This is a genomic window from Maridesulfovibrio spiralis (SeqCode), from assembly GCF_048571135.1.
Taxonomy (GTDB): domain Bacteria; phylum Desulfobacterota; class Desulfovibrionia; order Desulfovibrionales; family Desulfovibrionaceae; genus Maridesulfovibrio; species Maridesulfovibrio spiralis.
The window spans coordinates 115,343-173,013 of the sequence record NZ_CP182344.1 but is presented as its reverse complement, the minus strand read 5'-3'; the positions used below and the strand labels follow the sequence as shown (position 1 = coordinate 173,013).

Below are 57,671 nucleotides of genomic sequence, written 5' to 3'. Positions count from 1 at the left end.
AGAAATCATATTCCAATTGTTCTTCGTGAAATACTTATTGAGGCGGATGAGGTGGATGATCCAGAATTGATTAACAGAGTGATAAATGTTCAGGATCGACTAATGCAAAATGGTTTTGATGGAATTTCAAAACTCTATGATGATTACTAATAGCGGTTAAGCTTTTTGTTTTTTGTTTAAGAAGGAATTCTCGCAAATTTTACCCCTCCTGCGATTTTGGAATTGGAGTTCAGGGAACATGGGGTTTTGTGAAAAAATTCCAGGAAGGGGGTGTTCCTTGCGAAATTTGAGGATTGGAAAGTGTGGGACAATTTGTTGAAAGTTGTTCCACACTTTTTTATGGATATGGTATCAAATCGTCTATGAAATTTATGTTTCGTAGTTTGTGGGTGTGATGGCTCGCATTTTTATTCAAAAGTTAAGTGTGTTAATGGACTATAAGGAGCTCTGGTGTCAGGATTTGTCATTGTAATATCAATTTTTCGTTAAGATTGCAAAAGATTTGGTCGTAATATTATATAATTATGAAGTATGCTTTAAATTACAGGTCTGGTCCTGATGGTCTCCATCTATATGATCGCAAGTCTGGTACAAATATACTCTTGGATGAGCTTGAAATTTCACCAGAAGATTGGTCTCCAGCTCCTCGCCAAGTCTCAATTGCATTAACGAATGCTTGCAATTTACAATGTCCATTTTGTTATGCCCCGAAACAAGCCGCCGAATTACCTTATGGGCAGTTGCAGGCATGGTTAGATGAATTGAATATTAACGGATGCCTTGGGATAGGTTTTGGTGGAGGCGAACCTACTCTGTATAAGAATCTTCCACTTCTTTGCGATTACATAAACGATCATACGAAGCTTGCTGTCACCTTTACGACCAACGCGCATAATCTTAGCGTATCTTTGGCAGATCAACTAAAGGGGCGTGTCGCGTATGTGCGTGTAAGTATGGACGGGGTAGGTGATACTTATGAGATTCTACGCGGTAAATCTTTTGCTTCACTATGTAGTCGTTTTGAAAGAATTCGTTCAATTGCAGCGTTTGGTATAAATTATGTTGTTAACAGCCAAACTTTTTCCGATTTAGATGAAGCTGTTATGGTTGCGGCTGATCATGGTGCGACTGAGCTGTTACTTCTTCCAGAATTGCCGACCTCAGGTAGAGAAGGGATAGATCCGGTCTCGGTTAACAATTTAAAAGAGTGGGTCTACTCCTATTCTGGTCCCCTACGTTTAAGCGTTAGTGAAGCTGGGGCAGATAAACTTCCTACGTGTGATCCTTTAGTTAAGGAAAAGGGACTACGTTCCTACGCGCATATAGATGCATCTGGTCTGTTAAAGCGTTCTTCATTTGACTCAGTCGGGGTGAAAATTGGCGATGGTGGCATCATTAAAACACTTTCGAAATTAAGGCCTATTCCAGTGGAGGTGGGGTATGAAAATTTGGCATGAATCGGTTTCTGAACATTCAATGAGACTTGTGATGATTGGTAGTTTTAAAGAAGTGCGGGATGCTGATAAGGCTAAGGATATTATTGATAAATTTACTGGTTACGCCCTCGAAAATGACGATAAACTAGATGCTAATACGGATCGCTATGATGATGCGTTATTAGACCTGATGCGCAATACCAATACCCATTTAATAGGCCCTTCTGAAATTGAACAATTTATGTACGGCGTAGATGTAGGCACTGAAGGGAAGAAAATTATTATACAAACGGATGAATCTGAGGTGTCTGCTTTTATGAAGATACTTATCAATGAGGGGGCACGAGTTGAAGTTTATTCCGGTCATGATTACCCAGAAGTAATAGAAGAAGAGACTACAGAATAAAGCCGCAAAGTGAGACAGGTATGCCAGCAGTAAATTGGAGTATTTTTGAAGGTCTTCCTGGAGATGCTACACATAATTTTGAATACCTATGTCGAAGTTTAATTAGCAGACATTATAATCGTTTTGGAAGTTTTCGAGGGCTTGCTAATCAGCCTGGAATTGAATTTCATCTAAATATTCAAAGTGACTGTTCTCTGGGGGAAACTGGGCGGTGGTATGGATGGCAATGTAAGTGGTATGACTTGCCTAGTGGTAGGGCTATTGGTTCCACAAGGCGGCAGAAAATTGAAGACGCGATTATAAAAACAGAAGAAATACTTCCTGATATAACTGATTGGGTACTTTGGACACGCCATACACTTACTGCTGGTGACCAAAGGTGGTTTTACGGCATAAGTTCAAAGATGCGTCTACATCTTTGGACAAAAGACGAAGTCGAGGAACATTTAAGCGGGCCGGCTGAAATTTTACGTGGAACCTATTTCGGGGAATTAGTGCTTACTCCTGATGAGCTTGAAAAAATGCACAGGACTGCAATTGCACCAATACGATCGCGTTGGGTTCCTGAAGTCCATCAGGTAATGCATGCTGAGGAACAGGTTAGGCTCTCTTTAGGAGAAGTCACAGCATGGGACGATCTAAAAACAATTCCACTACAGCTAGATAAAGCGGGTAAGGATCTAATATCTTTTAATGAGCCCGCTTCAGGAAGTATTTCAGAAGGATTAGAATCTGTACTGGGCGGGGTTAAAGATTGTTCTTCGCTGCTCACAAAAATTTGCTCGGCTCTTAGTAATGGTGATTATAGTACTACATCCCAACTCGTAGATAGAGGGTTTGCCTTTAACCGAGAATGGAAAGTTTTACTTAGAAAGTTAAGAAACGCCAATGATCGGAAGGCATTGTACTTAACTAATATCTTAGCCCTTTTTTCTGATGCCCGTATTGTTATGCGGGAAATAGCTGTTTTTATACAAATGAGTATGGTGGCAGTCCTTGCTAGTGCTGGATGTGGCAAGACTCAGCTGGCAGCCGAGATTACTTCTCCTACCAAAGATAGAGTTGCTGGTGTCTTTATACATGGAAGAGATTTAAATGCTCGGCAACGATTGGATGATCTAGCAAAAACCGTTGTGATTCAGGGACGCCCAGTTGAGACTTTTGAAGCTCTTGTTGCAGCTGTTGATGCAGCCGGACAAAGAGCAAGGCGGAGACTACCCGTTGTTATTGATGGGTTGAATGAAGCGGAAGATCCTCGAGCGTGGAAAGCTAATCTTGAATCTATAAAGGTTACACTCGAAAATTATTCGTATGTCCTTTTGGTTTGTACGCTAAGAACCGAATTTGCTGAAGAGGCTCTTCCTGGTGATGTTCAGAGTTGTAATATAACAAGATTTCAGCACACACATGAAGCCGTTAGAGCATATTTTAAGCATTATTTAATTGAATTGAATGATGCTGCACTCCCAGTTGATTTGCTAGAGCATCCTCTTACTATGCGGCTGTTCTGCGAGGTTACAAATCCAGATCGGAAAAAAGAGGTCGGTGTAGAAGCCATTCCAGGGTCATTGACGATTTTATTTGAGAAACATCTCGAGCAGGTCTCTACTCGAATAACTGAACTGTCGTTACCATCTTGCCGATACTCTGTTTCGGATATTCGGTCTGCTCTTAATAGGGTTGGACAGACGCTTTGGGAAGAGAATGTAAGGACTGTAGATTTTGTCCAATTACGCAGACTGATAGACGATAGTCCTAGGTGGGACCAAAGTCTTGTGAAGGCTTTGGAAGAGGAAGGGGTTTTTTATAGGATTCCTGACAATAATTCTACAATGACAAGAGTCAGTGTTAGCTACGATGCTTTTGCTGGTCATATTATTGCAGATTACATTCTGTCAAAATATGGCGGGCCAGGGTTTAAAGCATGGCTCAATGAAGACGCTCAATTAAAAGTGTTGTTTGGGGATATAGGCGAACGGCACACCTTAGCTGGTGATATTCTTAAAGCACTTATAGGGCTTCTTCCTATGCGGATGTATAGAGAGCAGCTTTGGAGGCTTCTTGAGGGGCAACCAAGACAAGTTACTCTATATGGGGCTGTTTGGCTGTCAAGTGACTTTTTGGATCGAGAGACTGTTGATTCTTTATCCAACCTGACAAAACAAGGACCTGGAAGATATAGTCAACATCTTTTTTCGAGGTTGAAGATAACTAGAGCGGCGTCTTCCCATCCTCTTGATGCTGTTTTTTTTGATACTGTTTTGAGAGAAATGGAAATGGTTGATCGAGATATCCACTGGTCTGAATGGGTTCGGCGATCTTCAGATAGCCTAAAATCGGATATCCTCTATATTGAAAAAGGTTGGAGATCGAATCAGACTAGGGATAAAGATGATAAACTTCGTGCACTTTGGATCAAATGGATTCTTACCACCACAGATCATGGCTTGAGGGATCATGCTACACGTGCATTGTATTGGTTTGGGATATCAGCTCCTGACGAGCTCTTCCAAATGACGTTGGATTCTTTTTCAGTGAATGATCCATATGTTCCAGAGAGAATGCTAGCGGCTTCATATGGAGTGGCAATGTCTATATGGGCTGATAAAAGTGTTGCCGATTTTAAGGATATACTATCGAATTTTGTCAACTCGCTGATCGAGTCTCTGTTCATGCCTGGGGCTCCATTTGCGACTCGACATATTTTTATTAAAGAATTTGCTCTTGGTCTTATTGAATTAGCACAAAAAAGATTTCCTACATCAATTCCCGTTGAAAATCTGGAATTTATCCAACCACCTTTTGATCATTTGCCTGATGGTTTTCCTGATGTTGCTACGATTGACGATTCTGTTTCAAAAGCAGCTGAAGGTGCAATGTCCATAGAGTTTATGGAAGATACTTTAGATAATATTGTCCCAGATAGATTTAAATATGACTATGATAATCCGACTTTTAAGGAAATTAGAAAGCAAATTGAATGTCGTATTATTGAACTAGGATATTCAGCAGATAGATTTGAACAAATTGATAAAAGAATAAGTGATGATGGTTGGCTTCACCGTCAACGTGAGAATTATAAAGTAGATCGTTATGGGGCAAAATATTCACAAATTGCATATTATGAAATGTATGGATTACGCTTTGATAGAAATGAGTATACAAACTGGAGAGAAGGAGAAAGAACACCAGAGATAGACTTAGATCCAACTTTTCCCGATCATCCGAGTATATGGCTTCCTGAATTACCAGAGCTTTTTGCAAAGCCCTTCTCAGATGTTCGCGAGTGGGTTGAGCACGGCCCGGTTCCAGATTATACTCATTTGCTACATCCCAAAGCCGTCGATGGTATAGATGGTCCATGGGTTTTGCTCGAAGGGTATATTGAGCAGTATTCTGGAGAAGATGCCCGAAGAATTTTTACATTTCTTAGAGGTGTCATGCCTAATAGTAATCAGGCGAATGGGCTATTAACAAAGTTTAATGAAATTAATTATCCAGGAAATATGGCTATTCCTGAGCCTCTTAAAGATCCGTACTGCTTTGCAGGTGAAATTCCGTGGTCTACACAGTACATTGCTGATCTTCGAAATCAAGAAGGAATCGCAACGGCTGATGTAAGACCAGCATTTTCTTTTCCATGGCTAGGAGTGGAAGTAGAGGTGCCAGTCTGTGTGTATTGCTGGGAGTCATACCACAGCATGTTGAACCAGGCAGGAAATGTCACTGTACTCGCTCCTAGTCTTTGTGATTCGCTGAGTATTAAGAGTTTAGGGGGGCGGTGGGATTTTTATGATGAAGAGGACAATCTAGCAACATTATGCCGTACATTTAAGAACAATGAAGCAGTTCATAGATCACAATTGTTTTATCTTCGTGAGGATTTGCTCGATCGCTATCTCGATTCAACTGATCGATGCTTGGTATGGATGCTTTGGGGGGAACGCGGTTTTCATTATAAATACTCACGAGATATTATGAAAAATCATTATCATTTGCTCAGTTCGCATAAGCATATTCATAGACTTGGGTTGAAGTATGGTGATGAGTAGATTTTAGCTGCATGAATAGTTGGAGTAGTTTTGTATTCTGTCACAATGGAATTTTTAGTAAAATGTCAAGAAGGAAGTGTTTTGTGTGAAAATAAGGGGTAATTTATAAATATTGCCCTTAAAATTCAATAGTTAGTGTCTAAGTTGGCAATAGAAAATTATGAAATGGCGTTCTCTAGATATTATACTGAATTAAGGTGCTTATCCTAATTTGAATGCATACTTAAGAACTATAAAAAGTACAACTATTAGACAGGAGAACCACAGTCTGTACCGTCTTTGTATTATCCAGTTATAGAATAATACAGGTATCTTTTTATTCCAAGGATAATTTTGGGCATTAGTTACATCGTTGTCAATGTCTTGGTGTGGGCCACGATAGTTTGTTAGAATATTTTTGTATGCATCGGTTATTTTTTCGAAATCATTTTCTGAAACTGTCGATGAAATTGCTATTATTTTAGCTTTACCGATAAGTTTTGTTAGTTCTAGCGCAGATCTACGCAGGAGTTCTATTTGTACGAGTCTATTTCGTGAATCCTGCAACGTCGTTAAAACGACAATAAGAATTGAAAAGACAACATTTGTAAAACCAAAAATAGCCTTCATATTATCTGTTGCCAACCCTTTAAAAAAAAGTGGCAGTAAAGAACAGGCAACAACTCCGACAGAGCAGATAGCAATTATAAACGTTACATCGTCATGTTCGATGGACAATCGCCTTGCTGCCTGGAATCTATTTGATCTTGTTCTCAGCATAATAGCTATCTGTCTACACAAAAGTCCGTGTATTGTGTGTGGCTTATTCCCGTGTTCCGTGCTGGTCTCAATATTATTTTCTTTCGTTACATTCTTCTTTTTCATTTTTTGTGCTTTGTGATTATTTTTGCTTGGCTTTTTCAAGCAGTTTACGGAGATTTTCAAGTTCTTCTGGGCTTAAATGACATGCTGCTTTGTCCATATCAACTATAGGAGAGTCCTCAAGTGGAGCATCTTCAGGAATTTCTTTTGGAAAAAAGTCCTCAAAGATATCCATCAAGAAGGAAGAAGATTCTGGGTCTTTGAATCTTATGCCAAAGGATTTATCGATCGCCCCTAGCGCTGACAAACAGTTAAGGCTTGTAACTGTAATTCTGTCGTCGTTTATTATCAGGCGGGAATGTATATTGGGGCTGTGAACAACATGTCCCACATCTTTTTTTCCTATTTCTGCTAGTTTTTCTTGCTTGCTTGCAAGATAACTTTCGATGCGTTGTGGGCTTGCTTTGCCGTCTTGACCTATTTCCTTTTGCGTAAGGTACATATCAGAAAATAGAACAAGACACTTCTCTGCATATGGATATTCGCGATTTTCAAAATGCCGTAGCGGGTCCACTTTTTCGCTCATTGTGTGTGACAAAACAAGACTACGATGTTTGGCGTTAAGCAGTGATAGTCCACTTTCGCATGCGACTGCACGCCCACCAAGGAAAGCACTCTCAATTTCATTCGTATCTATGTCTTTAGTATCATTGCTTCCTCCAGAATTAGTCGAAGCTAGTTGATTTTCAGCCAGTTGTTTTAAGTTGTCCAAAGCGGCAAGGAGCTTATTTTTGTCTGCCGTTTCTGTAAATGAACGAACTTGACCATATATAGTTTCAATTACTTCAATTATGGTTAGTGCGTGTTCGTTGGAATGAAGAACTACGGATATTTCATATCCCTTTTTATTGCGCTCAGGTCCTAATGCAATATCCGTCTTATAGTCCTTTAGCCAGTTGAAACTGCCTATAGATAAATGTACAACTCCTTTTAAGTCATCATATAAAACGACTTTCATGTCAGAGTCACTTCTTTCATCTGCTATATGTCTTAATGTTTTTTTTCGCGGTTTATATTTTAAATTGCTTTCATTATACCCTAAAACCAAAAAAGAATTTTTGGTAGTCTCTTTGAAGTCTGCTTCAAGATTATTAAGTGCAGTTTGCTTTTCGTGTGCACTAAAAATAATCATATGGGAGTTAGAGTCGTCCATAGCCTTTTGCAGCCATTCACAATGCTCAGATGAACTTAATAACCAATCTTCTTCTTTGATACTTATTTTTGGAATGCGCTCTTTATAGCTTGTATCTGGAGTTTCACTGATAACTTCATAACCATATTTGTAACAATTGTAAGGTGGTGTGGTTTTGCTTATATTGCTAAGTTCAAAATTTCTTTTTTTTAAGGCAGATCGTAATGAAGAACGAAGCTTGACATCTACAATATTCTTAGCATCATAAAATTTTTTGTTGAGAGAGTCTGTGTAATCTTTCCAGGCTGCTGCTTGAAAGTGTCTATCTCCGAAAGAAACAAGGGTCTCCTTCGAATTTTCCAATTCATAAAGATCAATAAACTCTTTAGGTATATTGTGAGGAGTCCAGTCATCATCTAAGTTAAGAAATACTTGAGTCATATAGCTGTTCCAATCAAAAAAGATATCCGCCTCTCCATTTTGGATTTCTCCTCTTTCATAATCAGTAAGATTCTCGCTCCATTCATCTCCTCTGCTAGATAGCACTAAAGACTCAGTTGTCATGATAATCATTTGTTCTTTCAATAGGTCAAATGCCGATTCGACTACCATACGTTTTGGTAACCCAATGATTTCTGGGATTTTAGACAAATCATTTCCAATTTGAAGAAGTTGTAAAATAGTTTGATCAATTAACGTAAATTGCCGCTTAGCCGTATATTGAAATTCAACTTTAAATTTGGCTTGAGGATGGTAAGTTTTAATCATAATATTCCAATCTTTTTTGTGCTAATAACTTCAGCGGCAGTTATAATTTTCAAGAATTCAGCGGAATGATGTTCACTGGCCATTTGTTCAAAATTACTGATATACTCCTTAAAGAATCTAATTTCATCATTGTCCTGATCTTTACAGCATGATTTATAGTACTTCAAGTTGCCAACAATAATAAGCACTCTTTGAGCTCTCGAAACCATAACATTTACTCTATTATTGTCAGCGACAAATCTTATTGGTTCATAGTTTAGCTTCTGGGCTGCGGGCTGGTTACGAACTAGGCTTAAAATAACAATCTCCGCTTGACATCCTTGAAACGAATCAATTGTACTGACCCAGTCACTTCCGTTTTGATTATTCATAACCACTGGCGTAAAATGTTCTTTTAATTTGTTGTCATGCTCGGCTAAACTTTTTCTTATTTCTTTAACCTGCCGTCTGTATGGGGTTAATATAGCCAGAGAGGGACGAGGTGATATTTCATGATTAACCTCCATTAGCGATATTATATCAGCAATTAAACTTGCTTCACCTGAATTCCAATGTTGTTTATTTTGCTCTTTTTCAATAAAATCATCGTGATAGTCAGTGTTGACCCATATGCCATTGCATGTTTCCATACTTGGGGGCCATGCCAATGGATTACTTTTTTGTAGGGATGGGGCTAAAGAATTGTCCTCATTGCAAGCCATTGGTGCAGGGTGAAGGTCAATGTCAGCATAATAAGTATCGACTAGTTTTGTTAGAACAGGAGGCATGCGATAAACAATGTTAAGAACGGCTGCTGTATCAGACGTTGCTGTTGTTCTGTCAGTTTTAACATCTTCAGCGATGGTAGTAAAAATTTTCTTAAAGGGTTCAATCCATTCTCGATCAAAAAAACGACTATGCTCTTGTCCTTCCCGTGCAAGAACCCTTTCTATGTTTTTTAACGAAACGTAATCCTTGCGCCCTCTATCTAAATTTTTTACCTCTTTTAGCATGTCGACAATTTGCCTGTAATTATCCATAAGGTTCGCAAATTCTGCTGCCTGAAAAGGTTTTAGCTGCTTAGGGTCACCTAGCAGTACCCACCGTTGAGAGACTAGCATGGGTAATATTAGGTCGTAAAAAGGAGTTTTTCCCGCTTCTTCAACAAATGCCCAGTCATACATGTAGCCGCTTGCCACCATGTCGGCGAGCCCTTTGTCACTCGCTGTTGTGAAAATAAGATTTGCACTTTGCTCTATAAGAAATCTAATGTCTTCATTTTCAGATAAGTTAGGATTTACAACATTGAGGTAGGCGTGCCATTTCTGCAAAACTTCCATAGTCTTTTTATTATAGGGTACGTGCTTATTTGCTTTGCATCGTTGTTTTGCATCATTTAGTATTCTATGAACCTGTCCATCCATTGAAATATTAAACTGAGGTTTCTCTTTCGTTAGGCTGTCCTCGCTTGCCATACTGTCCTGAATTTTAGCTGAAAGTTTAAAAATAGGTGTGTCTATCCAATCTTGCGATTCAACATAAAGCTTACGCAGTAATTCTTTTACAGTGACATTCTCTCGCGATGTCAGCAGTATTTGGACCATAGGGTCTTCAGAAAATATAAGTTTAGTCAAGGCACAAACAGTTTCACTTTTTCCTGTCCCAGGAGGGCCTTGCAATGCAAAAAGGGGAGCCATTCGGTATGCATCCTCAATGATTGCCATTTTATTTTCATCCAATTCTTTTTTGGGTTCTGGTGCCCCATTATAGAGCTTCTCCTTGGCCATCGTCTGGAAATCATCACAGTCAATATATGCTGCAGACTTTCGAGTTGGATCCACTAGTTGCTGCATTAACATCTCATATTTTTTCAAATGTTCAAATGCATCTGTTCGCCGTTTGATGACTTCCATCTGACCATAGTGTCCTCTTGTCCGGACAGAAACCATGTTTGTCTCTTTTAAATAATCCTTCTCCTTACGAGTTAATTTCTTTTTTCGATTTATTTGAATTAGGGTTTTATTTTTATCTGTAAGAGAGTCTAGTTGTACGTCCCATGTAATGTCATCAAGGGTCGAATTAATAGAAGTGTGTTGTCTTGGATTTATTGATAGCGATCCTGCAGTATGGAGGGGGGTAAGTAAAATACCTGTCTGTTTTGATTTTCCATGTAACCCATGTTTAGAATATTCGATTTGATCAATCAGGTAACGTTTAAGGTGTTCAGAATAGTCCCCTTTTTGATCCATATAGTCGCGTGTTCCGCATTGTATTTCTGAAATTTTTGAAATTAATGCTTTGTCTTTTTCCCCATATGAATCAAGCATATCTGCCCTGTATGGGGCGAGGTAAATGGTAACCTCATCGTCAGTTGTCGATATGTTGTCAATTCGACATAAGTACATGGTCAAAAAGGCCATCAATGATTCAAGTTGGTTTGCTAGTTCTAAAGATGATAGAACTTTAAGCTGTGCCTCTTGCATTATTTTTTGGCTTTTCAATCCTGTCCTAGTGTTCAATTCTAATGCCCAGTCTCTGGGGCCAGTTATGTATCTTTCTTCTTCCTTAAACTTATATAAATTCCTGCATGTTATATTGGTTCCACTTAGGCTAACTCGAACAAAATGTGGTGACGGATTGATATAATTTGCAAAAGAAATGTGTAGCAAACGACTGTCGTATTCGTAGCCATCTTTGCCGCATTTACGAAAGTACGTATTTCCTCTGAAATAAAGCCCATTGCCACAATCAAAGTATAATGAAAATTTCTTATTAACCGTGATTGTTTCAGGGTCGAAAAACACCTCTGCAGACTCAAGTCTTTTAGAGATATTATTGTTTATGTTTTGTTCTGGAGGTTCATAACCATCGTCGGTATGAGTTCCAAAATTTTGAAATGTTGCGTCAGGGGTATATACCACGCGTAAGTTGATACGCTTGTCTACGTGAATGCGATCTTTAGACGGCATATAGCAGTAATTTTTGATCTGCTCGCACACATTGCCCATACAGAAGCTATCTCGGGCACTTAACATTTTTTCTAATAAATTAACCTCGCCAATCTGTATAAAACCATCGTGCATACCTTTTTTTAGCATCTCTTTACGATATGAAAGAGGGTTCTTTTTGTCTTTTGGCTTATGAGGAGGTCCAAACAGTACATCAACTACGACTTCAGCAAGAGAGCGCCAGCCAATGATGTCTTTAGTAGGGGGATTTGCTTTGGTTTGGTACGGTGAAAAAAAATTTCCCCCAAATTGTCCAAATGGTATTGTTTTTTCTAAACCGCTGAGACGTAAATTTTCAAAATCAACTTGTCCAACTTCATGCTGTTGAAAATCGAAATCTGTAGTTGACCAGAAAACAAAAGATTTTAGGGTAAGAGGAGGGCAGAACATTTTTCCTTGTTGCAATCGTAAAAGAACCATTGCAATACGGTGAATAGATTGCCAGAACTCACTCCTCTTTTGAGGATTACGTAGTTGTTTCCTAATATCGGCACCAGTATCACTGAATTGCCCATCTGGCGTAAAAAAATCATGTAAGGAATATTTATACCATCCCTTAGTGATGATAAAATATGAAGGAGAATTGTTCTTTGGGTCATTGCGTTTAAAGGCTCTTTCTAAGCATATTGCTCCAAGGGCAGACCCTGGCAGGTTGCTAACTTTAAATAAAGTTCGTCTTACCTCTTCATGATAACGACCTAGCAGAGCACCGTGTGTCTCAGTTGATGCATTTAGTTCATGCACCATCACTGCTTGTTTGTCTTTTTTGTGAGTTTCATGGCGTTGCCACGCACGATGAATAACCCATTCTTTTTCTTCTTGTTCTAAGATTATATCTTCAAGATGTTCGTAATTATATCGCATCAAATCTCCAATTATAAAGCAACCTTTTTAATTCTTGCTAAATGTTCTTATATGATTAATTGCCAAATGGAAATAGGGAGGCTGCTATATGTCTGTATCTGCTCTCGCTAAAGGAGAACTAGTGCAATTTGAAAAGTAGTGTCGGTGTTAAGGTAGGCATAATCTGAACTTGTTAATCGTTTGATGGAAATTTTGATAAAATTTGCCATTATGGAGAACCACCCATAGCCGCAAATCCCGGAAAATCCCCAAAACCTGTTCCCAAGGGGTGAAAATAATCCAATTATTTCAATAGTTGGATGGCGGGCTCCCCGCATGGCATTCAAGAGGCCAGGAGTTCAATTCTCCTCAGCTCCACCAGATATTTCAAGGACTTACAATGAAAATTGTAAGTCCTTTTTTTGTTTGGGGAACCAGCTGGTCAACCATTTTGTTGACTAAGTATTTGAGATAACTGTTTAATGATGTGTGTGAGCTGTGTTTGAGGGTGTATGAGGTGGGATGGGATTTAGCCAGTGTTTTTGGTGGTTTTGTGGGGGTGTGATAATTTTGCTCCTCCTGTCCGTTTTGAGGGTTGGGGGAGTGGTGGGCAGGAATTTGGTAAATACGCAGAATTTGAGTATTTTTGTGCGAATTATGGGGCTGGATGGGCAGTCCTACATCGAAGAAAACGCACTATGAGTGTGTTATTTATTTAATTTGCCATAACCTTGTTTGATTTGCTTCTGTTGCAACGCCAACACAGCGTCTGCAAATTATCCTCTGTTGACAGTCCTCCCTTGGAAATGGGCATGATATGGTCAACTTCAAGCAACAAATGAGGTTCATCCATTACTGATACAGAGCAATGTTTGCATGTATAGCCATCCCGCTTTTTTATGAATTCTCGGAATTTTGCGGTCATTAGTGCTCGTTGCCCTGCTACGCTTTTACGGAAGCGAATTTTCTCTGACAGAGTTTCTATGAGTGCATCAATCGTCGAAAGATCAAGCCTCACAGTCGTCTTTTGGGCGCTATTGCCCCCCGCACTTACATATTCGAAGGCATATTCGGGATAGGGTACCAGGACGGGCGACAACTCAACTCCTACATGCTGCATGAATTCATCATGAAAATACTTCAAAATAAAATCGGGGGGTGCAAACGTTGTTGCGATACTAGACTCCCGCTCCTTGAGGTTGTGAATGGCACTTGCAAGTCGGGAAATATTTTCACCCAGAGCTTCTACCTCCACAAGAGTTTCCTCATTTGGTTTAATATCAAAATATTTCATTAGATACTTGATTGGGTTCATAGCAGCGTTACGTGCAACTTGGAGGGAACAATTATGTACGTTGGTGACTCCAAAATTCGATACATTTCTATCCCTCTTGTATTTATGCTTACTGGTATTTTCAAACGAAGCTAGGTGCGAGTGTTCACCAGTTGAAGAAACTCCTATCTCGAAGGAGCCGTTTTCACGAATGTTTTGGACATACTCAGCAATATCATTGTGTTCAGAAACTAACTCCGCGACCTGCTTTTTACGAGCTAAAAAATCCTCACTTTTAAAATAGTGATTTTTACGGATGCGACGAATTATTGTGGGACCATATACAGCAGCAAGGATGATAAGCCCGATAGCCAAAAGAAAATACCAGTATGTTACCGCTAGCATCAACAAAAATTCTAAAGCACTAACAATAGCAGCAATGGCAGCAATAACAATAACAACAAAGACAACGGCAGCATTGTTCTTTTTCCCCATTATTTTTTCCTTTAGCGTATAAAAATGCCTATCCAGTCACGAATGAACAAGGTAGCACATTCTTGGATTGTCTACTAAGTGCGTATCGTTTGTTCGATATGCTGCCGAAGAGTTTGGGGGCAGTCAAGTTCCCATCTTGGCGGCACACCAATTTTGGTCAACCAATTTGGTCAACCGGAGCCTTTAACACACCTCCAACATCACTGGTTTTCTGTTGACCGGGAAAAAATAAATTCAATAATTCTGGAGCTTGAAGACGAATCTTCTGGCATGGCATTCAAGAGGCCAGGAGTTCAATTCTCCTCAGATCCACCAGATATTTCAAGGACTTACAATGAAAATTGTAAGTCCTTTTTTTGTTTGGGGAACCGGGCGGGGAACATTTGCTGGAGTGATCTGGTACGTTGGCATGAATGGCGTAAGGGGCTACTGAAGTAATAATGAAGCAATTTGATAATATAATTGACGAAATTATATATGCTAACACGATGCTGCAAAAGCAATGGGGCAATCTTCATGGTTGGGCTCCAGAAACTGTAGTGTATTTAATCTCTGGTTCACAATTAGATAGGCAGTTTTCATTCTCTAAGACCTTTAAAATATGGATTGAAAAGAGTTGCTTACTGAAGGGAATCGATTTTAGCTTGGGAAAATTAAGGTGCATTTGTTGAGGGGACTTTAAAATTTTTTTTGTTTTTTGTGCTTGCCTATGTCTCATGATATGGGAAATTGCGTTCGGGGCTGCCTTCTGTGCATATAAGTCAAGGCGATATAAATAAGTGTGTTGCCGTTGATGATTATATATTTTTGTAACTAAAACTGTTCTAAATCCCTCCCTTGTTTTACAATTGGAAGTGCGGCATTTTAATATGATGTCAATTAATCATCTAAAGGAAAGATAAATTAGTTATGCCGATAACCCCCGATATCATCCTTGTTCTTGCTGTTTTGTTTTTGGTCGTTCTGTTTTTTATTTTCGAATGGGTACGCGTGGATATGGTGGGCATTATGGTTATGGTCTGCCTTCCTTTGCTTGGCTTAGTCACTCCTGAACAGGCGATCAGTGGCTTAAGCAGTAACGCCGTTGTTTCGATCATCGCGGTAATCATTATTGGCGCAGGTCTGGATAAGACCGGTGTCATGAATAAGCTGGCCCGGATGATTCTAAAATTCGCCGGAAAGGATGAATCCAAGATTACTTCAATGGTAGCGGCGACGGTCGCTGTTATATCGGGCTTTATGCAGAATATAGGTGCGGCTGCACTCTTCATGCCTGCCGCACGCCGCATCTCCACCCAGACCGGAGTCCCGGCATCACATATACTTTTGCCCATGGCTTTCTGCGCAATTATCGGCGGGACCCTTACTCTGGTCGGCTCAAGTCCGCTTATCCTGCTCAACGATCTGCTGGTTGTCAGAGGGGTCAGTTATGAGCACTTCGGAATGTTCAGCATGACCCCGATAGGGATTTTGCTTATCGTTTCTGCATTGGCGTATTTCAGGCTGTTCGGCAGATGGATTCTGCCTCACAGTAAACCCGGAAAAGTATGCGGGCCTCTTTCTCCTTTGCTCGACAAAACCTATCATAATGTTGGAAAGATCTATGAAATGGAAATCCCTAAGAATGGATTCCAAGAACAATGCCTCTCGGAGTTGCAGATTCGCTCCAATTACGCTTGTTCGGTTCTAGCATCTCATAACGCAACTACCCATAAGCGAAATGTAGCCCCTCGTCCTGAAGACACTCTTTGTCCCGGCGATACTATTGCTGTAATCGGTGAGGCTATGTTTATCGAGAAACTGGCCGCTGATTACGGGTGGAACATTCTGCCGGAGGTGAAAGTCTTCGCAGATGATCTGGCAGCTACAAATTCAGGTATTATGGAAGGTATTGTTTCACCCAGGTCGCAGCTAGTTGGAATGACTGTCGGCGAGATTCAACTGCGAAAGAAATATGGAGTTGTTCCTCTGGCCGTTTTTGCTGGGCATGAGATGATCATTAGTGACCTCTCCAATCTGGTTGTTAGTGAGGGGACTGCTTTGCTCCTCCACGGTAAGTGGAGTGCTTTTCATCAGCTTAAAGACCAGAATGATCTAGTCTTTACCGAGCCGATTCAAGGTGAACTCATGCGGGAGAATAAGGCTCCATGGGCTTTGGGTTGTCTTGCTGTGACTATGTTCATGATACTGGTCCTGAACATTCAGCTCTCCATTGCTCTTTTGTTCGGTGCTGCGGCGATGGTTCTGGGGCGCGTGTTGACAATTGACGAAGCCTACCGTTCTGTTGACTGGATGACCGTGTTTCTTCTTGCGGGCTTAATCCCGCTTGGTCTCGCTTTTGAAAATACTGGCGCGGCAAAAATGATAGCTGACATGCTCATGAATGCCGTCGGCGTTCCATCTCCGGTGGTCCTGCTGACCTGCATAGGATTGCTGACTTCGTTTTTTACGCTGTTCACCTCGAATGTAGGAGCTACGGTTCTGCTGGTTCCGCTGGCAATGAACCTTGCACTTTCCTGTGGGGCAGATCCAAGAACTGCGGCTATGACTGTTGCTTTAGCTGCCTCCAATACATTTATATTACCTACTCATCAGGTCAATGCGCTGATAATGAGGCCGGCGGGGCTGAAGGCTATTGATTATCTACGTGCAGGGACAGGAATGACTATACTTTTTATGATTGTTCTCGTTCTGGGTATGCAGTTTTTTTTTAGTTAGTTGCAGAGGAATGCAGGTATGTTTACTTTAAACCAGCATGTTAAAAATAGAAATCATGTACTATTCAGATAATATTTTGTAAGGTTACTGCTGTCGGGGATGGTTATAATTGTATTAAGTTGTTCCAGAAAGTTGTTCCAGGTCCTTTTTCATGACAAATAAAATTACTGAATGTCTCGTTCATCCTACAAAAGTGTTGATAGTAGAAGACAGCCTTACCTTTTCCGGTATTCTTAAAAGAAGTGTCAGCGAGAAGCTGGATCTGGAGTCTGAGGTCTTCAGGTGCTATGCAGACGCGAAAGCTTATCTTGAAAATTCACACTGCGAGTTTTTTTCTGCCTTATTGGATTTGAATCTTCCAGATGCACCAAATGGAGAGATTGTTGATCTGGTTGTAGCGCAGCAGATACCATCTATTGTTTTCACGGGTGAAGTCAGTGATGATTTGCGTGACCGGATGTGGGCTAAACGCATTGTTGATTATGTTCCAAAAGAAAATCTGGGAAATATTGATCATGTAATGGGCCTTGTGAATCGTTTACGTAAGAATATTTCTACCAAGGTGCTGGTCGTTGATGATTCCAGTACCAGCAGAAATCTTTGCCGCAACCTGCTTGAAGTCTGGAACTTTGAAGTTCTTGAAGCGAAAGACGGATTTGAGGCTTTGGAAATAATTAATAGCGGTAAATATGATATCAGTCTGGTCATTGCGGATCACTATATGCCCGGCATGGATGGGCTTACTCTGGTCAAGGAGCTGCGTCGGAATTTTTCCAAGTCCCGTTTGCCGATTATCGGACTCTCCGGAGTTGGTGGAGCTACAACGTCTGCATATTTTCTAAAGGCCGGAGCCAACGACTATATCCATAAGCCTTTTCTTACTGAAGAATTTTATTGCAGGGTTACCCATAATATTGAAAATGCTGAATACATCGCAATGGTCAAGACTCTCTCGGATCGTGATTACCTGACCGGGATATATAACCGCCGTTCACTGTTTCAGTATGGCGAGAAGTTCTTCGCTCAGCAGCGGCGTGCCGGGGCAGACATGGTTGTAGCGATGATTGATATTGACCATTTTAAGAATTGTAACGATACCTACGGGCATGATGTCGGTGACGAAGTTATTAAAAAGGTCGCTCGTTCATTGGCTCAGCGGTTCAGGAAAAGTGATATCGTCTGTCGTTACGGCGGAGAAGAATTCTGTATCCTCTGTTCTGATACCAAACTGGATGAAGTCGTAACTGTTTTCGATAAGATCCGTACGGAAATTGAGAGCAGTGCGATTTACGTAGGTAAAAAGGAAATTTATATTACAGTGAGTATCGGCATGTGTGGCAAACAGCTGGGTTGCCTCACCGAAATGATTTCAGTTGCCGATGAACAGCTTTATGCTGCGAAGAAGGGCGGACGTAATCAGGTGTGTTATTCCGGTAGTTAATTATTTCTATATCAAAAATTAAGCCGCAGCATTTTTGGATGCTGCGGCTTTTTACGTTTTGAAATGGCAGGTCTTAATACATGGCCTGCGGCAGGTATAAAATGATCTGCGGGAAGATGGCAAACAGTGCAATACCCGCCAGAATCGCCAGCAGGAAAGGCATGGTTCCTTTGAAGATATCTTCCAGAGTGATGTCCGGTGCGAACTTCTGGGCCATGCCGTAGACCACGTAGACGTTGATGCCTACCGGGGGTGTAATGACGCCTATCTGGGTAACCAGAACGATGATTACTCCGAACCAGATCGGGTCGAATCCCAGTGTGGTTATGACCGGATAAAATACCGGGATTGTCAGCATAATCAGGGCCAGCGCGTCCATGATACAGCCGCCGATGAAGTATACTATCAGAATCATGGAGACAATGATCAGCGGGTGAAGGTCGAATGAAGCAGTCCAGGCAGCAACATTAAAAGGAATGCGGGTAACGGCGAGGAATTTGCCGAAGATAATGGCCCCGGCAACCAGGAAAAGCACCATTACCGAAGTACGCAGGGTCTCATAAAGGGAGTTCACAAAGGCCTGCCATGTGAGCTGGCGTTTGATAATGCCGAGTATAAGGATGCCGAGTACGCCGACAGCGGCAGATTCGTTGGGGGTGAAGAAGCCGAAGAACATCCCGCCGATTACAAGGCCGAAAACCGCGATGGTATCGATCAGCCCCATCAGGGATTTCAGTTTTGCGCTTAAGGGAAATTTTTCACCTTTAGGGCCGAGACTGGGATCACGACGGCAGATGATCGCAATTGCGATGATGAATAAAATGGTCAGCACTACCGAAGGCAGGATTCCGGCCATGAAAAGCTCACCGATGGATTGCTCGGTGAGTATTCCGTAAACAATCAACACGATGCTCGGGGGCATGATCATGCCCAGACCGCCGCCGGAAGCAACCGAACCTGCTGCAAGGGAGTTTGAGTAGCCGTAGCGTTTCATTTCCGGGATACCGACAGTTGCCATAGTGGCAGCGGTTGCCGGACTGGAGCCGCACACAGAGCCGAAAGCGGTGCAGGCAGCTACGGTCGCCATGGCCAACCCGCCTTGAATATGGCCTAGAAAATGGTAAGCCGTGCTGTAGAGCCTGCGGCTGATTCCGCTGTTAAAGGCCAGCTGTCCCATCAAAATGAACAGCGGGATGGTGGAAAGGCTGTAGGATGAAAAAGTGTCGTAGAAACTGCGCGAAAGCAGGTTCATACCGCCTTTCATGGAAACCAGCATGGAGAATCCGCCGAAGCCGACAAGAGTCATAACGTAGGCCACAGGCATGCGGGTCATTAGCAGGGCCAGCATCACAAAGATGCCGATAATGCCGAGAGTTGTCGGTTCCATTTATTTTTCCCCCGTGAGAAGCAGAATGAGTTCTTTCAGCAGGGTGAGGGTAAAACAACCGAAGCCGAAAGCGAGTGCGAAAATTACCATATCAGTGGGCAGTTCAAGGGTCATGGAGACTTCTTCAGCCTCACGCATGGAGCAGCCGTAGAGGTAGAGTCTCCAGGTAACCATACTGAACAGGGCGATGCTCATAGACGTTGTCACTGCCTTTACCCTGTGGCGGGTGCGGGCACTGAATTTGCTGTACAGGAATTCCACGCCGATGTTAGCCTTCTGGTTTTCGGCGTAACCGAGAGCAAGACCGGTAGTCAGTACGGCCAGTACTGCAATAATATCTTCCACCCCGAAGATCGGTGTATCCAGCACGCCGCGTGAAATAATGTCCGCCCCGGTCAAAAGTGCCATGCCGATCAGACAGATCGCGGCGATGTTTTTTAAAAGTGCCTCAAATTTATCCACGAGGCTCGAAATCTGATTACCCAATTTAATGCTCCAAATGTGAAATTTGCCTCTGGCGGCTGGGGAAGGGGAGATCCCATCCCCTCTCTTTCAAAGACGTTTTGAGTATGCTTTGCAGAAAGCGTTCAATGACTGTCTTCAAATAAAGAAACGGCGAAGCCTTAATGAAAAGTTTTGGAATCCTTGCCCCCTTTTTCCAAAGGGTTCAAGGCCCCCGGCAGGGTCGCCTGAGGCAAACACCGCCGGAGGCAATATTATTTATTGTACGCTGTTCAGAGTATCAACAGTGAAGTCGAGAATTTCTTTACCGTTCAGTTTTTTCTTGTCTGCTTTTTTGATGAAGGCCTCCATCATTGGGGCTGCTTTTTCTTTCCAGCGTTTGCCTTCCGCTTCGCTCAGTTCGATGAACTGTCCGCCTTTCTTGGACAGGAACTCGCGGCCTTCCTTGTCGCTTTCGTCCCATGCTTCACCGTGCTTGGTGGCAAATTCTTTACTGATTTCCATGATGATTTTCTGGTCCTGTTCGGAAATGGCATCCCACTTATCCTTGTTCATTACTGCGAAGAAGGTGGTGGTGTAGCCTACGGGGTAGTCGAGGGTACAGAAGTCTACTACTTCGCCCATTTTCCAACCTTTGTTGGTTTCCATGGGGTAAACGCCGCCGTTAACGACACCTTTGCGGATTGCCTGATAAGTGTCGGGCATGGACATGGCAACGGGAGCCGCGCCGAGAGCTTTGAGCAGCTGTGCTGAGTTACCGGTCCCGCGCAGCTTCATGCCTTTGAGGTCTTCGAGGGTTTTTACCGGCTTCTTGGCGGTGAAGAGCAGGCCGGGACCGTGTGCGTGGAAAAAGAGAACTTTTACATCACGCAGTTCTTTAGGCTGAAACTTATCGTAAACCGCATTGGCAACCTTGGTTGCTGCAACACCGGATTTGTAGCCCAGCGGGAGGTCTACTGCTGCCATAGTGGGGAAACGGCCACGGGAGTAGGCCAATGCGGACATACCCACATCGGAGAGACCTTCAACAACGCCGTCGTAGCACTGCTTTGCTTTGGTCAGCGTTCCACCGGGGAAGTAGGCGATGGATACGCGGCCTTCGGTGCGCTTGGTTACTTCATCGCTCCACTGCTGGGCCAGTTTGGACTGGATATGGGTCGGCGGAAAAAAGTTGGAGTAAGTCAGGTTTATGGATTTAGCGCCTGCTGTCAGGGGCAGGGCGCACATGCACATGGCTGCAGCTACTACTGTAATTAAAAGTTTTTTCATGTTCCCTCCGGTTTGGTTATGTAAATAGACTGGTTAGTCAGCTTTCTTAAGTCCGTTGCTCAGGGCAAGGGTTACTGCCGCTTCACGGACATCCTTAAATCCGATCAAACCTGCTCCGCCGTTACCTTGAATCATGAATCCGGTCTCAATTGAATTTCGGACCATGTATCCTTCAAACAAAACTGTATTGAATGCTCCGATCTTCTCAGGCGGATAATCTGTTTCCACGAAATCTCGGACCAGATCGGCAAAGACCTCTTCGGAAAGCCTGTACTGGCTCAGGCTCATGTCTTCCCGCAGTTCCGGCATGCGTGAGGCATAAATGGTGAACTCAAGGAAAACCTTGGCCCAGTTCTGGTCGCTGACAATATTTTCCAGAAAATCCCAGATAATATTCATCACTTCTTCCAGAGACTCGGCTTTATCCAGCCTGTCGTCGCGTGAATTGCGGTACTCAGTCAGCTTTTCTTCCACTATTTCGAGAAAAAGTTTGTCCTTGCTGACCCAGTGGCGGTAGAAGCTTCCTTTTGCGTACCCGGCGTGTTTCGTAATCTGAGACACAGTTGTTTCCACGAACCCCTGCTTGCCGAACAGTTCGTTGGCTGCTTCCATAAGCTCTTTTTTGGTCTGGAGCGATTTTTCCTGTTGTTTTCTGGCCATTTGGTGCTTGGATTTGTTGGTTTTGCGACCTTTGGTCATAAAGTGACCGATGGTCATTTTTTACGACATATAGCCGCGCCGGTGCTTGCTGTCAATATCTATCTATGCGAACCTGTATGCAGCTAATGAGGTTAATCAGAAGGAAAATCAGGTGCGTAATCTTATCTTATTATATTTTGTGTTGATTTGTTCGCTGCCGGGAGCACTGGCGCAGGCTCATCCGCTGGGAGAGGTGGTGCAGGAAACCACGGTTATGAACGAGAGCGGAAGACTGCTCATAGTTTATGATACAGCTATAGGTCCATCCATCACCGCAAGCCTGATTCCCGACGCCGACCGTGACGGTACAGTCTCCGCTGCGGAAGAGCGGAAACTTTCACGGGATATCAGTGCTCTCCTGCTTCCGAATCTGGAAGTATATCTGGACGATAAGCCGGTTATACCGGAACTGTATTATGATTCAGTAGCCCCGGCTCCGGGCGGCTATAATGCCGGATTGCGTTCGAATCTGGTTTACGCGGTTTCACTGTCAGGTGATGATGGAGCGAAGCATTACCTCAAATTTTCCGACAATAATTTTCAGACCGGGGAACTGAAATGGCTGAAATGGAAAGTTCAGGCCGATCCCCAATTCAGCGTGGTCAGGACTTCTCCTGATTCACGGGAGCTGAATTATCAGTTCTTTGCCAAGAAAGATGAGGGTGGAGAAGTAAGCTTTTCCGCCCCTGCACCTTCTGTGGAAGACAGCGGTATAAAGCCTGTTCCGCAGGAGGATTCCAGTCAGGCCGCGCTTAAGGATTATCTGGCGCGGGAAAATCTGGGACCGGGAACCATCCTTTTCGCGCTGGGGCTGGCCTTTTTTCTGGGCATGGGCCATGCCCTCAGTCCCGGACACGGAAAGGCCATGGTCGCGGCTTATCTCATCGGACGCAGCGGACGCATCCGCGATGCCTTTACTCTGGGAACCATCGTGACCATCACCCATGTAGCCAGTGTTATCGTGCTCGGTATCGTGGCTTTAATGCTTTCGCGCTATTTCCTGCCCGGTGAGCTTTACCCGTGGCTTGGTGCTTTTTCCGGGGCACTGGTTTTCGGGGTCGGCTACATGATGCTGGCCCGCAGGGCATTGCACAGCCACGAGCATCATGACCATTCCCATTCGCACTCTCATTCCCATAGCCACAGTCATGATCATGAAAGTGATTCCGAACCTGTCTCATGGTGGTCCATGCTCAGCCTCGGTATTGCCGGGGGCATGGTCCCTTGTCCTACTGCATTGGTCGTGCTGCTGGCTTCGGTTGCTTTTGGGCGTATCGTGTTCGGGCTGCTGCTGATTCTGGCCTTCAGCCTCGGACTTGCCGCAGTACTGATCATTATCGGTATCCTGACCGTGCGGGCATCGAAACTTACTGAAAGATTTTCCGGTTCACGCAGGTGGATAGAAAACCTGCCAGTTATAAGTGCCGGACTGGTTATGCTGGCCGGGATAGCCATTGCTTTCAATGCCCTTAATGCCGGCGGAATTCTGCGTTTTACTCTCTGAATTTCCAGAAATCAGTGATTCGATCCAGCTCTGTGTCCGCTGTTGATCCGTAGGGGATCAGCCTGAAATCCAGACCTTCAACCTCCTTCAGGTATTCAGCGTACCGGGATGGTTCGATGTATTCCACTGCAAGGATGGTTTTTCCATCCTTGGCCAGCTCCTTTGCAAGCTTAAGGCGGTAATTGCGGTCTTCGGTGCTGTGGATGTTGTAGAGGAGGCTTTCAAGTCCGACCATGTTTATGGTTTCAAGGTAAACTTCTTTGTATTCCGGGGAGCAATCGTTGAACACCCCCATGCCGTTCTGGGGGCAGATGATGAAATTGTTCCCGGCTCTTTTGCGGGTATAGTCGGCAATTCTTTTGATCAGCTTGACCATTTCGTCCGCTGTGGCCTGTACTTCCATGCCCTGTTCATGCCAGAACCAGTAACCGTCTACGATATCCAGATACACTCCGTCGAAACCGGCTTCAAGGATGCGGTCCAGATAGGGGCGCAGGCTTGATTCCCACCAGTCTTCACGCCAGTATTTTACCTTGTAATTCCCGGCCCAGTTGGGGTTTTCCGGCCCTAAAAACCGTGGCGGGTTGTCTTTCCATTCCTTCTGCCAGTAGAAGCGGTATTCCTCGGCCTCTCCGATGGAAAAATAGCAGAGTACTGTCTTTTTGAATTTATGAAGTACCTTGATGTCTTTGGCGGAAAACCTTTTGGGGTCTGATCCGTCTTTGGAGTAATCAATGACCAATAAGTCGTATGGAGACTCGGCAAGATTAGCTAGCTGCGGTTTCTGTAGCTGGTAGGCCCAGCTGTTGATTTCGTTATGCTGCGGGGTCATTCTTATCTCGCGGGTCTTATTCTCATTGTTATTTACGGAAGATTTAGTAGTTGAGGCGCAGCTCATTATGGAAAAAAGAATAATTAGAATAAATAGATAGTGTGTTTTCATAGTTTTTAACCATTTAAGAAATTATCCCGTAACATTTACGGGGACGTAAAGAGTTATACAATTTTACTTTGATGCAGGATACAAAAAAGAACATTATTTTTAAAGTTTACAAAGAAATAATACTTTTCATAAGCATGGATTGGGATTATGGTATTCTGAAAGAATTGGGTGTTTTTTATTCATTTTTTTTGAGTAGATTCTTTTGTTGCTGGGGATAGTTCTGATTTAAATTGCCAATCTATAGTGTGATGATATTTATTTTGAAAATACGGAGGGTTCTGTGAAAAAAAGTCTCTTTCTCACAATGTTTTTTGTGCTCTTTCTTGCCGGATGTTCCGGTACGTACATGAAAGATTACGTCCAACCCAACGGAATTGCCGGTGAAGCACGTCACGCGGCGGTTCTGCCTTTGGTTAATCTGACCAATACTCCCAATGCGGGGCGTATGGTCGGGGACCTGCTGACTACTGAACTATATTCTTCCACAAAGTTCGACATTATGGAATCCACTGAAATGCTTAACCGCATCAAAGGGAACGAGGAGGATCTCGAATATGTCATGGAAGATGTGGTTGCCCAGAAGCTGGGAAGCAAGCTCGGAGTTGATACCGTGATCTACGGTTCTGTGACCGAATACCAGTACAAGCGCGGGGTAAACCAGAGTCCTTCCGTGGGAATTAACCTGCGCATGATTGACGTTTCTTCCGGTAATGTTCTTTGGGCTTCATCTTCTTCCAAAAGCGGGGGGTGCTTCTTCGGATGTACGGAATCTTTGAACAGCGTCGCGCAGGAAACACTTGCGGAAATGGTTGCGGCCATGTCTTCCGTCTCAGCAAACTAGTCGTTCTGCTTGTGATCTCTTTTACCTTGTTCGGCAGGACTTTTGCCTTTGGCGGAAGCAGTGCTGTTTCTTCATGGGCCTGTTATTACGGAAGTCAGGACCGGACAGAAATGCTGTCCGGTTTTGATTTGCTGGTTTCCGCTCCCGGCGGTCAGGACCCGGCCCCGTTGCGTTCCGAAGGGACTAAAGTTCTGGTCTATATCAGCCTCGGTGAGGTCGCTGCAAACGGTCCTTACTATGCTGAGGCAAAAGAAATGGGGTTGCTTGTCCGCCATAACAGCAACTGGGATTCATGGGTGGTGGATGTGCGCCGCCCGGAATGGAGCGAGCTGCTCTTTTCCCGTATCATCCCCGATGCCCTCGCAGCCGGATATGACGGGCTTTTCTTTGATACGCTGGATTCTCCCATTGATATGCAGCGTCGTGATCCGGACACTTACAAGGGTACTGAGCGTGCCTGCGTCGCTCTGGTCCGCGCTATCCGCGAGAAATACCCCAAGATGCTCCTTTGCCAGAACAGGGGGTTCGAGATCATCAAGCGCACGGCCCCGTACTTGAATTATCTGCTCATTGAAGGCTTGAGCAGTTCCATGGAACCGGCGGCTTCCATTCGTACTGATGTTTCAAAAAAAGACCGTGATTTTCTTGTTTCCAAGGCAGAAGCTGCGCGGCAGGTCAACCCCAGGCTGGTGGTCCTGACTCTCGACTATGTTCCTGCCGATGATAAGCAGGAGATTGAAAAAGCTTATGAATTATCCCGCAATCTGGGCTACGTGCCTTATGTAAGTATCCCTGCGCTAAACGAGGTTTTTATTCATGCGTCTGAATAGGCTGATTATCGCTCTGCTTATAGTTTTTCTCGGGCTGACCTGTGCGCACGCCGGACAGTTTAAGCGCAAGGTTCTTGTGCTGTACAACAGTGCTGAAGAACGTTCAGCAGTGGATAATAGCTTTATCGAGGGGTTTGCCGCTCCTTTGACCTATCTGGGATTCAAGTATGAGATACGTGATGTCGTCCAGAGGCCTCTGCCTTCCGATGAAGAAATGGCCGGTTTTCGTGCTGTTTTTACCACGTTCTCAGATGAATTGATGAAGGACCCTGATGAATATCTCAATTGGCTGATCCGGGAGCAGAAAGATGGAAAACAGGTGATTATCGCCGGAAATCTCGGGGCTTTTAGTGATTTTGATAGAACTGCCGCAGATCCGTCGCTGGTCAAGAAGGTATTCAAGAATATCGGTTTTTCATACCAAGGCAATGCCACCAATGATGATTTCCGCCTCAAATATGAATACGTTGATCCGGAAAACATGAATTTTGAGCGTAAGCTCCCCTTGTTCCCTGAAAAATACATACAAATTGTGCCCAACTCCGGGGATGTAAGATCATGGGTTGATGTTGCCTTGAAGTCAAAGCCGGACAGCGCGGCGGCTGCGGTAGCTGCCGGACCTCGGGGCGGCTTTGCTCTGGACGGTTTCATGCGCTGGCAGGACCCTGTTAATTTCCAGAAACAGTGGTACTTGAATCCATTTGAATTTTTACGGATTTGCCTTGATTTAAAAGGTGTTCCGGCTCTTACTCCCAATACCTTGAATGGTAAAAGGCTGGCCTTTGCCCATATCGACGGTGACGGCTTTGTCGGCTACACCGAGATCGATAAATACAAGGTCTGCGGGGAAATCATCATGGAGCGTATCTTTGCGCGTTATGATTTTCCCAACTCCGCTTCGGTCATTGCCGGGGAGATCAACCCGGCAGTAAAGGGCAGTATTGATAACGTTGAGATGGCCAGAACTTTGTTTGAGATGAAGAATGTGGAAACATCATCCCATTCCTATACCCACCCCTTCGCATGGAATGCCAAGGTCCGCGAGTCCAAGGATTATGCTGATAACTTTGTAATCGGTCAGTATGAAGTCGACGGTTACAAATTCGATGCCCGTTACGAGATTGTCGGTTCCTGCGATTATATTTCCGAGGACCTTGCTCCGGCGGGTAAGCCCTGTAAGGTCCTGTTCTGGTCCGGCATGTGTGATCCTACTGAGGAGCAGGTTGCCATTGCCGACGAAGCCGGAATCCTGAACATGAACGGCGGGGACAGCGTTTTTGATGCCCGGCGCAATTCATATTTCGGAGTTTCACCTACCTATCGTGCTCTGGGGCGGTACAATCAGATTTATACCGGACAGGCAAATGAAAATATCCTGACCAACCTTTGGTCCGGTCCATACTTCGGTTTCCGCAATACTGTGGAGACCATGAAGCGGACCGGTTCCCCGCGCCGGATGATGCCCATCGACATTTACTATCACTTTTACAGCGGTGAGAAGTTTGCTTCCCTCAAAGCGTTGGAAGACGTTTATGAGTGGGCTTTGAGTCAGGACAGCGCACGTGTTTATGCTTCGGCTTACATCAAAATGGTCAATGGAAGCCTTGCGGCAAAGCTTGAGAAAATTTCCCCGGATCATTTTGTGTTCAGCGATTATGCCGACTGCCTGTCCGTGCGTCTGGACGGCATGGATAAAGTTCCTGATCTTAAAAAATGCAGAAATGTGCTTGGTTACGATATCCAACCTGAAGGTGTTTTTGTGCATCTGCGGCCCGGAACAGCGCGGGCGGAACTGGTGCTGACCCCGGATAAGCGGGCCAATGACGGTTTGGCTTATTTGAAAAACGGCTCCGGCTGGGTGCGTAATTTTGAGCGCAGTGATGATGGTGTGCGTTTTGATTTTGAATGTTTCAGTAAAGGACGTTTCGAACTGGGCGGACTTGCTCCGGACCGCAAATACAGGGTTATCCGCAAGGATGGCCCGCCCCTTGAACTGCGCAGCAGTGCCGGGGGAGTTCTGAGTGTAGAGGATGTTCTTACCGGGTCTATGGAGATTAAGCTGAATTGAATATAAAGCTCTGGCGGGTACTCCTTTTCGTACTCATCATAATTGGTACGACCATACTGATATATCCCTTTCCGAGGGATATGGTCCGCCTGTACCTGAGGAGCGGTGAGATCGCCAAGGCTTCAGATATTTTGACTGAACTGCTTGCAGAAGATCCTTACGATCTGCGGCTTTTAAACATAGGTGTTGATGTTTTTCTGAAGCGCGGAATGCCGGATAAGGCCATTTCCAGCCTTGAGGAAATTCTTAAGCAGAAGCCGGACCGCATTGCCGAGCGCAGGAAGCTGGCGCAGGTTTATGAATGGAATGTCATGCCCCGTGAGGCCCTGCATACATGGGAGAAGCTGGCTGCTCTTGAGCCGGACAAAATGAAGCCGCTGGAACAGCTGGTCATGTATTACCGCTACTACAACATGTTTCCGCAGGAAGTAGATGCCATCGTCAGGCTCAATGAATTGCAGGGTAAAAGACCGTTTAGCGGTGATTTTATGTATGTCCTCAATGATGGAATCGAGCTTCTCGGTACGGAACATGCCAAAGACGCGGATGATCCGTATCTCAATTTCCTTATTCAGCGCATATTTATTGTCGGTGAACAGTTCAAGGCCGAGACAGAATTCAGGGCCGAGACTGGGGAAAAGGTCGATGTTAAACAGTATGTAATTTATGTGCTTGAATATTTCGTAGCCACGGACCGTATAAATGAAGGCTACGCATATGCAACCCGCATGGATGAAAAGACCGGACTGGATGTTGAAAACCGGGTGCAGCTGGTCAAGGTACTGGGCTGGGCGGGGAGTTATGACCGTGCTTTGGAGCTTGCTGAAAGGCTGCTCAAGATCAGCCCGGAAAATGTGGATCTTCTTACTGAAACTGCTTGGATGGCGCGTAGTGCAGGCAGGCACGATATAGCACAAACGGTTTTGGAAAAGCTCGTGGAGCTTGAGCCGGACAACCGCGATCATCAGCAGGCTCTCGGTGCTGTCTATATGGCAACCGGAAACCACCGCAAAGCTGTTTCACTTTTCCGCAGTCTCGCACAGCGGGTCGGAAACTGGCTCATCTACGCGCATGATATGCTGCGGGCCGCCTTGTTCAGCGGTGACATTAAGCTGATGTCCGAAGTTGTCGAACAGACTGGTGAAGTGGATCTTAATGAGCCGGATTATCTGCGTACCCGCGGAGCACTTCTGCTGACTCTTGAGCGTCCCCGGGAAGCATACGATGTTCTGCGGAAGGTTGTGGACAGTCCCGGAGCAACTCTCGACGATTACCGGAATCTGATCGATGCCGCCGCTACCACTGCGGATAATCAGCTCCTCGCTGATACCGTGGAATTGGCCTTGAAAGTTTACCCCGGTGATCTTGATCTCATGCGCACTGCCGGATCGGCATGGCGCAATGTCGGTCAGCCTTTGAAGGCTTACCGGATTTACCGTGAGTTGCTGACAAAAGTGCAGGAACAGCAGGATATAATTGATATGTTGCTGGCTGCCTCGGAAACTCAGGATTTAAATCTGGGCAAACAGGCCGCAGCATATGCTGTTAAGATCGCTCCGGACGATGTGACTGTTATCGCGCAGGCCGGTGAGATTATGCTTTGGCTCAACTCTCCCAAGGACAGCTATCCCTACTACAAAAAGGCCGCGATCATGACCGGGGGTAACCGCGAATACGTGATGAACCTGATTCAGGTTGCATCGTATACTGCGGATAAGAGTATTTTCCGTGACGCAGCCGAGACTGCCATTGAGTTGCGTCCCGATGATGAACAGGTCGGACTGCTGGCTGCCGCCGTCTGGACTGCTGCCGGGGATACCCGGAAAGCCGAGCTGCTTCTGGCCCGTTTTGCCGGGCAGGGAACCAAAAACCTGGAGACCTTGCGTAAGTGGGCTGACTTTGCAGATCAGGCCGGACTGATTGAAGAAGCTTACAGGATTTACGATGAGCTTTATGCTCGTGGCTACAAGCGCAAGGAGATACGGGAACCCTTGGCCAGACTGGCTGAATGGACCGCGCGTCCGGCTGTGGCTGCTAAAATTTACGGGGAGATTTCTGATGAATCGCCGCGTGATTTTGAGCTTGCCAAAAAGGCCGCTGAAGCATGGTCCGATGCCGGGGAGTACGTAAAATCAGCCGTTTACTATGAACGGGCTGCTGCTTTAAAGCCTGATGATTATGACCTGAAGCTGGAACTGGCGAAAGTTTACGGTTTTGGAGGAAATGTTGAAGGTCAGATCAGGCTTTTCAAAGAGTTGCAGGCTGCCGGTAAATTGCCGGAAACGGAACAGGTGGAGCTGGCAAGGGCCTATCTTGATGCCCGCCAGCCGGAATCTGCATTACAGATTCTGGAACCTTATGCCCGCTTGAAGAAGTTGCCCCGTTTCGAAGGATTTCTGCTGGCGTCTGCTTTGCAAATGGCCGGGCGCGGAAGCGAAGCTTCTGATGTTTATAAAAGGTTGAAAAAAGAGTACTATAAGGACGAAATCTTCCTGGCGCGTCTGGGGGCGGAAGCCTTGTTCAACAATTTCCAGACCGATGCTTATGATCTTTTCGAGGCGGCTCTCAAGATCAACCCGGAGAACCACACCTCGCTCAAAGGGCTGGGTATTATTCTTGGAGAGCGGGAAGAGTATAAGCGTGCAGCTTCCAAGTTGCGGAAATACCTTAGACTTGTTCCCGGTGATGCGGAAGGGCGTTATCAGCTTGGTGAGATCTACAGACTCATGGGGCGTGAAAATGATGCCGTCCGCGAGTTCAAGCGTGCTGCCCGGATTATCCGCAGTGACGAACGCAGGAAGAATACGGATAAGAATTTAAAGAGGATCGACAGGTAAAGTTTTGAAGCAAGCAGTTGTCTGTTTTTTTCTTTTCATGACGGTTTTACTCCCGGTCATGCATGTGTCTCCGCTTCTGGCGGAAGACAATACAGCTGTGTTTGCCGCCAAAGAGCAGGACAGAATCTGGACTGTGCGGGTCAGCTCTTTCTCGCAGGCTGATACCGCGTGGGGATTCATGTCCTACCTGAAGGGGGAAGGCTATAATCCGGTTATGGTGGCCCTCTTTGATGACAAGGGAACTCTCTGGCGGGTGGTCCAGATCGGGGATTACCCTACCCGTAGTCAGGCCCGTGCTGCCGGAGGTGATTTCAAAAAGAGAACCGGGCTTACTTATATTGTCAGGTCCATGTCTTCCGCCATGCTGGCAAGGCGCACCCTGGAATCGCGCAGAAGCCCGTTGCCGACATGGTCGGTAATGTCAGCGGATGCCGCGACAAGTGCTGCCAAGGCAAAGCCGGAACTTGTAGGCGCACCGGAATCTCTGTTTTACGAGCTGGATCAGGGTGATATTCTGCGGGCCACAGGGCATAGGCAGCAGAATGTGATTCTGGCCCGCATCATGATCCGCCGGGGATATGTTGATGATGGTTTGCGTCTTTATGCAAGGTTGCTGCGTATTTATCCTGATGATCTGGAACTGCGTGAGGAATTCATCGGTGCTCTCATTGATGCCGGAGAATACGAAAAGGCTGAATCCATGCTTCGGGAATGGCTGGGGGATGATCCGGCCTCACCCCGCGCACTCAGGCAGGAAGCCCGTTTGCGTCTGGCTGTAGGGGATTATTCTGTCCAGCTGAATACTCTGGATTATCTGTTGCGGTTGCGGCCCGGAGATACAGATTCCATTTCCAACAAGGCATACAGCAGCCAGCAGGGCGGAGACTGGCTTGGTGCTATCGAAAGCTTTTCCGAACTTGTTGACGCTGAGCCTGATAATTTCGAAGCAAGGCAGGCTCTTTCAAATCTGCTCAAGGAACGCAGGCCGCGTCTGACACTGACCCCCAGTGTCTACATGCAGTCTGATGAGTCGATTACAACTACGCTCGGCAGCCGTTTTTCAATGCAGATCACCGACCAGACCCGTGGTGAATTTTATTACGCCAACACCCGGATCTATCGACCGCAGGGAGATGGGGTCGAAAAGATCAATAAGGATGTTAATCAGGCTGCACTTCTCTTGAAGCGAGATTTTACCCGCACCTTTACCGGAGTTGCGGGATTGGGAGCCTACGAGGGAACCGCTTCCGGTATTTCCGGTGCTCTTGGTTTTGATTGGCGGATTCATGATCCCGGAACATTCTCCGCCATGATCGACTACAATAATCCGTGGCTGGATGAACCTACCGCCGCAAATTATGAGGGCCGCTACAATCAGCTGTCGCTGACCTATGACGGTTTCTACGACAACGTCTGGGGATTGTATCTGAATGGCCAGCTGCGTCAGTACCAGCTTGAATCGGAAAAGAACTACGGGACCAAGGGGATTTACAATGTCATCCTGACCCGCAGGATTCTTGAGGACCCGGATTTGTTTGTCTCCTACTCATTCTACCGTTCGCATTTCAAGTATGACGATGATAATTTCAGGCCTTTTACCGTGCTGGAGGATGAAAGTATTCATACTCTGAGTGCCAGCTTTTCCAAGTCGCTTTGCGATATCCTTGTTTTACAGGCTTCAGGAGGCATAAGACTGGATGAGTTCAAGAACAGCCCCAGCTATTTCGGCGGACCGTCGTTGGCATTGAGGCTGGGCCGTTTTGAGTTGGATCTTAACTATGAATACAGCAGTGATTCCGGACTTGCCGGTGGCGGTGAAACCCATTTGTTAAGCGGAGGTATCGGCTTTGTCTTTTAATGGGAGTGCCTTGTTTCCGGTGTTTTGCCAGCTGCATGGTTGCATTTTGCAAAAAATAGATAATCTTCGGGCCGGTAGATATGTTTAAAATCAATTCATCTGCTAAAAAATATAAACTTTCCAAGTATTTCGAAGTGCTGTTAGGCCTTGTTGCCATTACTGCTGTCAATCTGCTTTTCTTTAGAGCTGATCCGGGATTTGTTTCGGTTTCTCCTCATCCGTACTGGATTGTAATTCTGCTCACTGCCACCCGTTACGGCTTTGCCGGGGGGCTTTTCTCCGGGATTATGTCCGCGCTGTTTTTTCTGGTTTTCAATAGCTTGTCCATACCGGATATTGAGCTGATTGATTTCCGCTCCCTCAGCATGTGGGGGAAACCGATTTTATTTTTCCTGGTAGGTGTCGTTCTGGGGGAAATGCGCCAGCTTCATATTCGCGAGTATGACGCAGTCTGTGAGGAAAGGGATGCTTTCCATGATGCCTTTGATAAAGTCAAAATCAAGTATGACATCCTGAGCGAAGCAAAGCAGGAGCTGGATAGCAAAATCCTTTCACAGGAAAGTACTCTCGGTACTCTTTATGAGGCTGCTCAGGGGCTGCGTACATTGAGCATGGACAGTATTTACCCGGCAGTACTGGAGATTCTGCGGGAATTTATGGATGTGGAAGATTGTTCCATTTATTTGCTGGACGGTACTGAATTCCGGCTTGATACGGCTCTTCGGCATAGCAAAGGTTATCTTCCCGAGCGGGTTCCACTGGGAGAGAGTCTGATGAGCATCGCCGCAGGCCGGAAGAAAGCTGTATCAATCAGGGATGTTGCCAGCACAGAGAGTATGCCCGGCGGGATTATTATTTCCGCGCCGATCATGGCAGATAACCATTCCCATGTGGTGGGCGTGCTTAATGTCGAGAAGATGCCATTTTTGAAATTTACCAGTGATTCAGTGCGTGTGGCCGGGCTGGTTGCGGACTGGTGCGGCAGCAGTGTTGAAAATGCCACCGTTTTTGCCGAAACCAAGCATAAGCTTATCGCCGACGAGATTACAGACGCCTATACCTATGACTATTTCCTGCGCAGGTTGCGTGAGGAGTTTGTGCGTGCCCGGCGTTATGAGCTGGACCTGTCCCTGATTATGCTCGAATTTCCGGGCCTTTCCAATGCTTCGGATGAAGGGCGAGATGAAGTTCTCATGGCCTTCAGTATGATCCTGAAGAATCAGATCCGTGAGATTGATATTCTGTTTATCAGTGATGAACCGGGGGCGTTTTATCTTATCCTGCCTACTACTCCTGCTGCCGGGGCGCGGGTGGTGGTCAACAACCTGCTCAGCTCATTCAAGGCTCTCAGTGTCATGGCTTTTGAAACGGACCAGAACCTTGTAGAGCTTCGGGCCGGGGTTGCGGGATATTCAATGGGCATGGAAGACCCTGAAGAACTTGTGAATAATGTAAAAGAGGACCTCGTAAGTGTTCTTTTTGCGGAGTAGGGTAATCAGAATGGCGCGTTTGCGCCTGTTGGGGGCTTTTACAGCTTCATACCTTTTTGAAGGCGGAGCGGTTTGGTTGTACCTGAACAGGGATTCTGTTGACTGGTATATCTATGCTGCTTTTGCCGCACACCTGCTTTGCGGTCTTTCCTTCGTTCTTTTCACTGCACCCAAGCCAAGGGCTTTGCCCGGTATTGCTTTTTATTATCCGCGCATCGCCGGGTTATTCAGCTTTTTTTTGCCTTTGATCGGCTTGATCGGTGTTACCGTGACCCTGTTTTCGGCCCGTGTGGTAATGAAAAGTTACGGGCTGGCAGAAGACTACAAGGAAAAAGCTTATGAGCGGGCGGTGCTTGATATAGACCTGCCGACTGATGTTACCGAATTCCTTTATGACGAGGTGGATATTCACCCCATTGCGGATATTCTGTCCGGTGACGATATGGAAATGAAGCGCGGCGCGGTTAACCTGTTGCGTAGAATCGGTTCTGCCGAGGCGGTAAGCCTGTTGCGGAAGAGTCTTTCCGATGAAAGTGCCGAGGTCCGTTTCTATGCCCACACAGCTTTGACCCGGTTGGAAGAAGATTATGCCGATGCTTTGGATAAAGCCAAATTCCGTGCGGAAAGATATGACAGTCCGCAGTCACATGCCGAATTGGCTTCCACCTATCGCAACTACGCCCGCAGCGGCCTGCCGGAAGTTAATATGCAGGTGCGTTCCATGGCTCAATCCTGTGAGCATTGGCGTGTCGCTGTCTCCAAGGATGAGGGAAATAAAGATTATCTGATGCGTCTTGCGGAATCCTGTGTCGAAAGCAGGGAGTTCAGCGAGGCTTTGCATATCTATCGTGCTAATTTAAATGACCCTGATCTTGAAATGGAGTCCCGGTTGGGAATTTGCCGTATCTATTTTGAAATGGGTAACTTCATAGCTCTTTTTCAGGAAGTGGAGCAGTTGCGCTCGCGTCCTGAGTTGAAATCAACTGATCCGTTTAAGACCCTGATCTACAATTTCTGGATGGAAAATAATTCTACAGAGCAACAAACTGCAACTGAAAATTTCGACGAGGTAGACTATGAGTTCAGATAAAGAGTATGATGTCTGCCTACTTCTTGAAGGTACTTATCCCTTTGTTGCCGGAGGGGTATCCACTTGGATTCATAACTTGATCAAGGGTATGCCGGAGTTGACCTTCACTGCGGTGTGCATTTTGGCTTCGTCCAAGGAAAAGGCCGAGTACCGCTACGATGTGCCGGATAACTTTGTTGACCCTCAGATTGTGTACCTGCACGATCCGGTAGAAATTTCCCAGAATCCATTCAAAAAAATTTCCCGCAAGGATATGGAAAATCTGAGGCGGTTTCATTATCACATGGACCGTAACGACATTTCCATGATGAGGGAAATGGTCGAGTTGTTTCGTGATGGAAAATTTCCACTTTCAGAACTTTTTCATGGAAAGAAGGCTTGGGATATGCTGGTAGAACGTTACAAGCCGGATACTAATGACGAGTCGTTTATTGATTATTTCTGGACTTTCCGCTTTACCCATCTGCCGATTTTTAAAATGCTGCCGCTCGATCTGCCCAAGGCGAAGGTCTATCATACTATTTCCACAGGGTACGCTGGTCTTTTGGGCGTTATTGCACGGGTTATGACCGGAAGACCGCTGCTGCTTACCGAGCATGGAATTTACGTCAAAGAGCGTAAAATTGAGATTTCGCAGGCGGAGTGGGTTTACCGTAAGAAAGAAGAAAGGCTGCGTATTGATAGTAAGCTTGGTGCATTCCAGACTTTTTGGATCAGGATGTTCGAGCAGCTGGCCCGACTCTGCTATGACTATTCTTCCTCAATATACACCCTTTATGAGGGTAACCGTCAGCTTGAGATTCAGGAGGGCGCAGACCCCGACAAGATCAGGATCATTCCCAACGGGATTAGTCTGGATAATTTTCTGGGGCTGAAAGCTGAGGACCATGATTATCAGGGCCAGACCGAATTCGCGGTTGGTTTTGTCGGGCGCGTTGTTCCAATCAAGGATGTGAAGACTTTTTTGCGGGCCATCAAGATCGTTGCGATCAAGATTGAGAAGTTGAAAGTTTATATCATGGGCCCGACAGAAGAGGACAAGGAGTACTACGAAGAGTGCGTCAATCTTGTCCGTCTGCTGCATCTTGAGGATGTTGTGGAGTTCACCGGAAAGGTCAAGGTCACAGATTATCTGCCGAATCTTGATGTAATCGTATTGACCAGTATCAGTGAGGCCCAGCCGCTGGTTATCATGGAGGCCAACTGTGCAGGGATTCCGGCTGTAGCATCTGATGTAGGCTCCTGCAGGGAACTGCTTGAAGGACGCACCGTTGCTGATCAGGCCCTCGGTCCGTCCGGTCTTGTGACCAAGGTTGCTGATCCGGTCAGCACAGGGGAGGCTATCCTGAAAATACTGACCAGTCCGATTCTGCGCCAGCGCATGTCCCGGGCCGGGATTGAGCGGGTAAAGACTTTTTACAAAGAGTCCGACCTCAACAAAACGTATTTGACTATTTACAAAGATTATATGGCAATGGACAATTTGGAGTAGAATATGGCTGGAATCGGTTTTGAACTAAGAAAATTGCTTCGCGGGGAGAGCTTCCTTTCGGATGTGTCCGCTTATCTGTATGCGGCAATGGTTTCGTCCGGCCCGTGGCTGATGAGCGTGCTTTGTCTTGCGGTGCTGGGGCTGTATTCCTATTCCGGCTTTTCCCCGATGGATCAGGATATTTTCAGGACTACCATTGTTTATGTCTACGCGTTCACCCTTATTTATGTGGGTTATATTCAGCTGGTTGTGACGCGCTATCTGGCTGACCGGTTTTATCTGGGTGATGAGAAAATTACCCTGACGGCGTTTTTTACAAGTTCGGCAGTCGTTCTGATTGCCGGGGCGATTATTTCCATCACCGGAATATATTTTTTTGAGCTGACCATTACCTATAAGATTATTGCGGTGGCTCTTTTCCTTATTGTTGCCATGATCTGGCTGACCATGATTTTTCTGTCTGCGGTGAAGGATTTCCGGTCGATTGTACAGGCTTTTGCAGTAGGGACTTCGTGCAGTGTAGGTGCGGCTTTTGTGCTTTATCCGCTGATCGGTCTTGAAGGCTATCTGCTGGGCTACACCCTTGGGCAGGCGGTTATTTTCTTCTGGCTGCTGGCCCGTCTGCTGGCAGAGTTCCCTCCCGGCAGGGTCTGGGATTCGAAGATGTTTTCCTACTTTATAAAATATTGGGAACTGGCCTTGATCGGCATGTTTTTCAACCTTGCCATCTGGGTGGATAAAATAATGTTTTGGTTTGCCCCGGACTCAAGAATGGTGGTTCCGTACCTGCGGACCCATGATATGTATGAGGGACCGATTTTTTTCGCCTATCTGACCATCGTACCCACTCTGGCAATCTTTCTGGTCAAGATTGAAACCAAATTTTACGAGCATTATCACGATTACTTTGCGAAAATCATATCCAAAGAAGATCTTTCCAGTATTTTGCAGGAAAAAAAAGGTATGATTAAAATGCTTAAGGAAAGTCTGCGCGAGGTTCTTATAGTGCAGGGTTCTTTGACTATGCTTTGTATTTTCATGGCGCAGGAATTTGTGGATATGGTCGGTCTTTCTCCATTGCAGGAGCCGCTCTTGCAGATAGCCCTTGTCGGTTCGCTTTTGCAGGTCATGCTTTCGGTTGCTGTAATCATTCTGTTCTATTTTGACCTGCGCAAGGAAGTTCTGGCTGTGACACTGGTCTTCCTGCTCAGCAATATAGGACTGACCTGGCTGAGCATGCAGCTGGGATTTACTTTCTATGGTTATGGGTATTGCTACTCATGTTTTATTTCTTTGATGTTTTCTTATTATCTGGTTTCCAAGAGTGTTCGTGATCTGGAGTATATAACTTTTTCAAGTCAGCCTTTATTTTAAAATCCGGAGGTAGGGGAGATGAAGAAAACCTGTCTTGTAACCGGCTGTGCCGGATTCATCGGCAGCCACCTTGCACAGACCTTGCTTGACGAGGGTCATGCCGTTATCGGGGTGGATAATTTTGCCAGCGGTTATGTTCATAATATGGAAGGGTTCAAGGATCATGCTGACTTTATATTTTATGAAAAATCCATCACCGAACCGGGGCTGCTTGCGCAGTTGAAAAAAGAGCACAGCGAACTGGATATTGTATTTCAACTGGCAGCGGTGGTCAGTGTTCCGTATTCTGTAGAGCATCCTGAGCTTACCATGCAGGTAAATTTTGAGGCCAACAGGGATATGCTTGATGCGGCCCGTGAAATGGGGCTGTCGAATTTTGTTTTCGCGGGGTCCGCAGCTGAATACGGCGAAGAAGAGCGTCTCCCGGTAAAGGAAGAATATGCCGATGATGCCGAACAGCTCAGTCCGTACGGTGTGGCAAAGTACAAGTCCTCATCATATATTGAAAAATCAGGTTATGGATGTGCTTTGAGGTTTTTTAATATTTTCGGTCCGAGGCAGGACCCCACCAGTCAATACAGCGGGGTGATTTCCCGTTTTGTTGATTTCGGTCTGGCCGGAAAGAACATGGTTATCTTCGGAGACGGCGAACAGAGCCGTGATTTTCTTTATGTTTCCGATGTCGTAACGTCTTATCTGATCGCATCCGGGCTTGACAGGGAAGGCCGGGGACCGTTGACCGGTGTTTATAATGTAGGTACGGGCAAGGGCAGGTCCATTCGCGAGCTTGCTTCTGTTGTAGCGAAGCTAACCTCCGCGCCGCAGGAAATTGATTTCAGGCCGGAGCGTGCTGGTGATATCAAACATTCCCGCGCTGACGTAAGCAAGATTAGCGCAAGGGGATTCAAGGCCGAAATTGCTTTTGATGAAGGCCTGGCCAGGACTGTTGAGTGGGCCGGGAAATAATATAGTTTTTTGTAAGGATAAAGATGCAGGAAGTTGAACAAACAAAGACTCTTAACCCTCAGGTTAAGGATGCGGCAGTCAAATATGTAAAGCAGATGTTCCGGCAGGCCGGGGACTCTGAACTCATCCGGGTTTTGAAGAAGGAGTCTTTCAAGCATATCTATAAAAAGATGATTGTCGACCCGGATGATTTCATGGAAAGACCGCGCCCGGCGGATATTGAGCCGTGGGGTGGTAAAAAACCTGCTGGACCGAGAGATTTTCTCAAATCAAAGGTCGTGCTGCCCTCTCTGCCGCAGGTGCTGCTTGAGATTCAAAAGGTAATTAATGATCCTGACAGTTCTGCTAACGATCTGGCGGAAGTTATCAATAAAGATCCTAAATTAGTGGCTGCCATCTTGCGTTTGGCGAACAGCGCCATGTTCAGTTTCCGTACTGAGGTGGACACCACTTCCCGTGCAGTGGCCCTGCTGGGATTCAAACAAGCCAGCTCTCTGGCACTGGGGACTGTCTCGCTGAGCCTTTTTAAGCGCACTGAAGGTGCTCCTATTTTACAGGTCGAGAGATTCTGGAAACACTGCATTGCCTGCGGGGTGATTGCTCAGGAGATAGCAAAGGCTGCCGGGTATGATGATGTAGAACGGTTTTTTGTGGCCGGAATGCTTCATGATATCGGGTTGTATGTTGTCTTTGAAAGTGACCGCAGCCTTGCTATGGAGCTTTATGACTATGCCCGCCGTGACGGTAACAGTCTCTATGATGCGGAACTGGAATTACTTGGGTTTGATCACGCCACCCTCGGCGGTGTGATTATTAAGGACTGGAGCTTCCCCAAGTCACTGGTTATTGCCGCAGCAGGTCATCATAATCCCGAAAAAGCCCAAAATGATCCGGATGCAGGAATTATTCATGTTGCGGATTTTATTTCTCAGGCTTTGGGGTATGATTTGGGACTTTCATCAGTAATTGGAGTAATTGATGATGAGACTATTGAAAATATTGGTCTCTCAACTGAACAGTATGCTGCGATATTTCCAGATGTACAGAAGTTGATTGATGAAATTTTTGAAATTTTAAACCCCGCTTAATTTCAGGATTGCAAATGGGCATGTCCAGAGGTTCGTTGAAAATCAGGTCGGATATAAAAGAAGCTGCGTCCAATCATGTGCACAGACTTTTTTTGCAGGCCGGCAATTCTGACTTGGTCAGGGTTTTGAAAAAAGAAGCATTCAAGACTGTGTGCAAGCAGCTGCTGCGAGATCCGGATTTGTTGCAGTCGCGTATATTCCCGGATGACATTGAACCATGGAACGGTGAGAAGCCCAAAGATCCCAGCCATTTTCTGGCTGGATTACTTGTGCTGCCTTCTCTGCCGTATGTGCAGCTTCAGGTACAGGAAATTCTTGATGACCCTGAAAGTACCATAGAAGATCTCGTTGAAGTCATCAGCAATGAACCGAAGCTTTCAGCTGCTGTGCTGCGTCTGGTCAACAGCGGTTTGTACCAGCTGGACAAAAGTGTCGAGACTCCCGCAAAAGCAGTGGAGATCTTGGGTTTTGATAAGGCCGGCTCCCTGACTCTTGGAACAGTCTCACTTAGTCTGTTCAAGAGGGAAGAGAACCCTGTACTTGATTTGGAAAAATTCAATAAACATTCCATTGCCTGCGGGGTCATTGCACAGGAGCTGGCAAAAGCGGCAAACCTTGGTGATCCTGACCGTTTTTTTGCAGGCGGATTAATGCATGATCTTGGTCTGCATGTTATTTTTGAGAGTGATTACGGTCTGGCTGTCGAACTGTATAAGCTGGCAAATAGTGACGGCTACAATCTTTATAAGGCTGAAAAGGAACTGCTGGGGTTCAACCATGCTGATGTGGGCGGGTATCTGCTAAATAAATGGAAATTTCCCCGGCAATTGATTGCTGCGGCTTGGGGGCATCATAATCCTCGCAAGGTGAAGACCGATCCTGATGCAATGGTTATTCATGTTGCGGATTTTATTTCCCAGGCACTTGGTTATGATCTGGGAATCTCGCCGGTAATCGGCTTTATTGATAATACAGCGTGGGAAAAATTAAATCTTACCGGGGATCAGGTGATTGAAATGTTACCGAATATCCGGCTGCTGATTGATAATGTCCTTCAGATTTTAAAAGAATAAAATGATCCCGGAGAAATTTCTCCGGGATCTTTTATTAGTTATACCATTTCAAAACCGGATCGGCTCCAGGCGATAGCTCCGCCTGCCAGCGAGCAGACCTGCGAGTAGCCGCTGCTTTGCAGGTAGCTGCCTGCAATATTTGAGCGGTACCCTGAACCGCACATGACAATGATCGGGCTGTCCTTATCAATATCGATTCCTTCGTCGAGGACCTTGCTGAAAGGTTTATGGAGTGCCCCCTTTACCATACCTCCGGCGACTTCTGCGGGGGTACGGACATCAAGAAGGGTGAATTCCTTTCCTTCTGCGATAGCATCATGCAGTTGACGGGCTGATTTCTGGGCAAGGCTGTCCACAGGGTAACCGGCCAGCAGCCAGGCGGATATGCCGCCATGCAGATAACCGAAGATGCGGTCATAGCCGATGCGGTGCAGCTCGGTGCACATGCGGTTGTAATCTTCTTTGGAATTGACCACCAGCAGCAGGTCGGAATCAGGTTCTACAGCCATACCGACCCAGTTGGCGAGCTGCTTCTCAAGACCGATATTCAGACTGCCCGGAATGTGGAAACCACCGAATCCGGCGGCATCACGTACATCAATAACCGTGCAGCCCTGATCAATCATCTGCTTGAATTTTTCAGGGTTCATGGCCCGGTCGAGCGGACAACGTTCAAGCAGGGGCGCGCCTTCAAAGTTGGTGTTAATGATGTGGGTGAAAGATTTCGGGCGGCTGGGGAAAGACTCCAATACCTTGGTTTTGAAATCTTCAAAGTTATCGAATTGGAGCATGGGATTGTAGCGGCGTTCGTAGCCGAGGGTGGAGCTGGGTTTGGCACTCATGCCCTTGCCACACAGTGAACCCTGTCCATGTGCCGGGTAAACTTCTAGGTAATCCGGGAGTTTGCCCAGTTTTACGTAGAGGCTGTTGTACAGATTGGCTACCTGCTCATCTAAAATTTCGTCTCCGGGCAGGTCCGGACGGCCGATATCGCCTACAAAAAGCAAATCCCCGGTGAGGATCATCCAAGGCTCATTACCGCGCATAACGTCGGTAACCAGAATGGAAATGGCGTTTGGTGTGTGTCCGGGGGTGAACAGAAAATCAAGCTTGGCAGCCCCCACGGTGAAGGTGTCGCCTTCTTTGATCGAGGTATGTTCGTAGCCGACCTTGGCATTTTCGTGGATAAATAGTTCCGCCCCGACGATGGACTTCAGTTCCTGTTCCCCGCCGACATGGTCAGCATGAACATGAGTGTTGATGACCCGGGTGATCTTCATTCCTTCTTCGCGGGAAATATCAAGGTATTCCTGAACATCCCTGCGCGGGTCCACAACGATCATTTCGCCTGCGGCAGGGCAGCCGATAACATACGAGTAACAACCGAGTCCTTCAGTGGTTAATTGTTTAAAATACATTAATGCGTACTCCTATGATCAAGATTCAAGTTATAATGAGAGTATGGGAGAGAGTCCGTTTAGGGGTGGCTCCAGCTATAATTTAACCGGGCTTACCCAGAAATCATGCTTGTTACAGAAGCTGGTAGCAAAATATTTTCTACCCTTGCTGCCTGCAGGAAGCTTAAAGCGGGAAACAGCTTTTTCATCAGTGTTGGAGAATGTTTTAGCACCCACGACATTTCCTTTATCATCAACCAGAGTGTGGCGGACAATGTAATGCTTTTCGGTCATGGGGTGCAGGGTGCGGATTATGGCTTTGCCGTTTTTAACTTCAACCTGAGGGAGATGGGTCGCAGCTTTTTTATCCCAGACACCGGGATCTTTCTCTGTGTAGATCACATTTGAAGGATATTTACTGCTTTTCCCTGCACTGGCATTGGCTACAGGCATAAATATTGCCGCACTTGCCGCGGCGGACATGACCATGAATTTTCTTCTTGAATTCATAATTTTCTCCTTGGGTATATCCCAATGGTGCTTTGTCAAAATTTAGGAGATTATAATACAGCTACTTCGCAATTTACAATATTTTATGCTCTAAAATATTTAGCTAGTCAATAAAAATTACTGTTATTAAATAAGGAGGGTCGTTTCGTTTTTCGCCTAATTTTTCGAATTATTTCGGAACTCGCGGTCTATTCTTTCAAGGAGTTGCAGTTTAGTTACCGGTTTGGTTAGATATCCGGTACATCCGGCCTCGCGTGCAGCATCAGCGGTTCCTTTAATGGCGTGGGCGGATAAGGCAATAATCGGAATCTTAGGAGTTCCTAGAAGCCTTTCCCAGTCACGTATTTCTTCCGTGGCTTTGAACCCATCCATGATCGGCATTTCAATATCCATGAAAATTATATCAGGTTGAAAGTCCTTATATAATTGAATTCCTTCCTCTCCATTGTCCGCGCATTCCAAAACATGAGGCGATCCGGCGAGGAAGTGTTTGAAAAGAAGCTTATTACTGTGGTTGTCTTCAATGAGCAGCACTTTGCGGGAAGTTAGTTCGTTGTCTTTGCAGGCTTTGTCCTTATCCTCCGCCAAGGGTTGCGCGCTGACTCTGTCCATTACGAGGATGAAGGTAAAAGTACTGCCTATCCCCATAGTGCTGGAGAGGGTTATGTCACCATTCATCATTTCACAGAGTTTTTTGCTGATGGAAAGACCCAGTCCTGTGCCCTGATACTCGCGGGAAATGGAGCTGTCGGCTTGGGTAAAATGGTCGAAGATTGCTATCTGTCTCTTTTTCGGGATACCGGGACCGGTGTCCTTGATTGCAAATTTCAACTCTACTTTATGCTCGGAAATGTGGGAGCAGCTTGCTTTTACGTATACTCCCCCGGCTTCGGTGAATTTGATGGCGTTGCCGATAAGGTTTAGCAAGATTTGCTTAACCCTTACGGGATCGCCGATAACCCTTTCCGGTAATTTCCCGTCAATGCTGCATGACATCCTGATGTTTTTTTGAGCAGCGGTAAGTTCAAAAACACTGCACGCCTGATGCATTATTTTAGTCGGGTTGAATTCAATACTCTCCAGATCCAGAAGCCCTGCTTCCACCTTGGACATATCAAGAATGTCGTTGATGAGCGCCAGAAGCCCTTCCCCTGCATTTTCAAGCAGTTTGATATATTTTTTCTGGTCATCGCGCGGATCGGATTCCTTTAGAAGGTCAGTGGTCCCGAGAATAACATTCATGGGGGTTCTGATTTCGTGGCTCATTACTGCTAGAAACTGGCTTTTGGCGTGGCTGGCAGCAACTGCAGCTTCCTTTGCGCTATTGATTTTGCGTGCAACGATCCAGCCGATAAAGCCGGATAAGAGTATGGCAAATGCTCCTGTCGCCAGACTGAGCCTGTAGTTATCCTTAATCGTACCCAGATAATCGTCCTCAGGCAGGTAGAGGCCGATTATCCAAGGCCAGTGCTTGTTATTAAAAGGGGTGAATACCGCATTGTAGCGGTCTCCCATGTGTTCGAAGGTGGTAAATACCGGTTTTTCCGGAAGTTGATCCGGCGGTATCTTTAAAGAGTTATATGATTTACGGCACAAGGGGTCCGGCAGTTCGCTTATTTTACTCAGCCGGATTTTGTTGTTGCCGGTGGTTTGCTTCAAAGCGGTAACATCCGGGAAAGCCACAACATTTCCACTGGTGTCAACGATGAATGCTTTTCCGTTTTTACCGATATTGAGCTTGCTCAGGAAAGTTGAAAGCTTATCTATTGTGATGTCTACACCGACAACTCCCTGCAATTCTCCCTTGGTGTTGTAAACAGGACTGGCGGTGGTTATTCCCGGTTTTTGGGTTGTAAAAAAAATGTAAGGCGCGGTCCAGATCACATCGTTATTCATTAGTGCATCAATGAACCACGGACGCTTGCGGGGATCAAACCTGTCGAGAGGAACGAGTTTGCTTTCCAGAACTTTCAGTTCCGGGGTGGTCCAAGTCATCTTGGTGGTTCGTTCTCCGTTTTTAATTTTGATTGTCTTGGTAAGCAGGCCGCCTTTCATTTTGTCATTCGAGCGGTTGACCATGAAGAATTCACCCTTGATGTTGCCGTAATAAATTCCTGTAAATTGATGATAGAGAGTGAGTTGTTCCACAAAATAGCGAAGCATGTCATCAGAGTGTTCACTGTTGACGATATTGCTGTCAGCCAGAAAACGGGTAAGCTCTGCTGCGTTTTCCGCAGGTCGCAGGTAGCTCTCTGATTTATCGAGTGTGTATGCGGAAATGTTGAGCATTATGTCATGGGCCAACCCGGTTAAGGCATCCTTCGAGGTCGTGAAGTGGGGAATAATTATAAAAGATGTAAGGATGATTGTTATCGCGGTGAAACTAAGAGTCAGCCACCATTTTTTCAGGTAATTCATTCTATTTGATTTCTCCTTACTTTCTCCGGGAATAGTTCCCCTGATTCTGTCTTTTCCCACGCAAAAAATACTTATTTCAATAATATCTTTTAGTAGAAATAAAATCAATCGGTTGTGACAAAAATATGGAGTGTTTTCTATTGATGAATAAAGTGCAGTATGTGTCTTGTCACATTCAGTTGTAATGGGGTAATTTGTTCTTAAGTCTGGTGTTTTTTAACCATGATCCTCTTCCGGAGAACAAATGCTGTCATTTGAAATTGTCAAATTCTGGATTCAATTCTGGCTTGCGCCGCGGACGTTACTGCAAAATAAATATGAAGCGTTCAAAGTGTTGCTGGAGTATGATTCTCAGGCGCTGGAGCTTATCGCCGATCTGGAGGAATTATTTTATGGCAGACGTTTGGTGGACCGCAGTCAGGCGGTCTGCATGTATCAGCAGTTGTCTGTGGCTGTTGCCGGGATGGTCGGTGAATTGTGCAGGATGCATCCGTACAAGTTTAGAAACCTGTATGACGAGTATGTTCGTATTGATGCCTTGGCTGCCCGGTCCGTGGTATCGCCGGAGGTAAAAAGTGAACCTCCGTTTGCAATTCCGCTGGCAACTGCCGGGGATTTTCCGGAACTTTCCGGGGGCAAGGCTGCGAATCTTGGGCGGGTACATGCTCTGGGATATACCGAGGCACTGCCGGGTTTTGTGGTTACTTCCAATGCTTTTCACGCTTTTGTGAAGCACAATGATTTACGGCAGGAGATTGAAAACCGCCTTTGCCGCATGGAGGTTGCTGATATCAGTCTCCTTTCGGCGTTGACTCTTGAACTGCAGGAACTTTTTCTGAACAGTGAAGTTCCTCCGGGAGTTGCCGCGGAAATAGAACGCGGCTTGAGTACGTATCTTGACGGCACTGGTCTGCTGGCTGTTCGCTCCAGCGCGCTGGCCGAGGACAGCGAAATTTCATTTGCCGGTCAATATGCCAGTGAGCTGAATGTCTGCCCGGATGAAGTTCTGGAAGCGTACAAGCGTGTTCTGGCCGGGAAGTATTGCCCCCGCGCTATTTCCTATCGAATTTCCAATGGCCTGACCGACAATGACACAGCTATGGCTGCGCTTATCGTGCCGATGATTGATGCCCGCAGTTCGGGGGTGGTCTATTCCATGGACCCGGATTGCCTGAGCCGGGACAGCGTAGGGATTTACGGTGTATCCGGACTTGGTGCTTCGTTGGTGGACGGCAGTGTGGTTCCGGTTAAAGGTTCGCTTTCACGGGATAAATATCCCCGTCCGGTCAGCGAATGCGCTTTTGACCGTTCCGCTTTACCTGATGAGAAAATGCTTGTCCGGCTGGCGAAGTGCGCTTTGAATCTGGAGGAACAATTCGGATGTCCGCAGGATATGGAATGGGCTGTAGATTCGGAAGGACAGTTTCATATTCTGCAGACCCGCCCTTTGCAGCAGGGACAGGAAAGGCATGCAGTGGCTGGTCCTATCGCAGCAATGCCGGTTGTTGAAGGACTTGAACGGGCAGCAGGGGGGGCCGGATGCGGTGAAATCTATTTTGCAGCCAGCGGAGCGGAGATTTCCCGGATACCTGAAGGGGCGATTGTTGTTACTCCCACCCTGAAGCCGTCGTTGCTGAGTTTTGCCGCGAAAATGAACGGGGTGATCGCGTCTGCCGGAAGCCGGGCCAGCCATTTCAGTTCCGTAGCCAGAGAAATGGGAATCCCGGTGCTGGTAGGCGAGGTTGCCGATCGTTTGAAGAAAGGTCAGGTTGTTACGGTCGACGGCATGGCCGGGGCTGTCTACGAAGGATGCGTTGAGGATGTTTTGACCCGCTCCAGTCTGGATGTGCAGGTCTCGCCCCGTATTCTTGAATTGTACAGCGGCATGGTTGCGCCGTTGGTGCATCTGAATGTGGTCGATCCGCAGGACGAAAATTTTACCCCTGCCGGATGCCGGTCTTTGCACGACCTTGTGCGCTATTGCCATGAGATGTCAGTGCAGGAGATGTTTTCACTGGTCGATAAGCGCGGACTTGGCATGGGGCGGTCAAAACTTTTGCAGACCGGTTTGCCTTTGGTTGTTTACCTGCTTGATCTGGACCGGGGTCTTGATCCCGTAGCGGACAGGAAGAAAGAACTGAGTCCGGCTGATATCCGTTCTGTTCCCATGCATGCCTTTTGGAAGGGGCTGGCTGATGAACGGGTGGCCTGGCCGGAAGAAATGGTTCATGTTGATTGGGAAGAATTCGACCGCATGTCAGCAGGTTTTTTGAGCAAGGATTCAAAAATACTGGCCAGTTATGGAATAGTGGCCGAAGATTACCTCCATATTCTGGTTCGTTTCGGCTATCACTTTTCAGAAGTCGATTCCCTCTGTGGGGATGTTGCGGCCCAGAATTATGTGAAATTTCGATTTAAGGGTGGAGGGGCAGGACTCGATAACCGGGTTTTGAGGCTGGAATTTATCAGCCGTGTTCTTGACCATTATGGATTTGAGACTGAAACGCGTGGTGATATGCTGGATGCTTCCTGTTCCCGGCTGGATTCTGAAGCCACCGCAAGGCAGCTTGCAGTTCTGGGATATTTGATGGCAGTTACCCGGATGATGGATATGCGTCTGGATAGCCCGGATCATGTCGGTAGGGAATTTGAGGCTTTTATCGATGCTGTGGAGGGGATTTATGTCTGAGCAGGGCAAATGTCATGCATACAAGATAACATGGGTTACAGATCAACTGGCAGTCGGTTGTGCACCCATGAGCTATGACCAGTTGGAATCCCTTAAAGAACAGGGCATAGACGGGATCATCAATCTTTGCGGTGAATTCTGCGACCTGCACGAAATCGAACAGAAAGCCGGATTTGAAGTCTATTATCTGCCCATTGCCGACGAAGAGGCCCCCGGGCTTGTGGAGCTGGAGAATGCTCTGGAATGGCTGGATGAGTCAATCTACCTCGGCAAGAAGGTTTTAATTCATTGCCGGCACGGTATCGGCAGGACCGGAACCGTACTTAATGCCTACCTGTTGCGGCGGGGGTTGGGGCATAGGCTGGCCGGACGTAAAATGAAAGGTTTGCGCTCCAAGCCCGCTAATTTTTCCCAGTGGTGGACTATCCGGAAATACGGGCGCAAAAGTGGCAGGCTTACCTCACGCCCCCCAACGGTGGAGTTCACCCGTAAAGTCGATCTTTCGCCATTTTTTAATGATTATCTTGAGTTGGTTGATAAACTTGAACAGCGGGCTGAAAAAATGGAAGGGCGAAGGCAATGCGGTTTGGATCATGACCGTTGCTGCCGGACTCCGCTTAGCATGAGTCTGGCCGAGGCCCTTCATCTAAGCCATTGCGTGAACCTAGAACTGGATCACGAAGTCCGGCTGGTGGTTATTGAAAAGGCAATGGCCACAGCGCGTATTGAGAAACGGGCCATGCGTGAACTGGCGGCTGATAATGAAGCCGGGTTCTGCCTTTCCGGCGTGGATTCGGAATGTCCGCTGCTGGCAGAAGGTAAATGCAGGCTCTTTGAATCCCGCCCCTTGCAATGCCGTGCTTTCGGCATGGATGCATCCGAAAATGGCCGGCTTTGGCGTGATATTCTCGGTCCCGGGCTGGATAGTATTTCCACCCAAATCTGGTTTGCCTGTACCGGAGTCATGCAGAAGGGAGGACTGCCGCATTTTTCCCTGACAGATGTTGTTTCCGGCAAGTTTATTGAGATTCTTTTCAAGATGATGATGGAGCAGGGGATGGACGGTTCGTAGCCATCCCCTGAATTTCCAGTCGTTTTTAACGATCGTCGTTATCGGTGTGTTTCATATGTCTTTGGCTGAGAAGTCGTCCGCTTTTCGGGTCGAGCATGACCGTGATGGTTCGCTGCGGAGTGAAGAGATGGACCTGATAACATAACAGACCGTCGATGTTTTCAAGTTCGGCTTTGTATGCGGTGCTGCATGTTTTCAGTTCTGCCTGCTTGATTGCATTTTCCATTCCCAGCGTGTTCTGTTTGATTGAGTCATAGTTGCTACAGATATTTTCAATCAGGGTGGGCATGAATTTCGGCTGGCTGATGTTCAGGATTTCTCCTGTTTTGAGGGAAGCTTTGACCTGCACTATTTCTTTACCACGCAGAATGTCTATTTCGACATACTGGACCCCGTCTTCATCTTCGATTTCAATTTCAAGGGCAATGCCTTTGGTTTCAGCTTCTGCTTTAACGACCAGTCCAGCAAGAGTTGTCTTACTCGTTTTTATTGATTCGATTATGTAATCTGCATTTTTCATGTCGTCATCACCAAAAAAGTCATCGGCGATCGCTGAAATCGCTCCGAAGGTTATGGTGGTGGCTGTGCACAAAACTATAAGGGCTTCTTTTAAAACAGTGTTATTCATGATGGTTCTCCTTTTGGGTTGTTGGAGACATCATGTGCTGTCTGGATTGCCTGTTGCTTACCCGTAAATTACACAGGTGTAATTCTAGCCAAGTGGAAAGCGGACCTCAAAAATGCTGCCGCCAGCCGGGTTGTTCCTGACTGAAACACTGCCCCCGTGTGCCTGCATGACAGCTGAAACAAGGCTCAAGCCTAAGCCTACACCTTTAGTGGAGCGGCTTTTGTCCTGACGGTATAGTTTTTCAAAAATGCGATCATGTTCCTCTTCCGGGATTCCCGGTCCGGTATCCTGTATGGAGATTACCGCATATTCATTTTCCAATGCGGATTTGAAAGTTACCTCTCCACCTTGGGGAGTAAACTTAAGGGCGTTGTCGGTCAGATTGGCGAGAACCTGCATTGCTCTTTGGCGATCAGCGGAAATCATTATCCTGCCGCTATGGTTGATCATGGTTATTTTTTGCTCTTCCGCAATTATTTCATAAAGATCAATAGCTTCATCAATTAATTCGGAACACGGGATTGCTTCCGGGGAGAGAAGCATCTGACCTGTTTCGGCTTCGGTGATGTCCATGAGCATGTTGATTAGTCTGTCAATGCGTTCCACATCTTCTGCGCAATCCATCAATGTTTCCCGTTGTTCGCTTATGGATGCATCAGAGAGCAGAGTCTGTTCTATGCGGGCTTTCATGCGTGCAAGCGGTGTTTTAAGATCATGGCTGACATTGCCCAAGGTATCACGCATGGCGGTAATCAGGATTTCAACTCGTTCCAGCATGACATTGAATGTTTCGGCCAGTTCCTTTAACTCACCGCTTTTTTCAACGATTGGGACCCTGCTCTCCATTTTTCCGTGAGAAACATTTCGTGCGGTTTCGGCCAGATCCCGTATCGGACGCAGGACATGGCGGGAAAAGGTGATTCCTCCGATTATGCCGAGCGCGATAATACCGACAAGGGTAACCATGAAGATATTCTGCAAACCTTCAACCATAAACTCCTGTCGTTCAGTGGTTCTGCCAATTTGCAGGGTATATCCGTTTTTCAGCGGTAGAAAGAGGATGTCTAAATCTATCTGGGTAGGGAGGTCCAACTCAATCCAACTTCTCTTTCTGGGCAGTGCGTTTTGCAGAAAATATTTTGAGTCCAGTGTTTCCAGTTCCTGAGGGATGGTCAGCCAGACAGTTTTTCCGCCGGAATCAGTCAGCTGGATAAATATATTGCTCAAGGTATTGAGTTGATGCTGTGAGCGGACTGTTTGCAGTAGGGCTTCATTTCCTTCGGCTTCGTATGTTTTTATATATGCCTGCGCCCGCTCATCTATCCGTTCCCGTTCAATCTGGGTCAGGTAGTGGTCGAGCATGAAAGAACTCAGCGCAAACACGCAAAGTGTACTGCCTACAAAAAGCAGGAAATAGGAAACAACTATCCGGTAGGGACTGAGTTTTTCCTTAATTTTTCCGGTCAGTGAGGACATAGCCGACCCCGCGGATTGTGGAAATCAGGTTTTCTTTGAAGGGCTTGTCTATCTTGGAACGCAGGCGGTGCATAAGCACTTCCACAACATTGGTCTGCGGGTTGAAGCTGTAATCCCAAATGTGCTCCAGAATCATGGTTTTAGTGACAACCCTACCTGAATTGTTCATCAGGTACTCCAACAGGCCGTACTCCTTTGCATGGAGAATGATTGGTGTTCCGGCCCGGCTGACTTCGCGGGTGAAGCGGTCAAGAGTAAGATCGCCTACCTGCAGTTTTGATTCTGTTGGAACCCGTGAGGACCTTCGGACAAGGGCCTGCAAGCGGGCCTGTAGTTCGGCAAAGGAAAAGGGTTTGGTCAGGTAATCATCGCCCCCTGCTTGAAGTCCCGATACTTTATCATCAACGCTTTGGCGGGCACTGAGTATCAGGACCGGGGTTTCGATTGCACGGCCCCGCATTTCAGCAATAATGCTGAGTCCGTCACGCCCCGGGAGCATGAGGTCAATTATAGCTGCGTCATATTCTGTGTTTAGGATGAAGCTGAGCCCTTCATTTCCGTCTGCCGCATGATCGACAGTGTAGCCTGATTCGCGCAGGCCTTTGCCAAGATATTCGGCGATAGTCATATCATCTTCAACAATCAATATCCGCAAAACAAATCTCCTTTGAAAGGCCGTGCCGCCTGTATCGGCTGCACGGCCTGAATCTTACCACTGATATACGAATAATACCAGATAGGTAGCGGTCAGGTAAACCGCCATAGCCAGAGCAGCGAATATACCGGGTTTGACCTTGAAGCCCAGGAATTCGAGCGAAAGGGCATCGGCTTTTGGCGGGCAGACATTATCCAGACAGTTGAAGCAGTTCAGGCAGTCTCCCCCGCAGATTTCTGTTTTGCCGGAAGGATTGACCTGCATGGGGCAGACCCGGTCACATTTACCGCAACTGATGCATGTCTCGGAGTTGCGCTTAATCTTGAGTATTTTGAAGGCTTTATTGATAAGGTTGTATCCGGCCTTCTGGAAGCACATATATTTGCAGAAGAAGTTGGGAATGAAAAAAGGAACGAGCAGAACGGCTAAATGCTTGGCCTGTATATAATTCCATGAGAATGCAGTGGATTTGTACATCTCAATGTGGTCTCCGAAGTAGCTGACTCCCTTGATGACAAAGAGATAAAGGAAGAAAACCAGCAAAGGGTAGCGAATCATGCGCAGCCATGAATCATAGGGCTGGGGGATGTTGAATTGCAGTTTGGGAAAGAGTTTATTGCCGATGCGGGTGGCAAAGTACGACGCGCTCCCGAACGGACAGGCCCAGCCGCAGAAAAAGGGTCCGAAAAGAAGAATGGAGCCAAGCACGATGTATTCACTTTCCAGCTCAAAATCTATTCCCATAATTTTGGCCATGAAATAGAAGTTCGCAGCAAAGAAAAGGCGGATAGCATCCCTTGATAAGGTCAGCGGTGTGTCTTTTTTATAGAGTTTCATTGTTTCCCCTTGTTTTTGAAATTAATCGTTATGTGGGGGGGATAATGTAAGATCAATCTTGCGGATAGATTATCTGAAGATTACATGGGTGTAATTTCCCATAACAAAGCCCCTCCCGGCCTTGAAAGCTGGGAGGGGCTTTGGAATTTACGGTTACATGAATCGCTTATCAATGACCCGCCGGATTTTTCCGGTGGTTTGTACTCTTGGGATTCCGCCGGAGGGGACTACCAGAATCTTGAAGGCCCGGATGTTGTTCTTCCGACGGTTGATGCCCACAGCCGGGATCTCACCTTTCAGGCATTCATAGACCTTGGAACTGAGTTCATAATCGTCCACAGCGTCGCTGTCTGCTGCTTCGACACGAATTATAATGTCTGTTTCATCACCGTTCAGATCGAGCCGGACCTGAAATACCGGGGCAAGTTCGGTGAATTTACCGAGACAGGAACCCAGCTGGTCCAGAGTCATTGAATCGTACTGAAATTCTATGATTTCGTCTGAACGCTGCAGGAGCCTGAAGCGCGGGCTTTTGCGGCCGCATTCACACTCGCCGTCCATCCATTCAATGTTGTCACCAACATTCATGCGGATGGCAGGTTGCAGGCTGCGGATCAGGGATGTGGCTATAACCTCGCCGCCATCACCCTTTTCCACGATGCAATGGGGTTGCAGGATATGATGTTCCGTTCCGGAGCAGTATTCGCACTGGAAACCGATGGGACCGACTTCTGCCGCGCCGTATCCGGCAGAGTGGAAGGTGGCGTTCGGCCAGACGGATGAAAGGTAGCTTTCCTGCTCTGTGGTAAGCGGGGTGGAGGCAAAAGCTACTTTTTCAATACCCAGATTAATGCCGCGCCGGGATGCCTCCTGCGCAATCTGCACAAGGGTGGGGGAAATGCCGAAAATTGTGTTCGGGCCCATAATTTTCAGGTACTCAATAGTCTTTTCTACCGGCTGGTTATCGGTAATGGGCAGTATGTTGCAACCGATCATTTCAAGGGCGCGGTAACTGGTCAGGAACCCGGTCCAGAATGCTCCGGCCCTGATGCAGTTGGCAACCAGATCTCCCGGAGTAATGCCGCAGGCCATCAATCCGTAAGCCGAGCCGTTGCATACTTCCTGAAATTCATTCAGACCGTAGCGCGCAAAGCTCATCCTGCCGGAAGTGCCTCCGGTAGAGAACTTATAGAATCCTCCGGTGGTCCGGGTGTACAAGGACTTCTTGCAGGTTTCGCCTTCCGTGCACAGGGTCTGCTTATCGATAACCGGAAGTTGTTTGAGATCATCCAGGCTTTTAAGCGGCAGCTCTATGCCATGATATAATCTCTTGTAGAAAGGGGCTTGAACAGCAATACCAAGAATCTGGTTCAGCTTTTCCAGTTGATGTATCTCGGCTGTGCTTTTGTCAGAAAAATGGAGATCAGTCATCAGTACCTCCCAGTTTATGCGCATGATCAGTATATGGTCGTAAAACCATATTAGCAGAATTCAGGAGGCGGTGTATATAAATACAGAAAAAATTATGCGCGCAGCTAATGGCTGTTCAGGGCGCGGGTCAGGAATTTATCCAGCTGATTGGTGAAGTTCTGCTTATCTTTGGGACTGAAAGCAGCCGGACCGCCTGATACGGTTCCGGCACTGCGCAATTCTTCCATGAGGTTGCGCATGCTGAGGATTCCTTTGATGTTGTCTTCTGTATAGAGTTCCCCGCGCGGGTTGAGGCCCGTGGCCCCTTTTTCAACAATCTTGTCTGCCAGCGGGATATCTGCAGTGATTACTAGATCTCCGCTCTGGCAGAGTTTGACGATTTCATTGTCCGCAACATCAAATCCTGCTCCGACCTTGATCATATCAATGAAAGGGGAGTTGGGTATATTCATGTACTGGTTGGCGACCAGAGTAAGTTTTACTTCGCGTCGGACCGCGGTTTTAAACAGGATTTCTTTTACTGCCTTGGGGCAGGCGTCGGCATCGACCCAGATTTGCATATTGTTTCCTATGGCGGGTTAAATGTTTGCAGACCTTATAGAGCCGCTTGCGGGAGAATGCAAATCGGTAGTTATGTGGAACTATAGTTGTTTATTTTAACATATATAGCTCTGCCCATGATTTTGATCAGGAAAATTCCGTTTAAATAATATGTTAGCTTGATGCTTTTAGCCGTTTTAAATTGATTAGCTTAATGGTTGTTTGTAGATTCATACCTTCTGGATATGGAAATCATGTCTGTAAGTTTTTGTTTTTTATTGACAAAATACATTTTGTTCCAAACCGTACACAGTCCAGATTCTTTTGCTGTTCGCTTACGTATTCTTTAATTGTGCCTCATACGGCATAATTAAAGTTTTTAATCAGGAGAGAACATGAATCTGGAAGCCGCCAACTATCAGGAAAACACTACTCAGGTCCGGGATGATTCCATCGGTCCTTATACATATGACGAATTCATTGAAGCTGCCCGTAATTTCCATGGCAGCCCTGCACCGGGACTTGTGCTCGGGGCGTATATGATGGAGGAGGCCCGGAAACACCTTCCTGAAGGCACAATTTTCGATGCTATTTCCGAGACCTCGTGGTGTCTGCCGGATGCGGTGCAGATGCTGACCGTATGCAGTACCGGTAACGGCTGGCTGCGGGTTAAGAATCTGGGTGTTTATGCTCTCTCCCTGTTCGATAAATATAGCGGCGAAGGTGTGCGCATCCGGGTTGACCCTGAAAAATTAAAAGCATGGCCTGAGACTGAATCATGGTTTTTTAAAAGGCGTCCCAAGCATGAGCAGGATTCTGTACGTTTGCATGCGGAAATCAGGGAAGCGGGAGCGTCTTTCTGTTCCATCGAAGCGGTTCGGATCAAGCCGGAAGCGATGATCAAGCGCAGCAAAGGCGGAATCACCACCTGTCCCATCTGCGGCGATGCCTATCCCGGCTCTTTCGGCGCAATCTGTAGAAGCTGTCAGGGTGAAAGCCCTTACGCCAGCAAGGACAGCGGATTGAAAGCCGCTACTGCCCCGGTTCCCGAAGGACTTAAAGTAGTCCCGGTGGACGAGGCCGAAGGCAAGACCGCGGTGCACGACATGACCCGCATTGTTCCCGGCGAGAGCAAGGGACCGGAGTTCCGCAAGAACCATGATTTTACCGCCCACGATATATGTAGATTGCAGATGATCGGCAAGAACCACATTTATGTGGATGAAGGTGACATTCCCGAAGGTGAGTGGGTGCATGAAAACGAGGCCGCGCGTACTTTCGGCAGAATCATGTCCGGGGAAGGCATCTATCCCGATGGCAAGCCTAAAGAAGGCAAGGCAACCCTGCTGGCTGAATATGACGGGCTTCTGGTCAGCGACCTTGAGATGATGGAACGTTTCAACCTCGTTCCTGATGTGATGGTTGCGGCCCGTAAGAACGGAAGTCTTGTTAAAAAGGGTACTCGCATTGCCGGAACACGGGCAATTCCCCTTTATCTTTCCCGTGAAAATTTTTCCCGCGCTGTTTCCGCGCTGAACGGCGACCCGCTTTTCAAAATTATGCCCCTGCAAAGGAAAAAGGTCGGTATTCTCATTACCGGGGATGAGGTTTTCAACGGCCTTATTGATGATAAATTTGAGTCTGTCATCACTGCAAAGGTGCAGGCACTGGGCTGCGAAGTTGTCCGCTCTGTCATTAAGCCGGACAACCGCGAGGAAATCCGCGATGCGGCTCTCTCCCTCATGAAAGAAGGTTGTGACCTGCTCATCACAACCGCCGGGATGTCTGTTGATCCTGATGATGTGACCCGCCACGGCCTGGTGGATGCCGGAGTATCCGACCTCCTTTATGGTGCTCCGGTACTCCCCGGCACCATGCTGTTGCTGGCTAAGGCCGGAGATGCCCGCGTGATCGGTGTCCCGGCGTGTGCATTGTTTTTCAAAACCACAAGTCTGGACCTTGTTCTGCCCAAGGTGATTGCCGGACAGGAAATTACCCGCAGGGATCTGGCCTCACACGCTGACGGCGGTTACTGCATGGAATGTAAGGTCTGCACTTTCCCCAAATGTCCTTTCGGAAAATAGGAGGCGAGTATGAACAAGAATATCGACCCGCCTGTAATGGGTTCAACTGCGGCACTGGCGGAAATGGATTCTCATAACCCGACCATCCGGCTGCATCTCTGGCTGGAGGGAGGCGAGGGTGTCTTCTTCGGCTACGGCAGGCTTCTCCTGCTGGACCGCATTGAAACCTGCGGATCGCTCAAAAAAGCGTCTGAGGAACTGGGCATGTCCTACCGTGCTGCGTGGGGCAAGATTAAACAGACTGAGCAGGT

General features: G+C 46.4%; 41 protein-coding genes (2 of these 41 running past the window's edge). 23 read left to right on the top strand and 18 right to left on the bottom strand.

What is annotated here, in order from left to right; translation table 11 throughout:
* From ACNI29_RS00735 to ACNI29_RS00720, 4 genes are all read left to right on the top strand, one after another.
* Positions 1 to 150: the end of an AAA family ATPase gene (locus ACNI29_RS00735; protein ID WP_419780288.1), read on the top strand. The gene continues 4,374 nt to the left of window position 1, outside the view; the window shows 150 of its 4,524 coding nt (coding positions 4,375–4,524); its start codon lies off the left edge, out of view; the stop codon is at positions 148 to 150.
* Between the two features lie 374 nt (positions 151 to 524).
* Positions 525 to 1,457: a radical SAM protein gene (locus tag ACNI29_RS00730; RefSeq protein WP_419780287.1), complete on the top strand. Its 933-nt coding sequence runs from the start codon at positions 525 to 527 to the stop codon at positions 1,455 to 1,457.
* The gene (locus ACNI29_RS00725; RefSeq protein WP_419780286.1) at positions 1,441 to 1,842 is read left to right on the top strand and encodes a DUF6375 family protein; all 402 of its coding nucleotides are present in this window, start codon (positions 1,441 to 1,443) and stop codon (positions 1,840 to 1,842) included. The genes ACNI29_RS00730 and ACNI29_RS00725 overlap by 17 nt, the downstream gene beginning before the upstream one ends.
* Positions 1,843 to 1,862: 20 nt before the next feature.
* Positions 1,863 to 5,894, top strand: a complete 4,032-nt coding sequence (locus tag ACNI29_RS00720; protein WP_419780285.1) for an NACHT domain-containing protein — start codon at positions 1,863 to 1,865, stop codon at positions 5,892 to 5,894.
* A 201-nt stretch (positions 5,895 to 6,095) separates the two neighbouring features.
* On the opposite strand, the gene ACNI29_RS00715 is transcribed toward ACNI29_RS00720, so the two are convergent.
* The 4 genes from ACNI29_RS00715 to ACNI29_RS00700 form a co-directional block, all read right to left on the bottom strand.
* Positions 6,096 to 6,758, bottom strand: coding sequence for an SLATT domain-containing protein (locus tag ACNI29_RS00715; RefSeq protein ID WP_419780284.1), 663 nt, complete (start codon positions 6,756 to 6,758; stop codon positions 6,096 to 6,098).
* Between the two features lie 16 nt (positions 6,759 to 6,774).
* On the bottom strand, positions 6,775 to 8,655 hold the full coding sequence (locus tag ACNI29_RS00710) for a phospholipase D-like domain-containing protein (protein WP_419780283.1): 1,881 nt from the start codon (positions 8,653 to 8,655) through the stop codon (positions 6,775 to 6,777).
* A complete protein-coding gene (locus ACNI29_RS00705; protein WP_419780282.1) occupies positions 8,652 to 12,506 on the bottom strand; it encodes an AAA domain-containing protein in 3,855 nt (1,284 codons plus the stop codon). Before ACNI29_RS00705 ends, ACNI29_RS00710 begins: the two co-directional genes overlap by 4 nt.
* Positions 12,507 to 13,200: 694 nt before the next feature.
* On the bottom strand, positions 13,201 to 14,253 hold the full coding sequence (locus ACNI29_RS00700) for an HNH endonuclease (protein WP_419780281.1): 1,053 nt from the start codon (positions 14,251 to 14,253) through the stop codon (positions 13,201 to 13,203).
* Positions 14,254 to 15,162: 909 nt separating this feature from the next.
* On the opposite strand from ACNI29_RS00700, the gene ACNI29_RS00695 reads away from it, so the two are divergent.
* The gene (locus ACNI29_RS00695; RefSeq protein ID WP_419780280.1) at positions 15,163 to 16,971 is read left to right on the top strand and encodes an SLC13 family permease; all 1,809 of its coding nucleotides are present in this window, start codon (positions 15,163 to 15,165) and stop codon (positions 16,969 to 16,971) included.
* A 151-nt stretch (positions 16,972 to 17,122) separates the two neighbouring features.
* Positions 17,123 to 18,412 carry a diguanylate cyclase gene (locus ACNI29_RS00690; RefSeq protein WP_419780279.1) on the top strand — a complete coding sequence of 430 codons (1,290 nt, stop codon included), beginning with the start codon at positions 17,123 to 17,125 and terminating at the stop codon, positions 18,410 to 18,412.
* Positions 18,413 to 18,485: 73 nt separating this feature from the next.
* On the opposite strand, the gene ACNI29_RS00685 is transcribed toward ACNI29_RS00690, so the two are convergent.
* The 4 genes from ACNI29_RS00685 to ACNI29_RS00670 form a co-directional block, all read right to left on the bottom strand.
* The gene (locus ACNI29_RS00685) at positions 18,486 to 19,799 is read right to left on the bottom strand and encodes a TRAP transporter large permease (RefSeq protein ID WP_419780278.1); all 1,314 of its coding nucleotides are present in this window, start codon (positions 19,797 to 19,799) and stop codon (positions 18,486 to 18,488) included.
* Positions 19,800 to 20,285 (bottom strand): TRAP transporter small permease, encoded by a 486-nt coding sequence (locus ACNI29_RS00680; protein WP_419780277.1) that lies wholly within the window; start codon positions 20,283 to 20,285, stop codon positions 19,800 to 19,802.
* Between the two features lie 234 nt (positions 20,286 to 20,519).
* On the bottom strand, positions 20,520 to 21,530 hold the full coding sequence (locus tag ACNI29_RS00675) for a TRAP transporter substrate-binding protein (RefSeq protein WP_419780276.1): 1,011 nt from the start codon (positions 21,528 to 21,530) through the stop codon (positions 20,520 to 20,522).
* Positions 21,531 to 21,563: 33 nt separating this feature from the next.
* Positions 21,564 to 22,190, bottom strand: a complete 627-nt coding sequence (locus ACNI29_RS00670) for a TetR/AcrR family transcriptional regulator (RefSeq protein ID WP_419780275.1) — start codon at positions 22,188 to 22,190, stop codon at positions 21,564 to 21,566.
* 151 nt (positions 22,191 to 22,341) lie between these two features.
* On the opposite strand from ACNI29_RS00670, the gene ACNI29_RS00665 reads away from it, so the two are divergent.
* Complete coding sequence (locus tag ACNI29_RS00665; RefSeq protein WP_419780274.1) at positions 22,342 to 23,733, top strand: nickel/cobalt transporter; 1,392 nt, start codon at positions 22,342 to 22,344, stop codon at positions 23,731 to 23,733.
* Here the strand turns inward: ACNI29_RS00665 and ACNI29_RS00660 are convergent.
* Entirely contained in the window at positions 23,723 to 24,676 is a 954-nt protein-coding gene (locus ACNI29_RS00660; protein ID WP_419780273.1) for an MJ1477/TM1410 family putative glycoside hydrolase, read from the bottom strand. The genes ACNI29_RS00665 and ACNI29_RS00660 overlap by 11 nt on opposite strands.
* Before the next feature lie 280 nt (positions 24,677 to 24,956).
* On the opposite strand from ACNI29_RS00660, the gene ACNI29_RS00655 reads away from it, so the two are divergent.
* From ACNI29_RS00655 to ACNI29_RS00600, 12 genes are all read left to right on the top strand, one after another.
* Complete coding sequence (locus tag ACNI29_RS00655; protein WP_419780272.1) at positions 24,957 to 25,517, top strand: GNA1162 family protein; 561 nt, start codon at positions 24,957 to 24,959, stop codon at positions 25,515 to 25,517.
* Positions 25,436 to 26,347: a glycoside hydrolase family 191 protein gene (locus tag ACNI29_RS00650; RefSeq protein WP_419780271.1), complete on the top strand. Its 912-nt coding sequence runs from the start codon at positions 25,436 to 25,438 to the stop codon at positions 26,345 to 26,347. Before ACNI29_RS00655 ends, ACNI29_RS00650 begins: the two co-directional genes overlap by 82 nt.
* Positions 26,334 to 28,415: a polysaccharide deacetylase family protein gene (locus ACNI29_RS00645; RefSeq protein ID WP_419780270.1), complete on the top strand. Its 2,082-nt coding sequence runs from the start codon at positions 26,334 to 26,336 to the stop codon at positions 28,413 to 28,415. Before ACNI29_RS00650 ends, ACNI29_RS00645 begins: the two co-directional genes overlap by 14 nt.
* On the top strand, positions 28,412 to 31,252 hold the full coding sequence (locus ACNI29_RS00640) for a tetratricopeptide repeat protein (RefSeq protein ID WP_419780269.1): 2,841 nt from the start codon (positions 28,412 to 28,414) through the stop codon (positions 31,250 to 31,252). Before ACNI29_RS00645 ends, ACNI29_RS00640 begins: the two co-directional genes overlap by 4 nt.
* A 37-nt stretch (positions 31,253 to 31,289) precedes the next feature.
* Positions 31,290 to 33,110 carry an SPOR domain-containing protein gene (locus ACNI29_RS00635; protein ID WP_419780268.1) on the top strand — a complete coding sequence of 607 codons (1,821 nt, stop codon included), beginning with the start codon at positions 31,290 to 31,292 and terminating at the stop codon, positions 33,108 to 33,110.
* 80 nt (positions 33,111 to 33,190) lie between these two features.
* On the top strand, positions 33,191 to 34,600 hold the full coding sequence (locus ACNI29_RS00630) for a GAF domain-containing protein (RefSeq protein ID WP_419780267.1): 1,410 nt from the start codon (positions 33,191 to 33,193) through the stop codon (positions 34,598 to 34,600).
* A 10-nt stretch (positions 34,601 to 34,610) separates the two neighbouring features.
* A complete protein-coding gene (locus tag ACNI29_RS00625; RefSeq protein ID WP_419780266.1) occupies positions 34,611 to 35,690 on the top strand; it encodes a HEAT repeat domain-containing protein in 1,080 nt (359 codons plus the stop codon).
* The gene (pelF, locus tag ACNI29_RS00620; protein ID WP_419780265.1) at positions 35,677 to 37,182 is read left to right on the top strand and encodes a GT4 family glycosyltransferase PelF; all 1,506 of its coding nucleotides are present in this window, start codon (positions 35,677 to 35,679) and stop codon (positions 37,180 to 37,182) included. The genes ACNI29_RS00625 and pelF overlap by 14 nt, the downstream gene beginning before the upstream one ends.
* A 3-nt stretch (positions 37,183 to 37,185) precedes the next feature.
* Positions 37,186 to 38,556, top strand: coding sequence for an exopolysaccharide Pel transporter PelG (gene pelG / locus ACNI29_RS00615; protein WP_419780264.1), 1,371 nt, complete (start codon positions 37,186 to 37,188; stop codon positions 38,554 to 38,556).
* 18 nt (positions 38,557 to 38,574) lie between these two features.
* Entirely contained in the window at positions 38,575 to 39,522 is a 948-nt protein-coding gene (locus ACNI29_RS00610; RefSeq protein ID WP_419780263.1) for an NAD-dependent epimerase/dehydratase family protein, read from the top strand.
* 23 nt (positions 39,523 to 39,545) lie between these two features.
* Positions 39,546 to 40,610 carry an HDOD domain-containing protein gene (locus ACNI29_RS00605; RefSeq protein WP_419780262.1) on the top strand — a complete coding sequence of 355 codons (1,065 nt, stop codon included), beginning with the start codon at positions 39,546 to 39,548 and terminating at the stop codon, positions 40,608 to 40,610.
* Positions 40,611 to 40,624: 14 nt separating this feature from the next.
* Complete coding sequence (locus ACNI29_RS00600) at positions 40,625 to 41,683, top strand: HDOD domain-containing protein (protein WP_419780261.1); 1,059 nt, start codon at positions 40,625 to 40,627, stop codon at positions 41,681 to 41,683.
* 38 nt (positions 41,684 to 41,721) lie between these two features.
* Here the strand turns inward: ACNI29_RS00600 and ACNI29_RS00595 are convergent, their stop codons facing one another.
* From ACNI29_RS00595 to ACNI29_RS00585, 3 genes are all read right to left on the bottom strand, one after another.
* The gene (locus ACNI29_RS00595; RefSeq protein WP_419780260.1) at positions 41,722 to 43,101 is read right to left on the bottom strand and encodes an MBL fold metallo-hydrolase; all 1,380 of its coding nucleotides are present in this window, start codon (positions 43,099 to 43,101) and stop codon (positions 41,722 to 41,724) included.
* Positions 43,102 to 43,176: 75 nt separating this feature from the next.
* Positions 43,177 to 43,590: a desulfoferrodoxin family protein gene (locus ACNI29_RS00590; RefSeq protein ID WP_419780259.1), complete on the bottom strand. Its 414-nt coding sequence runs from the start codon at positions 43,588 to 43,590 to the stop codon at positions 43,177 to 43,179.
* A gap of 156 nt (positions 43,591 to 43,746) precedes the next feature.
* Positions 43,747 to 46,008: an ATP-binding protein gene (locus ACNI29_RS00585; protein WP_419780258.1), complete on the bottom strand. Its 2,262-nt coding sequence runs from the start codon at positions 46,006 to 46,008 to the stop codon at positions 43,747 to 43,749.
* Between the two features lie 244 nt (positions 46,009 to 46,252).
* On the opposite strand from ACNI29_RS00585, the gene ACNI29_RS00580 reads away from it, so the two are divergent.
* Together ACNI29_RS00580 and ACNI29_RS00575 are read left to right on the top strand one after the other, a co-directional pair.
* Positions 46,253 to 48,697 carry a PEP/pyruvate-binding domain-containing protein gene (locus ACNI29_RS00580; RefSeq protein ID WP_419780257.1) on the top strand — a complete coding sequence of 815 codons (2,445 nt, stop codon included), beginning with the start codon at positions 46,253 to 46,255 and terminating at the stop codon, positions 48,695 to 48,697.
* On the top strand, positions 48,690 to 49,769 hold the full coding sequence (locus ACNI29_RS00575) for a protein-tyrosine phosphatase family protein (protein ID WP_419780256.1): 1,080 nt from the start codon (positions 48,690 to 48,692) through the stop codon (positions 49,767 to 49,769). The genes ACNI29_RS00580 and ACNI29_RS00575 overlap by 8 nt, the downstream gene beginning before the upstream one ends.
* A gap of 25 nt (positions 49,770 to 49,794) precedes the next feature.
* Here ACNI29_RS00575 and ACNI29_RS00570 read toward each other — a convergent pair whose 3' ends face one another.
* The 6 genes from ACNI29_RS00570 to ACNI29_RS00545 form a co-directional block, all read right to left on the bottom strand.
* Complete coding sequence (locus ACNI29_RS00570; protein WP_419780255.1) at positions 49,795 to 50,397, bottom strand: PepSY domain-containing protein; 603 nt, start codon at positions 50,395 to 50,397, stop codon at positions 49,795 to 49,797.
* An 84-nt stretch (positions 50,398 to 50,481) separates the two neighbouring features.
* Complete coding sequence (locus tag ACNI29_RS00565) at positions 50,482 to 51,873, bottom strand: sensor histidine kinase (RefSeq protein WP_419780254.1); 1,392 nt, start codon at positions 51,871 to 51,873, stop codon at positions 50,482 to 50,484.
* Positions 51,848 to 52,528 (bottom strand): response regulator transcription factor, encoded by a 681-nt coding sequence (locus ACNI29_RS00560; protein WP_419780253.1) that lies wholly within the window; start codon positions 52,526 to 52,528, stop codon positions 51,848 to 51,850. The genes ACNI29_RS00565 and ACNI29_RS00560 overlap by 26 nt, the downstream gene beginning before the upstream one ends.
* A gap of 54 nt (positions 52,529 to 52,582) precedes the next feature.
* Positions 52,583 to 53,365, bottom strand: coding sequence for a 4Fe-4S binding protein (locus tag ACNI29_RS00555; RefSeq protein WP_419780252.1), 783 nt, complete (start codon positions 53,363 to 53,365; stop codon positions 52,583 to 52,585).
* A gap of 153 nt (positions 53,366 to 53,518) precedes the next feature.
* A complete protein-coding gene (locus ACNI29_RS00550) occupies positions 53,519 to 54,796 on the bottom strand; it encodes a phenylacetate--CoA ligase family protein (RefSeq protein WP_419780251.1) in 1,278 nt (425 codons plus the stop codon).
* Positions 54,797 to 54,900: 104 nt separating this feature from the next.
* Complete coding sequence (locus ACNI29_RS00545; RefSeq protein WP_419780250.1) at positions 54,901 to 55,356, bottom strand: YaiI/YqxD family protein; 456 nt, start codon at positions 55,354 to 55,356, stop codon at positions 54,901 to 54,903.
* A gap of 375 nt (positions 55,357 to 55,731) precedes the next feature.
* Here ACNI29_RS00545 and ACNI29_RS00540 point away from each other — a divergent pair, with 375 nt between their 5' ends.
* Both ACNI29_RS00540 and ACNI29_RS00535 read left to right on the top strand, forming a co-directional pair.
* On the top strand, positions 55,732 to 57,420 hold the full coding sequence (locus ACNI29_RS00540) for an FmdE family protein (RefSeq protein WP_419780248.1): 1,689 nt from the start codon (positions 55,732 to 55,734) through the stop codon (positions 57,418 to 57,420).
* Positions 57,421 to 57,429: 9 nt separating this feature from the next.
* Positions 57,430 to 57,671, top strand: partial view of a winged helix-turn-helix domain-containing protein gene (locus ACNI29_RS00535; protein ID WP_419780247.1) — the 5' portion only. The gene runs 178 nt beyond the window's last position; 242 of the gene's 420 nt are visible here — the first part of the coding sequence; it begins with the start codon at positions 57,430 to 57,432; its stop codon lies beyond the right edge, outside the window.

Bases quoted from the DNA above. Each gene is read 5' to 3' on its own strand.
- ACNI29_RS00730 (WP_419780287.1), top strand. From the start codon at position 525: ATGAAGTATGCTTTAAATTACAGGTCTGGTCCTGATGGTCTCCATCTA.
- ACNI29_RS00725 (WP_419780286.1), top strand. From the start codon at position 1,441: ATGAAAATTTGGCATGAATCGGTTTCTGAACATTCAATGAGACTTGTG.
- ACNI29_RS00720 (WP_419780285.1), top strand. From the start codon at position 1,863: ATGCCAGCAGTAAATTGGAGTATTTTTGAAGGTCTTCCTGGAGATGCT.
- ACNI29_RS00715 (WP_419780284.1), bottom strand. From the start codon at position 6,758: ATGAAAAAGAAGAATGTAACGAAAGAAAATAATATTGAGACCAGCACG.
- ACNI29_RS00710 (WP_419780283.1), bottom strand. From the start codon at position 8,655: ATGATTAAAACTTACCATCCTCAAGCCAAATTTAAAGTTGAATTTCAA.
- ACNI29_RS00705 (WP_419780282.1), bottom strand. From the start codon at position 12,506: ATGCGATATAATTACGAACATCTTGAAGATATAATCTTAGAACAAGAA.
- ACNI29_RS00700 (WP_419780281.1), bottom strand. From the start codon at position 14,253: ATGGGGAAAAAGAACAATGCTGCCGTTGTCTTTGTTGTTATTGTTATT.
- ACNI29_RS00695 (WP_419780280.1), top strand. From the start codon at position 15,163: ATGCCGATAACCCCCGATATCATCCTTGTTCTTGCTGTTTTGTTTTTG.
- ACNI29_RS00690 (WP_419780279.1), top strand. From the start codon at position 17,123: ATGACAAATAAAATTACTGAATGTCTCGTTCATCCTACAAAAGTGTTG.
- ACNI29_RS00685 (WP_419780278.1), bottom strand. From the start codon at position 19,799: ATGGAACCGACAACTCTCGGCATTATCGGCATCTTTGTGATGCTGGCC.
- ACNI29_RS00675 (WP_419780276.1), bottom strand. From the start codon at position 21,530: ATGAAAAAACTTTTAATTACAGTAGTAGCTGCAGCCATGTGCATGTGC.
- ACNI29_RS00670 (WP_419780275.1), bottom strand. From the start codon at position 22,190: ATGGCCAGAAAACAACAGGAAAAATCGCTCCAGACCAAAAAAGAGCTT.
- ACNI29_RS00660 (WP_419780273.1), bottom strand. From the start codon at position 24,676: ATGAAAACACACTATCTATTTATTCTAATTATTCTTTTTTCCATAATG.
- ACNI29_RS00650 (WP_419780271.1), top strand. From the start codon at position 25,436: ATGTACGGAATCTTTGAACAGCGTCGCGCAGGAAACACTTGCGGAAAT.
- ACNI29_RS00645 (WP_419780270.1), top strand. From the start codon at position 26,334: ATGCGTCTGAATAGGCTGATTATCGCTCTGCTTATAGTTTTTCTCGGG.
- ACNI29_RS00635 (WP_419780268.1), top strand. From the start codon at position 31,290: ATGACGGTTTTACTCCCGGTCATGCATGTGTCTCCGCTTCTGGCGGAA.
- ACNI29_RS00630 (WP_419780267.1), top strand. From the start codon at position 33,191: ATGTTTAAAATCAATTCATCTGCTAAAAAATATAAACTTTCCAAGTAT.
- ACNI29_RS00625 (WP_419780266.1), top strand. From the start codon at position 34,611: ATGGCGCGTTTGCGCCTGTTGGGGGCTTTTACAGCTTCATACCTTTTT.
- pelF (WP_419780265.1), top strand. From the start codon at position 35,677: ATGAGTTCAGATAAAGAGTATGATGTCTGCCTACTTCTTGAAGGTACT.
- pelG (WP_419780264.1), top strand. From the start codon at position 37,186: ATGGCTGGAATCGGTTTTGAACTAAGAAAATTGCTTCGCGGGGAGAGC.
- ACNI29_RS00610 (WP_419780263.1), top strand. From the start codon at position 38,575: ATGAAGAAAACCTGTCTTGTAACCGGCTGTGCCGGATTCATCGGCAGC.
- ACNI29_RS00605 (WP_419780262.1), top strand. From the start codon at position 39,546: ATGCAGGAAGTTGAACAAACAAAGACTCTTAACCCTCAGGTTAAGGAT.
- ACNI29_RS00600 (WP_419780261.1), top strand. From the start codon at position 40,625: ATGGGCATGTCCAGAGGTTCGTTGAAAATCAGGTCGGATATAAAAGAA.
- ACNI29_RS00595 (WP_419780260.1), bottom strand. From the start codon at position 43,101: ATGTATTTTAAACAATTAACCACTGAAGGACTCGGTTGTTACTCGTAT.
- ACNI29_RS00590 (WP_419780259.1), bottom strand. From the start codon at position 43,590: ATGAATTCAAGAAGAAAATTCATGGTCATGTCCGCCGCGGCAAGTGCG.
- ACNI29_RS00585 (WP_419780258.1), bottom strand. From the start codon at position 46,008: ATGAATTACCTGAAAAAATGGTGGCTGACTCTTAGTTTCACCGCGATA.
- ACNI29_RS00580 (WP_419780257.1), top strand. From the start codon at position 46,253: ATGCTGTCATTTGAAATTGTCAAATTCTGGATTCAATTCTGGCTTGCG.
- ACNI29_RS00575 (WP_419780256.1), top strand. From the start codon at position 48,690: ATGTCTGAGCAGGGCAAATGTCATGCATACAAGATAACATGGGTTACA.
- ACNI29_RS00570 (WP_419780255.1), bottom strand. From the start codon at position 50,397: ATGAATAACACTGTTTTAAAAGAAGCCCTTATAGTTTTGTGCACAGCC.
- ACNI29_RS00565 (WP_419780254.1), bottom strand. From the start codon at position 51,873: ATGTCCTCACTGACCGGAAAAATTAAGGAAAAACTCAGTCCCTACCGG.
- ACNI29_RS00555 (WP_419780252.1), bottom strand. From the start codon at position 53,365: ATGAAACTCTATAAAAAAGACACACCGCTGACCTTATCAAGGGATGCT.
- ACNI29_RS00550 (WP_419780251.1), bottom strand. From the start codon at position 54,796: ATGACTGATCTCCATTTTTCTGACAAAAGCACAGCCGAGATACATCAA.
- ACNI29_RS00545 (WP_419780250.1), bottom strand. From the start codon at position 55,356: ATGCAAATCTGGGTCGATGCCGACGCCTGCCCCAAGGCAGTAAAAGAA.
- ACNI29_RS00540 (WP_419780248.1), top strand. From the start codon at position 55,732: ATGAATCTGGAAGCCGCCAACTATCAGGAAAACACTACTCAGGTCCGG.